Origin of the sequence: Stenotrophomonas sp. HITSZ_GD, from assembly GCF_029543105.1 — a bacterium.
Classification (GTDB): Bacteria; Pseudomonadota; Gammaproteobacteria; order Xanthomonadales; family Xanthomonadaceae; genus Stenotrophomonas_A.
This window is the reverse complement of the sequence record NZ_JARQXB010000006.1, coordinates 1-54,972: the sequence shown is the minus strand read 5'-3', so window position 1 is coordinate 54,972 and position 54,972 is coordinate 1. Positions and strand designations below refer to the sequence as shown.

At 70.0% G+C, this 54,972-nt stretch carries 54 protein-coding genes (1 of these 54 only partly in view); 30 read left to right on the top strand and 24 right to left on the bottom strand.

The features are described from left to right. The 3 genes from P6166_RS08045 to P6166_RS08035 form a co-directional block, all read right to left on the bottom strand. Positions 1-1,366, bottom strand: the 5' portion of a protein-coding gene (locus tag P6166_RS08045) for a hypothetical protein (RefSeq protein WP_277763957.1). The gene continues 116 nt to the left of window position 1, outside the view; 1,366 of the gene's 1,482 nt are visible here — the first part of the coding sequence; it begins with the start codon at positions 1,364-1,366; its stop codon lies off the left edge, out of view. 101 nt (positions 1,367-1,467) lie between these two features. Beyond that, a complete protein-coding gene (locus tag P6166_RS08040) occupies positions 1,468-2,511 on the bottom strand; it encodes an energy transducer TonB (protein WP_277763956.1) in 1,044 nt (347 codons plus the stop codon). Between the two features lie 157 nt (positions 2,512-2,668). Beyond that, positions 2,669-3,295, bottom strand: a complete 627-nt coding sequence (locus tag P6166_RS08035; protein WP_277763955.1) for a TIGR00645 family protein — start codon at positions 3,293-3,295, stop codon at positions 2,669-2,671. A gap of 108 nt (positions 3,296-3,403) precedes the next feature. Between P6166_RS08035 and P6166_RS08030 the strand changes: the two genes are divergently transcribed. Together P6166_RS08030 and P6166_RS08025 are read left to right on the top strand one after the other, a co-directional pair. Next, positions 3,404-4,093: a glutathione binding-like protein gene (locus tag P6166_RS08030; protein WP_277763954.1), complete on the top strand. Its 690-nt coding sequence runs from the start codon at positions 3,404-3,406 to the stop codon at positions 4,091-4,093. A 122-nt stretch (positions 4,094-4,215) separates the two neighbouring features. Beyond that, positions 4,216-6,444, top strand: a complete 2,229-nt coding sequence (locus tag P6166_RS08025) for a S9 family peptidase (protein ID WP_277763953.1) — start codon at positions 4,216-4,218, stop codon at positions 6,442-6,444. A gap of 47 nt (positions 6,445-6,491) precedes the next feature. Here the strand turns inward: P6166_RS08025 and P6166_RS08020 are convergent, their stop codons facing one another. After that, positions 6,492-7,415: a 2OG-Fe(II) oxygenase gene (locus P6166_RS08020; protein ID WP_277763952.1), complete on the bottom strand. Its 924-nt coding sequence runs from the start codon at positions 7,413-7,415 to the stop codon at positions 6,492-6,494. A gap of 233 nt (positions 7,416-7,648) precedes the next feature. Here P6166_RS08020 and P6166_RS08015 point away from each other — a divergent pair, with 233 nt between their 5' ends. Next, positions 7,649-9,472, top strand: coding sequence for a DUF885 domain-containing protein (locus tag P6166_RS08015; RefSeq protein ID WP_277763951.1), 1,824 nt, complete (start codon positions 7,649-7,651; stop codon positions 9,470-9,472). 66 nt (positions 9,473-9,538) lie between these two features. On the opposite strand, the gene P6166_RS08010 is transcribed toward P6166_RS08015, so the two are convergent. Then, on the bottom strand, positions 9,539-9,997 hold the full coding sequence (locus tag P6166_RS08010) for a hypothetical protein (protein WP_277763950.1): 459 nt from the start codon (positions 9,995-9,997) through the stop codon (positions 9,539-9,541). 198 nt (positions 9,998-10,195) lie between these two features. Here P6166_RS08010 and P6166_RS08005 point away from each other — a divergent pair, with 198 nt between their 5' ends. The 6 genes from P6166_RS08005 (at position 10,196) to P6166_RS07980 (ending at position 16,925) form a co-directional block, all read left to right on the top strand. After that, on the top strand, positions 10,196-10,444 hold the full coding sequence (locus P6166_RS08005; RefSeq protein WP_277763949.1) for a hypothetical protein: 249 nt from the start codon (positions 10,196-10,198) through the stop codon (positions 10,442-10,444). 149 nt (positions 10,445-10,593) lie between these two features. Beyond that, entirely contained in the window at positions 10,594-11,511 is a 918-nt protein-coding gene (locus P6166_RS08000; protein WP_277763948.1) for a bestrophin family ion channel, read from the top strand. A gap of 28 nt (positions 11,512-11,539) precedes the next feature. Next, positions 11,540-12,529: a porphobilinogen synthase gene (gene hemB / locus P6166_RS07995; RefSeq protein ID WP_277763947.1), complete on the top strand. Its 990-nt coding sequence runs from the start codon at positions 11,540-11,542 to the stop codon at positions 12,527-12,529. A gap of 209 nt (positions 12,530-12,738) precedes the next feature. Next, the gene (locus tag P6166_RS07990; protein WP_277763946.1) at positions 12,739-14,394 is read left to right on the top strand and encodes a hypothetical protein; all 1,656 of its coding nucleotides are present in this window, start codon (positions 12,739-12,741) and stop codon (positions 14,392-14,394) included. 108 nt (positions 14,395-14,502) lie between these two features. After that, the gene (locus P6166_RS07985) at positions 14,503-16,089 is read left to right on the top strand and encodes an oleate hydratase (protein ID WP_277763945.1); all 1,587 of its coding nucleotides are present in this window, start codon (positions 14,503-14,505) and stop codon (positions 16,087-16,089) included. A 194-nt stretch (positions 16,090-16,283) separates the two neighbouring features. Then, positions 16,284-16,925, top strand: a complete 642-nt coding sequence (locus P6166_RS07980; RefSeq protein WP_277763944.1) for a response regulator transcription factor — start codon at positions 16,284-16,286, stop codon at positions 16,923-16,925. Between the two features lies 1 nt (position 16,926). Here the strand turns inward: P6166_RS07980 and fabR are convergent, their stop codons facing one another. Further along, positions 16,927-17,580 carry an HTH-type transcriptional repressor FabR gene (fabR, locus tag P6166_RS07975; RefSeq protein WP_277763943.1) on the bottom strand — a complete coding sequence of 218 codons (654 nt, stop codon included), beginning with the start codon at positions 17,578-17,580 and terminating at the stop codon, positions 16,927-16,929. 91 nt (positions 17,581-17,671) lie between these two features. On the opposite strand from fabR, the gene P6166_RS07970 reads away from it, so the two are divergent. Further along, positions 17,672-18,727 (top strand): ferredoxin reductase, encoded by a 1,056-nt coding sequence (locus P6166_RS07970; RefSeq protein WP_277763942.1) that lies wholly within the window; start codon positions 17,672-17,674, stop codon positions 18,725-18,727. 10 nt (positions 18,728-18,737) lie between these two features. Further along, positions 18,738-19,853, top strand: a complete 1,116-nt coding sequence (locus P6166_RS07965; RefSeq protein WP_277763941.1) for an acyl-CoA desaturase — start codon at positions 18,738-18,740, stop codon at positions 19,851-19,853. A gap of 9 nt (positions 19,854-19,862) precedes the next feature. Here the strand turns inward: P6166_RS07965 and P6166_RS07960 are convergent, their stop codons facing one another. Continuing rightward, positions 19,863-20,495, bottom strand: coding sequence for a DUF4136 domain-containing protein (locus P6166_RS07960; protein WP_277763940.1), 633 nt, complete (start codon positions 20,493-20,495; stop codon positions 19,863-19,865). 187 nt (positions 20,496-20,682) lie between these two features. Between P6166_RS07960 and P6166_RS07955 the strand changes: the two genes are divergently transcribed. Both P6166_RS07955 and P6166_RS07950 read left to right on the top strand, forming a co-directional pair. Next, complete coding sequence (locus P6166_RS07955; RefSeq protein WP_277763939.1) at positions 20,683-21,000, top strand: hypothetical protein; 318 nt, start codon at positions 20,683-20,685, stop codon at positions 20,998-21,000. A 21-nt stretch (positions 21,001-21,021) separates the two neighbouring features. After that, positions 21,022-21,201, top strand: a complete 180-nt coding sequence (locus tag P6166_RS07950; protein ID WP_277763938.1) for a hypothetical protein — start codon at positions 21,022-21,024, stop codon at positions 21,199-21,201. Positions 21,202-21,211: 10 nt separating this feature from the next. On the opposite strand, the gene P6166_RS07945 is transcribed toward P6166_RS07950, so the two are convergent. From P6166_RS07945 to P6166_RS07935, 3 genes are all read right to left on the bottom strand, one after another. Further along, positions 21,212-21,703 carry a lipocalin family protein gene (locus P6166_RS07945; RefSeq protein ID WP_277763937.1) on the bottom strand — a complete coding sequence of 164 codons (492 nt, stop codon included), beginning with the start codon at positions 21,701-21,703 and terminating at the stop codon, positions 21,212-21,214. A 161-nt stretch (positions 21,704-21,864) separates the two neighbouring features. Further along, positions 21,865-22,140, bottom strand: coding sequence for an EF-hand domain-containing protein (locus P6166_RS07940; protein ID WP_277763936.1), 276 nt, complete (start codon positions 22,138-22,140; stop codon positions 21,865-21,867). A 35-nt stretch (positions 22,141-22,175) separates the two neighbouring features. Further along, positions 22,176-22,715, bottom strand: a complete 540-nt coding sequence (locus P6166_RS07935; protein WP_277763935.1) for a hypothetical protein — start codon at positions 22,713-22,715, stop codon at positions 22,176-22,178. 178 nt (positions 22,716-22,893) lie between these two features. Between P6166_RS07935 and ompR the strand changes: the two genes are divergently transcribed. From ompR to P6166_RS07920, 3 genes are read left to right on the top strand one after another with little or no spacing between them, the layout of a single operon-like run. Further along, positions 22,894-23,622 carry a two-component system response regulator OmpR gene (ompR, locus tag P6166_RS07930; RefSeq protein ID WP_277763934.1) on the top strand — a complete coding sequence of 243 codons (729 nt, stop codon included), beginning with the start codon at positions 22,894-22,896 and terminating at the stop codon, positions 23,620-23,622. Beyond that, positions 23,619-24,878: an ATP-binding protein gene (locus tag P6166_RS07925; RefSeq protein WP_277763933.1), complete on the top strand. Its 1,260-nt coding sequence runs from the start codon at positions 23,619-23,621 to the stop codon at positions 24,876-24,878. Before ompR ends, P6166_RS07925 begins: the two co-directional genes overlap by 4 nt. After that, positions 24,875-25,753: an alpha/beta hydrolase gene (locus tag P6166_RS07920; protein ID WP_277763932.1), complete on the top strand. Its 879-nt coding sequence runs from the start codon at positions 24,875-24,877 to the stop codon at positions 25,751-25,753. Before P6166_RS07925 ends, P6166_RS07920 begins: the two co-directional genes overlap by 4 nt. A 144-nt stretch (positions 25,754-25,897) precedes the next feature. On the opposite strand, the gene P6166_RS07915 is transcribed toward P6166_RS07920, so the two are convergent. Together P6166_RS07915 and P6166_RS07910 are read right to left on the bottom strand one after the other, a co-directional pair. Further along, positions 25,898-27,409 carry a YifB family Mg chelatase-like AAA ATPase gene (locus P6166_RS07915; RefSeq protein ID WP_277763931.1) on the bottom strand — a complete coding sequence of 504 codons (1,512 nt, stop codon included), beginning with the start codon at positions 27,407-27,409 and terminating at the stop codon, positions 25,898-25,900. Positions 27,410-27,430: 21 nt separating this feature from the next. Then, positions 27,431-27,685 carry an accessory factor UbiK family protein gene (locus P6166_RS07910; RefSeq protein WP_277763930.1) on the bottom strand — a complete coding sequence of 85 codons (255 nt, stop codon included), beginning with the start codon at positions 27,683-27,685 and terminating at the stop codon, positions 27,431-27,433. A gap of 150 nt (positions 27,686-27,835) precedes the next feature. Between P6166_RS07910 and P6166_RS07905 the strand changes: the two genes are divergently transcribed. Beyond that, positions 27,836-28,174 carry a P-II family nitrogen regulator gene (locus tag P6166_RS07905; RefSeq protein WP_057645235.1) on the top strand — a complete coding sequence of 113 codons (339 nt, stop codon included), beginning with the start codon at positions 27,836-27,838 and terminating at the stop codon, positions 28,172-28,174. Positions 28,175-28,191: 17 nt separating this feature from the next. On the opposite strand, the gene P6166_RS07900 is transcribed toward P6166_RS07905, so the two are convergent. From P6166_RS07900 to speE, 3 genes are all read right to left on the bottom strand, one after another. Next, entirely contained in the window at positions 28,192-28,851 is a 660-nt protein-coding gene (locus P6166_RS07900; RefSeq protein ID WP_277763929.1) for a kinase, read from the bottom strand. Positions 28,852-29,022: 171 nt separating this feature from the next. Beyond that, positions 29,023-30,195, bottom strand: a complete 1,173-nt coding sequence (locus P6166_RS07895) for an MFS transporter (protein WP_277763928.1) — start codon at positions 30,193-30,195, stop codon at positions 29,023-29,025. Between the two features lie 10 nt (positions 30,196-30,205). Next, entirely contained in the window at positions 30,206-31,063 is an 858-nt protein-coding gene (speE, locus tag P6166_RS07890) for a polyamine aminopropyltransferase (RefSeq protein WP_277763927.1), read from the bottom strand. 145 nt (positions 31,064-31,208) lie between these two features. Here speE and P6166_RS07885 point away from each other — a divergent pair, with 145 nt between their 5' ends. Together P6166_RS07885 and speA are read left to right on the top strand one after the other, a co-directional pair. After that, complete coding sequence (locus tag P6166_RS07885; RefSeq protein WP_277763926.1) at positions 31,209-33,059, top strand: M48 family metallopeptidase; 1,851 nt, start codon at positions 31,209-31,211, stop codon at positions 33,057-33,059. A gap of 53 nt (positions 33,060-33,112) precedes the next feature. After that, the gene (gene speA / locus P6166_RS07880) at positions 33,113-34,999 is read left to right on the top strand and encodes an arginine decarboxylase (protein WP_277763925.1); all 1,887 of its coding nucleotides are present in this window, start codon (positions 33,113-33,115) and stop codon (positions 34,997-34,999) included. On the opposite strand, the gene P6166_RS07875 is transcribed toward speA, so the two are convergent. Next, on the bottom strand, positions 34,972-35,913 hold the full coding sequence (locus P6166_RS07875) for a LysR substrate-binding domain-containing protein (protein ID WP_277763924.1): 942 nt from the start codon (positions 35,911-35,913) through the stop codon (positions 34,972-34,974). The genes speA and P6166_RS07875 overlap by 28 nt on opposite strands. Positions 35,914-36,028: 115 nt before the next feature. On the opposite strand from P6166_RS07875, the gene P6166_RS07870 reads away from it, so the two are divergent. The 3 genes from P6166_RS07870 to P6166_RS07860 all read left to right on the top strand — a co-directional run bounded on the left by P6166_RS07870 (position 36,029) and on the right by P6166_RS07860 (position 38,324). Then, complete coding sequence (locus P6166_RS07870; RefSeq protein ID WP_277763923.1) at positions 36,029-36,406, top strand: tautomerase family protein; 378 nt, start codon at positions 36,029-36,031, stop codon at positions 36,404-36,406. A 75-nt stretch (positions 36,407-36,481) separates the two neighbouring features. Further along, positions 36,482-37,156 (top strand): MarC family NAAT transporter, encoded by a 675-nt coding sequence (locus P6166_RS07865; protein ID WP_277763922.1) that lies wholly within the window; start codon positions 36,482-36,484, stop codon positions 37,154-37,156. 55 nt (positions 37,157-37,211) lie between these two features. Further along, on the top strand, positions 37,212-38,324 hold the full coding sequence (locus tag P6166_RS07860) for an acyltransferase (RefSeq protein WP_277763921.1): 1,113 nt from the start codon (positions 37,212-37,214) through the stop codon (positions 38,322-38,324). A 4-nt stretch (positions 38,325-38,328) separates the two neighbouring features. Here the strand turns inward: P6166_RS07860 and P6166_RS07855 are convergent, their stop codons facing one another. The 4 genes from P6166_RS07855 to radC form a co-directional block, all read right to left on the bottom strand. Beyond that, a complete protein-coding gene (locus P6166_RS07855) occupies positions 38,329-39,081 on the bottom strand; it encodes an SDR family NAD(P)-dependent oxidoreductase (RefSeq protein WP_277763920.1) in 753 nt (250 codons plus the stop codon). 139 nt (positions 39,082-39,220) lie between these two features. Next, entirely contained in the window at positions 39,221-40,081 is an 861-nt protein-coding gene (locus tag P6166_RS07850; RefSeq protein WP_277763919.1) for an SPOR domain-containing protein, read from the bottom strand. A 40-nt stretch (positions 40,082-40,121) separates the two neighbouring features. Beyond that, positions 40,122-41,810 (bottom strand): arginine--tRNA ligase, encoded by a 1,689-nt coding sequence (gene argS / locus P6166_RS07845; RefSeq protein ID WP_277763918.1) that lies wholly within the window; start codon positions 41,808-41,810, stop codon positions 40,122-40,124. Between the two features lie 125 nt (positions 41,811-41,935). Continuing rightward, on the bottom strand, positions 41,936-42,610 hold the full coding sequence (gene radC, locus P6166_RS07840; RefSeq protein WP_277763917.1) for a DNA repair protein RadC: 675 nt from the start codon (positions 42,608-42,610) through the stop codon (positions 41,936-41,938). Positions 42,611-42,706: 96 nt separating this feature from the next. On the opposite strand from radC, the gene coaBC reads away from it, so the two are divergent. Genes coaBC through P6166_RS07825 form a run of 3 tightly spaced genes read left to right on the top strand, consistent with a single transcriptional unit; the run spans position 42,707 to position 46,776 of the window. Continuing rightward, entirely contained in the window at positions 42,707-43,942 is a 1,236-nt protein-coding gene (gene coaBC / locus P6166_RS07835; protein ID WP_277763916.1) for a bifunctional phosphopantothenoylcysteine decarboxylase/phosphopantothenate--cysteine ligase CoaBC, read from the top strand. Then, entirely contained in the window at positions 43,939-44,406 is a 468-nt protein-coding gene (gene dut / locus P6166_RS07830) for a dUTP diphosphatase (protein ID WP_277763915.1), read from the top strand. The genes coaBC and dut overlap by 4 nt, the downstream gene beginning before the upstream one ends. A 15-nt stretch (positions 44,407-44,421) precedes the next feature. After that, entirely contained in the window at positions 44,422-46,776 is a 2,355-nt protein-coding gene (locus P6166_RS07825) for a phosphomannomutase/phosphoglucomutase (protein ID WP_277763914.1), read from the top strand. 70 nt (positions 46,777-46,846) lie between these two features. Here P6166_RS07825 and P6166_RS07820 read toward each other — a convergent pair whose 3' ends face one another. Then, positions 46,847-47,494 carry a hypothetical protein gene (locus tag P6166_RS07820; protein WP_277764064.1) on the bottom strand — a complete coding sequence of 216 codons (648 nt, stop codon included), beginning with the start codon at positions 47,492-47,494 and terminating at the stop codon, positions 46,847-46,849. 43 nt (positions 47,495-47,537) lie between these two features. After that, the gene (gene pyrE / locus P6166_RS07815; protein ID WP_277763913.1) at positions 47,538-48,197 is read right to left on the bottom strand and encodes an orotate phosphoribosyltransferase; all 660 of its coding nucleotides are present in this window, start codon (positions 48,195-48,197) and stop codon (positions 47,538-47,540) included. 110 nt (positions 48,198-48,307) lie between these two features. Between pyrE and P6166_RS07810 the strand changes: the two genes are divergently transcribed. The 3 genes from P6166_RS07810 (at position 48,308) to P6166_RS07800 (ending at position 50,721) form a co-directional block, all read left to right on the top strand. Then, positions 48,308-49,108: an exodeoxyribonuclease III gene (locus tag P6166_RS07810; protein ID WP_277763912.1), complete on the top strand. Its 801-nt coding sequence runs from the start codon at positions 48,308-48,310 to the stop codon at positions 49,106-49,108. After that, positions 49,105-50,427, top strand: coding sequence for an MFS transporter (locus tag P6166_RS07805; protein ID WP_277763911.1), 1,323 nt, complete (start codon positions 49,105-49,107; stop codon positions 50,425-50,427). Before P6166_RS07810 ends, P6166_RS07805 begins: the two co-directional genes overlap by 4 nt. A gap of 66 nt (positions 50,428-50,493) precedes the next feature. After that, on the top strand, positions 50,494-50,721 hold the full coding sequence (locus P6166_RS07800; RefSeq protein ID WP_130319704.1) for a hypothetical protein: 228 nt from the start codon (positions 50,494-50,496) through the stop codon (positions 50,719-50,721). Between the two features lie 5 nt (positions 50,722-50,726). Here P6166_RS07800 and P6166_RS07795 read toward each other — a convergent pair whose 3' ends face one another. Together P6166_RS07795 and P6166_RS07790 are read right to left on the bottom strand one after the other, a co-directional pair. Then, a complete protein-coding gene (locus P6166_RS07795) occupies positions 50,727-51,863 on the bottom strand; it encodes an anhydro-N-acetylmuramic acid kinase (protein WP_277763910.1) in 1,137 nt (378 codons plus the stop codon). 85 nt (positions 51,864-51,948) lie between these two features. Further along, a complete protein-coding gene (locus P6166_RS07790) occupies positions 51,949-53,376 on the bottom strand; it encodes a M23 family metallopeptidase (RefSeq protein WP_277763909.1) in 1,428 nt (475 codons plus the stop codon). Here P6166_RS07790 and P6166_RS07785 point away from each other — a divergent pair. Both P6166_RS07785 and tyrS read left to right on the top strand, forming a co-directional pair. Beyond that, positions 53,320-53,502 (top strand): hypothetical protein, encoded by a 183-nt coding sequence (locus tag P6166_RS07785; protein WP_277764071.1) that lies wholly within the window; start codon positions 53,320-53,322, stop codon positions 53,500-53,502. The two genes, P6166_RS07790 and P6166_RS07785, sit on opposite strands and share 57 nt — an antisense overlap. Before the next feature lie 49 nt (positions 53,503-53,551). After that, positions 53,552-54,763: a tyrosine--tRNA ligase gene (gene tyrS / locus P6166_RS07780; protein ID WP_277763908.1), complete on the top strand. Its 1,212-nt coding sequence runs from the start codon at positions 53,552-53,554 to the stop codon at positions 54,761-54,763. Positions 54,764-54,972: the final 209 nt, after the last annotated feature.

The window sequence follows — 54,972 nt, the reverse complement described above, 5'->3', positions numbered from 1 at the left end:
GCTCCGGTTCGGGCTGGTCCTGCAGGTCGAACAGCATGTCGCCGCGTCGCAGCGGCGAAGCCAGTTCGTCACGCACGAACGCCGCTGCTTCGTCTTGCGCGTCGATCAACAGCAGGCAAGAGAGCCAGACACGCGGCGCGTCGGCGCGGTGCGCGCGCAAGTAGTCCAACGCCTGTCGGGCCGCTGGCTCATCGTGCATTTGCCGCGCGGCCAGCAGATGAAGCATGTGCTTGACCATCTCCCCATAGGGCGAGGTCTGGCCGAGCTCGCCAATGGCCGCCAAGGCCTCCTGCGGGTGCTCCAGGCCCACGAGCATCTCGCCCAGGTTCAAGGCCTGGCTGACATTGCGCTGCCCCAGCTCGGGCATCTGCCGCAGGCGTTGGCGCAGGGCCAGGGCCTCGTCGCTGCGGCCCAGCCGGCGCAGCGCCTCGACCCGGTTCTCCATCAGCCACAGGAACTGGTCCATGTGCGTATACGGGCCCTGCGCGTTCTGGGCTTGCGCGGCGTCCACCACCGCGCTCACCTGTTCGCTCATGCGTAGCACTTCCTCGTACTGGCCGAGCGAGAGCATCGTGGCGGCCAGGTTCACCAGCACGCTCATGTCGTCCGGATCGAGCAGGTTGGCCACGCGCAACGCGTCCTGTTGCTGCTGCACGGCGCGGCGCACGTTCCAGCGCGGCGCCGCGCGGTCCACCCAGGGGTCGAAGCGGCGGTCGGCGCGCAGGCGCACCATGCCGTCGGCGCTGTCGATGCGCGCCAGCGTGGCGGGTACCGCGTCGCGGTCGCCGGCCTCGTATTGCAGTACGGCCAGCTCGTACCACTCGGCGGTGGGCGCGCTGCCGCCGACGGTCCAGCGCGCGTCGAACAGCGCCTGCAGCAGGGCACGGCGGCCCTCGCCCTCGGGTGGCGCGTCGCGCAGGAATGCGTAGATGACGCCGGTATCCAGTTCCGGCAAGGTCTTCGGCGAGGCGCCGACATGCCGGGCCAGGTGGGCGGCGGCGAGTTCCCGGTCGCCGTTTTGGTGGTCGACCACGGCGCGCATGTACCAGAGCTCGGCCATCGAGGGCTCGATGACGCTGGCGCGCTCCAGCAACGCGCGCGCCTGCGCCACGCGTTGCAGGCCCAGCGCGCTCCAGCCGGCCACGGCCAGCGCGGCGGCCTGCTGCGGCGGGTCGAGGGTGTCGAAACGCGGATCGGCGATCATGCCCTCCAGCTTCGCCTGGCCTTCGGCGTTGGGCGCGCCGTCCAACGTACGCGCTACCGCCTGCAGCTGCGCGGCGAAGTCCTCGCTCGGGGCGGGGCGGGCGAAGGCGGGTGCGAAGAGCAGCAACAGCAGCGGCAGGATCTGCCAGCGGTACACACGCATCGATGTCCTTCCGATGGAGCCCGATCCGCTCGCGCGGCCATGGGCCAGTGGCGAAAAAAAGGCCCGGGAAGATCCCGGGCCCCGGTGGGTCGTGGGCTTGCTCAGGTGCCCGGGCTGAAGGACAGCGTGCGGCGGGTGGTCACCGGCGCGGCGACGGGCTCGAACTTCCAGCGCTTGGTGGCGTTGAGTGCCTCGCGGTCGAACACGCGGGCCGGGTTGGCGCGCAGCACGCGCGAGCTGGTCACCGAACCGTCGGTGCCGACAGTGATCTCCACCAGCACTTCGCCCGAGGTGCCGGCGCGCAGGGCTTCCGGCGGATAGCGCGGGGCCGGGGTGCTGATCGGGCGCAGCGTGGCGGCAGCCGACGCGGCGGCGGTCGGCGAGGGCGCCGCCGGCTTCGGTGCGGCCGCGGCGGCGGCGCGCTGGTCGGCTTCGCGCTTGGCGGCGGCCTGGCGTTCGGCCTCGGCGGCCTGTGCGCGGGCGCTTTCCTGCTGCGCGGCGATCTGGCGCGCGGCCTCGGCTTCCTTGGCCTGCTGGTCGGCCTGCTTCTTCTGCTCGACCAGCTGCTGGGCCTTCTCATCGGCCTGCTTCTTGAGCTTCTCGGTTTCCTGCGCGGTGCGCGTGGCCGCGTTCTGCATGCCGTTGGTGACGCCGGCCTTCAGGCGCGGCAGCGCCGGGGCCTTGTCGTCCACTTTCTCGATCAACGCGATCAGGCGCTGGGCTTCCGGGAAGTCCTCGCGGTTGATGCTCTGCTCGGCGGCGATCAGGGTGTAGGGCGTCAGGTCGGTCAGCGCGCTCTTCACCGTGGCGTCCTGCGGCTGCTTGTCACGCAGGGCCAGGTAGTACTCGACGGCGTTGTTGCCGGTCGGGGCGTACATGCGGTTCTCGCGCAGCGCCAGCGAGGCGGCTTCGCGCAGCTGGTCCACCGACATCGCCTGCACCTGCGCCGACACGGCGGTTTCCGGCGTGGTGGCCGGCGCCGCGGCCGGGGGAGTGTTCGCCGGTGCCGGGGTCGCCGTGCCACCGGCGGCGGGCGTGGCGGCGGCCGGCTGGGCCTCTTCCTTCTTGGAGCAGGCGGCCAGGGCCACCAGCAGCAGCACCGGCACGGCCAGGCGTGCCGCTCGACGCGAACTCAGATCCAACATGTGTCCCCCTTGACCCCGGAAATCTGGTGAATGTTGCGGAGCCGTCCCCCTCCCTCCCGAAGGTGGCGGCCAAGTCCGCAATCTAGCATTGCCTGTATGCCAACGGGCAAGCGGTGCGCCCGGTCAATGTGTGACCGGGCGCACGGGCGGCACGGCTTTAGTGGCCGTGAGGGCCCGGATGGGCGGCGGCGCCGTGCGGGCCGGCGTTGGACATCAACCGGTCCGTCCACGCGATGCCGATCGCCGAGAGGATGAACACGCAGTGGATGATCGTCTGCCACATCACGCCGTCGGCGGTGAGCGCCGAGCAGTTGGCCTCGCCGATCTGCGAGGCGGCCACGTTGATCTTGTCGGCCGCGCACAGCGGGATGCCGCCCAGCGCGCCGGCGGCGATGAAGGTCTTGAGCAGGTGGATGGAGGAGATGCCGATGATCGCCATCGCCAGCTTCACCTTCAGCACTGAGGCGTTGACGTGGCTCAGCCACTCCGGCTGGTCCGGGTGGCCTTCCAGGCGCAGGCGCGAGACGAAGGTCTCGTAGCCGCCGACGATCACCATCACCAGCAGGTTGGAGATCATCACCACGTCGATCAGGCCGAGCACGATCAGCATGATCTGCTGCTCGCCCAGGCTGGGCGCCTCGTGGATCAGGTGCCACAGCTCCTTGCCGAACAGGAACACGTACACGCCCTGGGCCAGGATCAGCCCCAGGTACAGCGGCAGCTGCAGCCAGCGCGAGGCGAAGATCAGGGAGGGCACGGGGCTGAGGCGGGGCGAAGGCGACATGCGGGGAACAGCTCGTATCAGGGGAGCGGCGAGGGTAACGGGCCCCATGCGGCCCTGCCAAGCGGGGGTGGACGCTACACTGCGCCCTCACCTTCGCCGGAGCCCGCCATGATCGACTTCCACTACTGGCCCACCCCGAACGGGCACAAGATCACCCTGTTCCTGGAAGAGGCGGGGCTGGCCTACACGGTCAAGCCGGTCAATATCGGGGCCGGCGACCAGTTCAAGCCCGATTACCTGGCCATTTCCCCGAACAACAAGATGCCGGCCATCGTCGACCACGCCCCGGCCGACGGCGGTGCGCCGATCAGCGTGTTCGAATCCGGCGCCATCCTGCTCTACCTGGCCAACAAGACCGGGCGCTTCTTCGGCAGCGACGTGCGGCAGAAGGTGGCGGTCAACCAGTGGCTGATGTGGCAGATGGGCGGCCTGGGCCCGATGAGCGGCCAATACGGCCACTTCACCGTGTATGCCCCGGAGAAGATTGCCTACGCCATCGACCGCTACACGCGCGAGGTGCAGCGCCTGCTCGGCGTGCTGGACCACCAGCTGGCGTCGCACGCCTTCGTTGCCGGCGAGGAATACAGCATCGCCGACATGGCCATCTACCCGTGGATCAACGCCTACGACAAGGCCCCGCTGGACATGGCGCCTTACCCGAACGTGCAGCGCTGGCACGCGGCCATCGCCGCGCGCCCGGCGACCGCCCGGGCCTATGCGCTCAAGGAGCAGGTCAACCCGAACGCCGGCAAGCCGCTCACCGAGGAAGAGCGCAAGCACCTGTTCGGGCAGAAGTGATCGCCCACCTGTGATGCGCCCCGCCAAGCGCGGCTGATGCCGTGAACTGAGGCGCCCTGGGCCGCGGGCTGACGCCGCGCCTGGAGAAGCCGAAAAGCCGCTACCTCCGAGAAACCCCTTCCATGCGCCATCTGTTCGCCTCGCTCGCCCTCATGCTCGCTGCCGCTACCCCTGCCGTCCACGCCGAAAAGCTCACCTTGCAGGCCATCACCGGCCCGCTGCCCCTGTCCGGCCCGACCCTGATGAAGCCGCAGGTCGCCCCGGACGGCTCGCGCGTCACCTTCCTGCGCGGCAAGAACAACGACCGCAACCAGCTGGACCTGTGGGAGTACGACATCGCCAGCGGCCAGACCCGCCTGCTGGTCGATTCCAAGGTGGTGCTGCCCGGCGGCGAGCAGCTCAGCGACGAGGAGAAGGCGCGCCGCGAGCGCCAGCGCATCGCCGCCTTCGCCGGCATCGTCGATTACCAGTGGTCGCCCGATGCGCGCGCGCTGCTGTTCCCGCTCGGCGGCGAGCTCTACCTGTACGACCTGGGCAAGCAGGGCGCGGCGGCGGTGCGCCAGCTCACCCATGGCGAAGGCTTCGCCACCGACCCGAAGATCTCGCCCGAAGGCGGCTACGTCAGCTTCGTGCGCGAGCGCAACCTGTGGGTGATCGACCTGGCCAGCGGCAAGCAGGTGCAGCTCACCCGGGACGGCAGCGAGACCATCGGCAACGGCGTGGCCGAATTCGTCGCCGACGAAGAGATGGACCGCCATACCGGCTACTGGTGGGCGCCGGATGATTCGGCGATCGCCTTCGCGCGCATCGACGAATCCACCGTGCCGGTGCAGAAGCGCTACGAGGTCTACGCCGACCATACCGACGTGGTCGCCCAGCGCTACCCGCAGGCCGGCCAGCCGAATGCACGCGTGCAGCTCGGCACGATCGCCCCGAAGGCCGGCGCCAAGCCGCGCTGGGTGGACCTGGGCAAGGACCCGGACATCTACCTGGCCCGCGTGGACTGGCGCGACCCGCAGCGCCTGACCTTCCAGCGCCAGTCGCGCGACCAGAAGCTGCTGGAACTGGTGGAGGACACCCTGGCCACCGGCCGCCAGCGCGTGCTCGCCCGCGAAACCAGCGCCACCTGGGTGCCGCTGCACGACAGCCTGCGCTTCCTGAAGGATGGCCGCTTCGTGTGGGCGTCCGAGCGCAGCGGCTTCGAGCACCTGTACCTGGCATCGGAGGACGGCGCGTCGATGACCGCGCTGACCTCGGGCGAATGGATCGTCGATGACGTGCTGGCCGTGGATGAAGCCGCCGGCCGGGTGTACTTCGCCGGCACCCGGGATTCGCCGTTGCAGAAGAACGTGTACGCGGTGCCCTTGGCGGGCGGGGCAATCGAGCGCTTGTCGAAGGTGGACGGCACCCATGCGGCCATCTTCGCGCGCAATGCCAGCGTCTATGTCGACAACTGGTCCAACACGGCCACGCCGCCGCAGATCGAGTTGTACCGGGCCAACGGCGAGAAGATCGCCACGCTGCTGAAGAACGACCTGGCCGATCCGCAGCATCCCTACGCCAAGTACCGCGACGCGCAGCGCCCGGTCGAATTCGGCACCCTGACCGCGGCCGATGGCCGCACCGAGCTGCACTACAGCCTGATCAAGCCGGAGCACTTCGATGCGAAGAAGCGCTACCCGGTGATGGTGTTCGTCTACGGCGGCCCGGCGGCGCAAACCGTGACCGACGCCTGGGCCGCCAAGGGCGACGCGCTGTTCAACCAGTATCTGGCCCAGCAGGGCTACGTGGTGTTCTCGCTGGACAACCGCGGCACGCCGCGCCGCGGCCGCGATTTCGGAGGCGCGCTGTATGGCGTGCAGGGCACCGTGGAGGTGGACGACCAGCTGCGCGGCGTGGCCTGGCTGAAGTCCCAGCCGTGGGTGGATGCCAAGCGCATCGGCGTGCAGGGCTGGTCCAACGGCGGCTACATGACGCTGATGCTGCTCGCCAAGCACAGCGAGGCCTATGCCTGCGGCGTGGCCGGCGCGCCGGTCACCGACTGGGCGCTCTATGACACGCACTACACCGAGCGCTACATGAACCTGCCCGCCGCCAACGAGGCCGGCTACCGGGAAGCGCGCATCGCCAGCCACCTCGATGGCCTGACCGCCAAGCTGCTGCTGATCCACGGCATGGCCGACGACAACGTGCTGTTCACCAACGCCACCTCGTTGATGAGCGAGCTGCAGAAGCGTGGCACACCCTTCGAGCTGATGACCTACCCGGGCGCCAAGCACGGGTTGTCGGGCAGCAACGCGCTGCACCGCTACAAGACAGCCGAAGCCTTCATCGACCGCTGCCTGAAATGAGCAAGGGGCTGCCCCGCCGCACGGCGGGCAGCCGGGTACGCGGGGCCCTAGCGCCGCGTGCGCACGTACAGGCGCTTGGCCAGGTACAGCAGGTGCCCGCCGAAGCCGCGATCCTGCGCCTGCAGCAGGCGTGAATTCTCCGCGTAGAGATCGCGCAGGCGCTGGTCGCGCTGGCCGACGATCTGTTGCAGCACCGCCATGTCTGTCGCACTGAGGGTGTGGCCGGCCTGCAGGTGCGCCGGGATGCCCGCATCGACGTAATGCGTGGTGTGCCGCCCGGCCACTTCCTCCGCCGGCCGCTCGCGGCTGTAGAAGTACAGCGCCACCGAGCGCCGGCTCAACGTGCGCTTGTCTTCCGGCAGCACGATCGGGTCGAACGCATGCCAGCTATGCTCGGTGGTCTCGAAGATCACGCAGCGGTTGAAGGCCGGCACCACGCGCACTTGCGGCGCGGGGTCGTGGTAGGGGTCGCGGTACAGCTCCAGGTTGCCGCCCCATGCCTGTTCCCATTCCGGGTTGAGGTAGACGATGAGGTTCAGGCGGCGGTGCCAGCGCTCGCTGGGGTGGTAGTTGAAGTCGATGTGCGCGCTCAGTGCCTGGCCGTGGCGGTTCTCGTGCGTGCCGCCGCCCAGGTAGAACGGGTCGTAGAGCAGTTCCTCGATGCCGGTGAGCTGGCCGACCCACTGCAGGAACGCCGGCGACTGGATGCCGTCGTCCAGCGCGCTCCACGCCCCGCCCAGCCCACGGATGCGTTCGAGCACCGACTTGTTGCCCTGGCGTCCGTCATCGCCCACCGAGTTGCCGCGCTCGAAGCCCGGGAAGGTCTCCAGCAGCGCCTGCGCCACGTCCGGGGCCAGGAAATTGTCGATCACCACGTGGCGGAACGGCTGCGCGGCGGCGAATTCGGCCTGCCAGCGGGCGCGTTGCGCGGCGACGTCGGGGTGGAGGAGGGGCGGCAGCGGTGAGGTCATCCGTGATCGGACCGATGTGGGAGAACGCGGATTTTCGCCCACTTCATGCGCCCAAGGCCACGACGCGGCCCCGCCATCGCGGCAAGTCCCGCAGCGTGGGCCCGCGAACCGCCACGCCGGCGGCACCTCGGCCGCGACCCGCGCCACCCCGGAAGGGCGCATGACCTTCGGGAGATTGCCGCCCACCGCGCCCCCGCGTAGCGTGCGCTCATCCTCGTTCAAGGAACCGCCCGATGAAGCCGCTCGTCCTTGCTGTCTCGCTGGCGCTGCTCGCGCCCCTGCCGTACGCCGTCCAGGCCGCGCCGGCCAAGTCCGCCACGCCCGCCGCCCCGGCGTGGGTGGCGCGCAGCAATGCCTTCACGCAGATCCTGCTCGATGCGCAGGGCCCCTACCAGCCGGAGCTGGTCAGCTTCTTCGGCGTGCCGGGTTACGACGACAAGGTCGCCGACCTCGGGCCGGACCACGACGCCCGCTACCGCGCCGCCCTGGCCAAGGTGCGCACCGAGCTGCAAGGCAAGCTGGCCGTGGAGAAGGACAACAACGTGCGCCAGGACCTGGCGATCCTGATCCATGCCATCGACCAGGAAATCGAAGGCAGCGAGCTCAACGAGCGTTACCTGCTGCCGTGGGCCGACGTGCCGCAGGCGGTGTTCAGCGGCATCAACAACCTGCTCTCCGACCAGACCCCCGCGGCGCGGCGCGCCAACGCGCTGGCACGCCTGAAGGCCTACACCGGCCTGGCGCCCGGCAGCACCGCGATGACCGACCTGGCCAAGGCGCGCTATACCGAACGCCTGTCCAACCCGCAGCTGCTGCAGCCGACCAAGCGCGAGGTGGAGCAGGCGTTGGCGAACGTGGACACCTACATCGAAGGCATCCGCGACCTGTTCGGCAAGTACAAGATCGCCGGCGCCGACGAAGCACTGAAGGCCACCGCCAGCCAGCTGCAGGCCTACGCCGAGTGGACGCGCAGCGAAGTGCTGCCCAAGGCGCGCGAGGACGCACGCCTGCCCGCGCCGCTGTATGCCTTCCAGCTCAAGCAGGTGGGCATCGGCGTGGAGCCGCAGGCGCTGATGGACCGCGCGCAGGTGGAGTTCATGGAAACCCGCTCTGCGATGCGCCAGCTCGCCCCGCTGGTGGCCAAGGCCAAGGGCCTGCCGGAAGGCGGCGACTATGTGGACGTGATCCGCGCGCTGAAGGGCAACAAGATCGCCGACGACCAGTTGGAGCACTACTACCGCGGCGTGATCGACCAGATCGATCCGATCATTCGCAAGCAAGGCATCGTCGACGTGCCGCAGCGCCCGATGCAGATGCGCCTGGGCTCGCCGGCCGAGAGCGCCGCCCAGCCCGCGCCGCACTTCCTGCCCGCGCCGCTGGTGGGCAACACCGGCCAGCAGGGACAGTTCGTGCTGCCGCTGGGCAACCCGCAGGCCGATGGCGGCAAGAAGGAGCAGTACGACGACTTCAACTTCGGTTCGGCGGCGTGGACGCTGAGCGCGCACGAAGGCCGCCCGGGCCACGAGCTGCAGTTCACCGCCATGGTGGAGCGCGGCGTGTCGCTGGCGCGCAGCATGTACGCCTTCAACTCGGTCAACGTCGAAGGTTGGGCGCTGTACGCCGAGGCGGAAATGGTGCCCTACGAGCCGCTGGACGGGCAGTTGATCGCGCTGCAGTTCCGCCTGCTGCGCGCCGCGCGCGCGATGCTCGACCCGATGCTCAACCTGGGCCTGATCGACCGCGAGCGGGCGCGCCTGGTGCTGGAGAACGACGTGGGCCTGTCGCCGGCCATGGCCCGCCAGGAGCTGGACCGCTACATGGTGCGCGCGCCCGGCCAGGCCGGCAGCTACTTCTACGGCTACAGCCGCATCCTGGAACTGCGCATGCGCACCGAGCTGGCGCTGGGGCCGAAGTTCGACCGCCTGAAGTTCAACAACTTCCTGCTCGACCAGGGCCTGCTGCCGCCGGACCAGCTGGCCAAGGCGGTGGAAGAGGTGTTCATCCCCGCCCAGCTGGGCAAGGCGCCGGCCGCCAAGCCGGCTGCGAAGCAGGGCTGAGCCCACCCGGCACGAAGAAGGGCGCCGTGCGAACGGCGCCCTTTTTTCATACGGGTACGGCAGGGTTTACCGCGCCGGCGGCGGGTTCTGCATCGGTACCGGCTGGGCGGGGGTGCCGGGCGGCACGTAGATCGCCACGCCCGCCGCGCTCTTCTGCTGCGTAGGGATGCCGATGCCCACGCCGCCGCCCACGTGCGAGCCCCACGAGCCGGCGCCCACCGATACCGAGGCCGGCGAGCGCCCATTGGCGCCGACGCCGACGATCACGATGCCGTTGGCGCCCAGTTTGGCCGCCTCCTGCTTGAGCCGCACGAGCGCTGCATCGGTCTGGCCCTGCGTGCCGAAACCGACCGCGCTGGTCGCCTCGACCTGGGCAATCTCCACCGCGCCGGGCGGCGTGGTCGAATACACCTGCACCACGGCCGGGTCCACCGGCGGGCGCGGGCTGCCGAGCATCACTTTGGAGGAGCTGGCGCAGCCGGCCAGCGCGAGGGCAAGGCAGGCGGCGGCGATGGTGGTCTTCATGGCGTTTCCCTCTCTCGTTGGGCGGATCATCCCGCCCCCGGACTGAATCGTGCCGGACTTGCGCCGCCCCCGCAGCCTGCAACCGGCACCGTGATGGGCACGGCAAGGCCGGGTCTTCGGTGGGTCAACTTATGGCCTGGGCCTGAAGCGCTCAGCCACGCTATGGTGCGGCCATGACCTGCATGGAAGGAGCATGAGATGGGATTGATCAGCCTGCTTTGGGGCGTCGTGGCGATCGTGTGGATGATCATCGCCTTCATCCCGCTGCTGGGGTGGGGCAACTGGTTCGTGATTCCGTTCGCCGGCCTGGGCGCGATCATCGCGGCCATCGGCATCCTGTTCACCGCGCCGGGCAACCGCGGCCGCGCCAAGACCGGCCTGTTGCTCAATGCCGTGGTGATCGTGGTGGGCATGCTGCGCCTGGGCCTGGGCGGCGGCATCGTCTGACACCGCATGCGGCACGGCGCTGGAACGCGCCGTGCCGCGCCCTGCGACCGGCGGTCGCAGCGGGGGTGGCCGGGCCGGGCGTAGAATGACGCCTCCCTTCCGCCATCGACGCCTTCGCCCGTGCTACGCGCACGCTGGCGGCCTCCCCGATGATCCTGCGTCCGCGCCCCCACGGCTGGCAGCTGCTGTACATCATCCGCGGTTCGATCCTGCCCGCCATCGCGCCCAAGGTGCTGGCGATCGTGCTGCTCTCGGTGGCGGTGTGCGCCTTCGCCGAGGCCTACCACCCGTTCGCAGCCAGCGCGTTGTCCATCGCGCCCTTCAGCCTGTTCGGGCTGGTGTTGTCGATCTTCCTGAGCTTCCGCAACAACGCCTGCCACGACCGCTGGTGGGAGGCGCGCAAGCTGTGGGGGCAATTGATCGTCGAATCGCGCACGCTGGCACGGCAATGCCAAGTGTTCTGGCCCGACGATGCCACGCTGCGGCGCCGGCTGGTGTACCTGGCCATCGGTTTTTCGGCCACGCTGGCCGCCAAGCTGCGCGGCCGCGACACCCGGCAGGCCGCGCACCCCTGGCTGCAGGCAGACGATGCCGCCCGCCTGGGCGAACGCCTCAACGTGCCCGACCAATTGCTCGGCCTGATGGGCGACGCGCTCGGCCAGGCGCGGCGCGCCGGCAGCATCGATTCGATCCAGTACGGCCTCATCGAAGCCCGCGTCACCGCGATGACGGGCATCCAGGCCGCGTGCGAGCGCATCGCCTCCACGCCCCTGCCGTTCGCTTACACCCTGCTGCTGCATCGCGGTGCATGGATCTTCTGCGTGATGCTGCCGTTCGGCCTGGCCGGCTCGCTGGGCTGGTTCACGCCGCTGGTGTCTGCGGTGCTGGCCTACGCGTTCTTCGGCCTGGACCACCTCGGCGACGAACTCGAAGAGCCCTTCGGCCTGGCGCCCAACGACCTGCCGCTGGATGCACTGGTGCGCGGCATCGAGATCGACCTGCGCGACGCGCTGGGCGAGCGCCCGCTGCCCGAGCCGCTGCAGCCGCGCGATTACGTCCTGCAATGAACTTCGATATCCGCTAGAGGAACCGTCCATGGCCCATCCCCATTACCGCCCCCGCCGCATGCGTCGCGACGAGTTCTCGCGCCGCCTGATGCGCGAAAACACGCTGACCACCGACGACCTGATCTACCCGGTGTTCGTGCACGAACTGGACGGCCGCGCGCCGATCGCCTCGATGCCGGGCGTGGAGCGGCTGTCCATCGACGAGCTGTTGCGCGTGGGCGAGCAGGCGCTGGAGCTGGGCATCCCGGTGTTGGACCTGTTCCCGGTGATCGACCCGCGCGGCAAGAGCCTGGACGCGGCCGAGGCCTGGAACCCCGATGGCCTGGCGCAGCGGGCGATCCGCGCGCTGAAATCGCGCTTCCCCGAGCTGGGCGTGATGACCGACGTGGCGCTGGACCCGTACACCACGCATGGCCAGGACGGCATCATCGACGAGGTGGGCTACGTGCTCAACGACATCACCGTCGAGGCGCTGGTGAAGCAGTCGCTGTCGCACGCCGAGGCGGGCGCGGATGTCATTTCTCCCTCCGACATGATGGACGGGCGCATCGGGGCGATCCGCCGCGCGTTGGATGACGGCCAGCACACCAACGTGCGCATCATGGCGTATTCGGCCAAGTACGCCTCCGCGTTCTACGGGCCGTTCCGCGATGCGGTGGGCAGCGCCGGCAACCTCGGCAAGGCCGACAAGAAGACCTACCAGATGGACCCGGCCAACGGCGACGAGGCCTTGCGCGAAATCGCGCTGGACCTGGAAGAGGGCGCGGACATGGTGATGGTCAAGCCGGGCATGCCGTACCTGGACATCGTGCGCCGGGTGAAGGAGGAGTTCCGCGTGCCGGTGTTCGCCTACCAGGTAAGCGGCGAGTACGCGATGCTCAAGGCGGCCGCGGCGAACGGCTGGCTGGACGAGCGCAAGTGCGTGCTCGAAGCGATGATCGGCTTCAAGCGCGCCGGCGCCGACGGCGTGCTGACCTATTTCGCGCCCGACATCGCGCGCTGGCTGCGCGAGGGCTGAAGCCCCTCGCTTTACCGCGCCGCTCCCCCAATGCGGCGCGCCGGCTGTCCGCGCACCCGGGCGGAACCGCCGCTTCCAGACCGGCGCGCCAACCGCGACCGCCGTCTCGGCTCCTGGGACGGCGTGCCGGCACACTCTGGCCTTCGCGGGCTTTGCCCGCCGTTGTCTCCTAAGCGTTCCCACGACCGCCCTACCAGGAGCATGCCGCCATGGCCAAGGCCGCCGCCAAGAAGACCCCCTGGACGCCGCCGTACTACCCCATCATCTACGTGCGCGGGTATGCGATGACCCGCAACGAGATGGACCAGACCAGCGCCGATCCGTTCTGCGGCTTCAATCTCGGCTCCACCGTCTACCGCGCCGTGGCCGACCGCGAGCGCGCGCCGCGCAAGTACGTGTTCGAGTCGCCGGTGGTGCGGCTGATGTCCGAGTTCGACTACAGCGACGTCTACGAGGACGGCCAGGACATCCTCGACCCGGGCTGGGAATCCAGTGCCGACGGCCAGCCCACCGGCAACCAGCTCGGCTCGCGCTCGGTGGTGATCCACCGCTATTACGACCCGGCCTCGTCGCTGTTCGGCGGCGGCAAGACGCCGAGCATCGAGGAATCGGCGCAGCGGCTGTCGCAGCTGATCGCGCGTGTGCGCGAGCTGATCTGCGCCAACCCCGCCAACCAGGTGAAGCCGGCGGACTTCCGTTGCTACCTCGTCGCCCACTCGATGGGCGGCCTGGTCAGCCGCGCCTTCCTGCAAAACCCGGCACTCGATGTCGCCGGCACTCGGCCATGCGTGGACAAGCTGTTCACCTACGCCACGCCGCACAACGGCATCGATGTCGCCGGCGGCAACGTGCCCAGCTGGCTCACCGCCTTTGACATCGCCAACTTCGACCGCGACAAGCGCATGCCGCAGTACCTCGCCCTGGGCGACCTGCCGAAGAAGAACGGCGGCCGCGTGGACCTGCTGCCCGAAGCGCTGTTTCCCTCGCGCCGCGTGTTCTGCATGGTCGGCACCAATCGCGCCGACTACGACGCGGCGGCGGGCCTCTCGCGCACCTTCGTCGGCAACGGCAGCGATGGCCTGGTGAAGATCGAGAACGCCACCCTGCAAGGCGTGAACCCGGATGGCACGCTGGGCGACTACGCCGCGCGGGCCTACGCCTACCGCTCGCACTCGGGCTTCTACGGCATCGTCAACAGCGAAGAGGCGTTCCAGAACCTGGCGCGCTTCCTGTTCGGCGACGTGCGCGTGGACGTGTGGATGCAGCTGGACGAAATCCGCCTGCCGGATAAGGTGCAGCAAGCGCAGGACCAGGGGCGCGAGGTCGATGCGTTGTACCAGGTCGAAATGCTCGCCGCGCCGCGCGGGAAGCTGTGGTACCTCACCCGCCGCGTGGCCGAGGAGGATTCGGTCGCCTGCGTGCGCCATGCGACCTGGAAGAAGGAGGTGCCGCACTACCTGTCCTCGATCTTCCTCGCCAATGCGGCCAAGGTGGACGACAGCGACCGCTCGCTGTCCTACGGCATGACGCTGGGCATCCGCGTGCCGGACTACGAGATCGAGCGCAAGCTGTGGATCAACCAGCACTACGAGGGCGGCTATTTGTTCCGCAATTCGATCGTGCTGTCGATGGTGCCGCCGCTGCGCGCCGGCGCGGCGTGGAAGGTGCGCTATGCCTGGCAGGATGCCGGCGTCAGCAGCCCCACGCAGGACGTGGACGTATCGGCCGAGCAGCTGCGCCAGCGCGCGGTGAACATCGACATCCCGTTCGAGAGTTTCAGCATCGGTGCGCACGGCGAGCGCATCCCGACCCGGCCGGGCGTCAAGGGCCGGCTGCAATTCCGCATCTCGGCCTGGAACGCGTGACCGCGATCGGCTTCACATCCCGCTAGCGTCGTCTGGCCGTAACCTCGCTCGGCCGGTGCGCGCGGGGCAAGCGGCCGGCGATTTTCGAACCTCGCATGGATTTGGCGAATGAGCAGGCATTACTTCGTGGGCAGCGGCATCGCGTCGCTGGCGGGCGCCGCTTTCCTGATCCGGGATGCGGGCGTGCCGGGCCAGGACATCGTCGTATTCGAGGCGAGCCCGGGTTTTGGCGGCGCGCTGGATGCACGCGGCAGCGCGGCCACCGGCTACCACATGTGCGGCAGCCGAATGTTCGCCGGGCAGGACGCCTGCACGTTCGATCTGATGGAGTCCATTCCCTCGGTCAGCAACCCGCATATCTCGGTGAACGAGGAGAGGCGGCGCGCGTCGGCCGGTCGCGGTGCCACGCGGCTGCGCTTGGTGGCGCCGCGCGGGCAGGCGGCCAAGGCGTGGGCCACCGGCCTGAGCGAACGCCATCGCGATGGCCTGGTGCAGCTGCTGCGCGCACCGGAGTCGGCGCTGCTGGGGCAGCGCATCGTCGACTGCTTCGACGAGGATTTCTTCTCTACCGCCTTCTGGCTGGAATGGTCCACGCCGTTCGCGCTGCGCCGCTGGCACAGCGCGGCGGAGTGGCGGCGCTACCTGCGCCGGCATACCGGCCACCTCGGTGCGCATGCGGACGCGGACGACATCCACCGCACGCGCTTCAGCCCCTACGAAAGCCTGGCGTTGCCGTTGCAGCGCTGGCTCGCCGCGCAGGGCGTGCGCTTCCAGATGCGCGCGTTGGTGGCCGACGTGGGGGTGGCCGACGATCCGCACGCGCTGCAGGTCACCGCGCTGCACCTGATCGAGGACGGCCTGGCGCGCCGACATGACCTGGAGGACGGCGACCGGGTGTTCATCACCCTCGGTTCGATGGCGGCCGACACCACCTTCGGCTCGATGATCGAGCCGGCGCCGCTGTCGCCCGGCCACGCGCCGGCCACCGATGCGTGGGCCTTGTGGCGGCGGCTGGCGCTGCAGCGCCCTGGCCTGGGCAACCCGCAGGCCTTCAGTGGCAGCGTCAACGATTCGCAGTGGACCTCGTTCACCGTCACCACCGACGACCCGAGCTTCCTCGCGCTGCTGGCCCGTTTCCGCGACAACGTGGGCCGGCAAGGCGAGCTGATCCGCTTCAATGGCTCGGGATGGCTGCTGACGCTGGCACTGTACCCGCAGCCGTTCTTCGTCGAGCAGCCCGACAGCGTGTCGGTGTGGTGGGGCTATGGGCTCGCGCACGACCGCCCGGGCGATCTGGTGCGCAAGCCGATGCGCGAGTGCACCGGCGCGGAGATCCTGGAAGAAGTGCTGTTCCAGCTGCAGAGCCCGGAGCGCGAGCGCGAGAACCTGCTGGCCGCGTCGAACTGCATCCCCTGCACGATGCCCTACGTCACCAGCCCGTTCATGCCGCGCGCCGCCGGCGACCGTCCCCCGCCCGTGCCGGCGGGTTCGCGCAACCTGGCCTTCCTGGGCCAGTACGTGGAGCTGGCCGAGGAGACCGCACTGACTATCGAATACTCCGTGCGCAGCGCGCAGGCCGCGGTGTACGCGCTGCTGGGGGTGGACCGTCCACTGCCGGCGGTGCGCGTGGACGACGACGTGCCGGAGGCGATGGTCGAGCGCCTGGTCAACGCCGCGCAGTGGACACCGTCGTGAGCCGCGCGCACCGTCAACCCGGCTGACATGGGCATGCCGGCGCGGGCCGCATCGCCCGCGTGACCGCGGTCTTGGGCACGGCGGTGGCACGCCGGGCGGATCATTCGCGCGATCGGGCGGTTCGCGGCGAAAGCCGCCTCGCCACCGCGCCCGGCTTGCTAGCCTTCGCGCCCCTCATGCCAGGAGCGCCCCGCGTGGCGGCGATCAGGACCATCGTGGCCGACGACCACCCGCTGGTGCGCACGGGGGTGCGCCGCGCGCTGGCGCCCGTTCCCGGCATCCGCGTGGTGGGCGAGGCCGACTCGGTGGATGCCTTGTTCGCGCTGTTGCAGGCGTGCGAGTGCGACGTGCTGCTGGTGGACCTGCACATGCCCGGCAGCAGGCATGCCGACGGCGCGCCGATGCTGTGGCAGTTGCAGGCGCGCTGGCCGGCCCTGCGGGTGCTGGTGTTCACCGTGCGCGACCATCTCGCGCTGATCGACTTGATCGCGGCCACGGGCGTGGCCGGCGTGCTGCTCAAGACCACACCGTTGCGCGAGCTGCCGCGCGCGATCGTGCAGGTGCATGCCGGCGGGCGTTACCCAGGCCCTTCGGGTAGCGGCGGCGTGCGCCATATCGGCTCTCCGGCCCGAGGGGCGTCCAGGCCGACGTTGACCGCACGCGAGCGCGAGGTATTCGAGCTGTTCGTGCGCGGAATGCGGGTTACCGAAGTGGCGCAACGACTGGACCGCAGCGTCAAGACGGTAAGCCGGCAGAAGCGTTCAGCGATGGCCAAGCTGCGCTTGCGCAGCCACGCCGAAGCCTATGCCTACGCCCGGGCGACGGGGTTGGCCTGACTCAGTGCGCGGACGCGCCCAGCTGGCGTGCGCCGGTGATGATCATCCGCAGCATCTGCGAAATCTGCTGGACCAGTTCTTCGTCGCGTTCCGGCGGCAGGTCCATCGCGGTGGCCCCCATCGCGAACACCAACCGGGTGATCGCCTTGGCGACCAGCGCCGGCTCGTGCAGCACCGCGCCATCGGCCGCGGCCAGCCGCACCAGGTCGTGCTGCAGTTCTTCCTCGAAGTAATTCAGCTCGCGCTCCACGGCGTGCTTGAACGCATCCGAGCCCACCGCGCCTTCGCGCAACAGCACGTGCAGCAGCTTGTCGTCGGCGCGCAGCTGCTCCATGAAGGTCTCCACCGAAACCCGGATCACGCTGCGCTCGGTGGAGGTCGCGCGCTCGCGCGCCTGGCCGATGATCGTGCGCAGCGAGCGGCCGGCCAGGTCGATCAGCGCCACGGCCAGCTCGTCCATGTCACGGAACTGCCGGTAGAAGCTGTTCGGCGCGATACCGGCCTCGCGGGCCACCTCGCGCAGGCTCAAGGTGGACAGGCTGCGGTGCGGCCCGATCAGCTTCAGCGCCGCAGCCAGCAGGTCCTCGCGCGAGATCGCCGGCTTGCGGGCCGGGGCAGTGTCGGGCAGGTCGGGGGCGGTAACGCTGGCGGGCATGATGGTTCCGGCGGACGCAAGGCTGAATCATAGCGCCTGCCGGAATATACAACTGTATACACAGCTGTGCGCGCATGCGTATAGTGCGCGCATGGCAGCTCTCCTGACTCCCACTTCGTCCTTCGATGCCACCCGGCGCTGGCTCGACCCGGCCTTCTTCGACTTCTGGGCCACGCGCCTGAATCCGCTGTGGACGTGGGAGCGCCCGCGTGCGCGCCTCATTGCCCGTCGCGAGGAAGGGGAGGGCGCGGTCACTTTGTTGCTGCAGGCCAATCGCCATTGGCGAGGCGTCGCGCCCGGTCAGCACGTGGAGCTTGGCGTGCAGCTTCAGGGCACGTGGTTGCGCCGGCATTACAGCCCCACCGTAATTGCGCCCGGCCGCCTGGAGATCACCGTCAAGACGCAGGCCGGCGGGCGGGTGAGCCCGCACCTGGCGCAACACGCCCGTATCGGCGAGGTGTTCGAGCTGGGACAGGGCTTCGGCGATTTCCGCTGGCCGCACGGCAACGCGCCGGTGCTGATGTTGGCCGCCGGCAGCGGCATCACGCCGATGCGCGCGCTGCTGCGCGCGCAGGCCGAACGCGGCCTGGACCGCGACATCACCCTGATGTACTGGACGCGCCGCCGCGAGGAGGCCTGCTTCGCGCAGGAACTGCTGGCGTTGGCGCACGCCCACCCGCGCCTGCGCGTGCAGCTGCACGTGACCGGCGAAGGCGCCGCGCGCGTGGACGCGCTCACGCCGTCGTACTGGCCGGCGCTGGAAGGCACGCAGGTGCTGGCCTGCGGGCCGGGCGGCTTCGTGCAGGCTGCGCGCGCGCGCGTGGCGGAGCAGGCAGCAGGCTACGAGGCCGAGGCCTTCAGCGCGCCCGAACAGACGCTGGCCGAAGACGGCGAGGTGGAGGTCGTGCTTGCCCGCAGCGGCCGCACGCTGCGCCTGCCGCGCGCCGTGTCGCTGCTCGAGGGCCTGGAAGCGCATGGGCTGAAGCCGCGCCACGGTTGCCGCATGGGCATCTGCAACACCTGTGTGTGCCAGCGCCAGAGTGGCGCCACCCGCCACCTGCTCAGCGGCCAGCGGCACGACGAGCCCGCCGCGCCGGTGCGCCTGTGCGTGCAGGCGCCGAGCACCGACCTGATCCTGGAACTCTGAGGAACCCCGCATGACCCGCCCCACCAACCGCGTGCTGACGCCGGCCGAACTGGATCGCTTCGGCGAGGAACTGGACGCGCTGCGCCGCCGCGTGACCGCCGACCTCGGCGCCCGCGATGCGATCTACATCCGCCGCATCGTGGCCGCCGTGCGCTGGACGGGCGTGGCCGGCCGCGCGCTGCTGTTCCTGGGCGCGTTCGTGCCGGTGCTGCTGTGGCCGGCGTGGATCGCCGGCACGCTGCTGCTGGGCCTGTCGAAGATCCTGGAGAACATGGAGCTCGGCCACAACGTCATGCATGGCCAGTACGACTGGATGGGCGATGCGCACCTGCAGGGCGCCACCTACGAGTGGGACATCGTCGCCACCGGCGACAACTGGCGCAAGACGCACAACTTCCGCCACCACACCTACACCAACGTGCGCGGCATGGACGACGACATCGGCTATGGCCTGCTGCGCATCTTCCCCGAGCAGCGCTGGCGCCCGTTCTACCTGCTGCAGCCGCCGATCGCGGTGGTGTTCGCGCTGCTGTTCCAGTGGGGCGTGGCGATCCAGGACCTGCGCGTGGGCCGCTGGTTCACCGGCAAGATGAAGACCCGCCAGCTGCTGCGCATCGCCCGCCCGGTGGGCCGGAAGGCCGCGCGCCAGTTACTCAAGGATTACGTAGTGTTCCCGCTGCTGGCCGGCCCGTTCTTCCTGCCGGTGCTGCTGGGCAACCTGGTCGCTAACGGCATGCGCAACGTCTGGACGTTCGTGGTGATCTTCTGCGGCCACTTCACCGCCGACGCCGAAGTGTTCCCCAAGGAATGCATCCGCGACGAGTCACGCGGGCACTGGTACCTGCGCCAGCTGCGGGGTTCTTCCAACATCAGCGGCGGCCCGGTGATCGACGTGCTCACCGGCAACCTCAGCCACCAGATCGAACACCATTTCTATCCGGACCTGCCGGCGAACCGCTACGCCGCGATTGGCCGCGAGGTGAAGCAGATCTGCGCGCGCTACGGCCAGCACTACAACACTGGCTCGTTGCCGCGGCAGTTCGGCCAGGTGGCGTGGCGCATCCTGCGCCACGCACTGCCCAGCCGCGCCCCGGCGCCCCAGCCGCTGGTGCAGCAGGGCGCCTGAGGCCCGCGCTCAGCGCGACGCGAGCGGCAGCTGCGCCAGCGTCTCGCGCGCGATGGCATCCAGCCGCGTGGCGCTGTCGTCCTTGCGGCTCACGGTGCCGCGGTTGAGCGCGCGCCACACCACGCGGATCGACGAGCGCTCGATCGCCTCCACCTGCAGCGCGCCTTCGGTATAGCGTGCACGGCGGATATCCATCACCGGCGCACCGTCGCCACCGGGCACCACCATCTGCGAACACCCGTTGCTGGTGCACTCCACCGCCGCTTGCGGCGTGGGCTGGCTGCCGACGCCCTCGTCGCGCAGCAGCACCTGCTCGCCATCGCGCACGCCCACGCGGTAGGCGACCAGGAAATCGGCCTGCGACGCGCTCGGCGCGAGCGTGTAGCCCTTGGCCTGCAGGGCGCGATCCAGCGCGGCTTGCAGGCGCGTGCGGAACTGCGGGTCCAGCACGCGCGGGTCGGATTCGGCGGGCAACTGGGCCGGCATCGGCACCCAGGCGTAGTGCGGACCCGGCAACTGCGTGGCCGGCATCGACACCGTGACCTGGCTGGTGGGCGCCACGCGCGCGCCCATGTCGCTGGAACAACCGCTGCCCGCCAGCAGGCACAGCGCCCCTATACCCACGATAAGCCGATAACGCATGACTGCCTGCTCCTTGCCGGTCGAGGTGGGCCGAGCATAGCCGAGCGTCCGCTTGTCCGCCGTGTGCAAGCGGCGGGCGTGCCCACGGCTTGGAAAAATCGCATGAGGTGGCGGATCGTGCCGGCGACTTCGCGCCGACTTCACCGAGGCGATCCACCGTGGCCGCCCCAACCTCACGGAGTGCCGCATGGATTTCATCGCCTTCGCCTTCGCCCTCGCGCTGCTGTTCGCGCTGGGCGGGCTGTCCACCCGCATGGCATGGCGCCGCGCCCATCCGCGTGGTCGCTGGCGTATGGCCGCGGCAGGCTTCTGGTGCGCGGGCGGCGCCTGGGCGGCCGCGGCCTGGCACGAGCCATCCATGGACACCCGTGGCCTGATCCACGACACCGCGCTGCCGTTTGCCGCCCTGGCCTACCTGTTCACCCTGCTCGGCGTGCTGGCATCCGCGTGGGCCGCGTGGGGCTGGCGCGTTCACGCCACCGCCGCTCGCGGGCCACTAGCCTGACCCTCCATTGAGGAGACGAAGATGGACAAGCAGCGAGTGGGCGGCAGTGACGCCAATCCGATCTACCGGGTCACGGAGACGGCGGGCGCGCAGCAGCGCGACAAGTACGTGGTCGGCGATACCGGCGTGGCCTTCGATACGCTGGAGGCGGCCGAGGCGGCCGCCCGCGAGCTGGATACGCTGACCCCGCCGCGCCCCTGAGGGCCCGGCGTCAGGCGGTCGGCGCGCCGGTATGCGGCGTGTCGATCAGCTTGGAAAGATCAAAGCCCTGGCGGCGCGCCTCGTCCAGGAACAGCAAGCGCGAGGCGGCGTCGAGCTGCGGCTGGCGCGCCAGCAACCACAGGTATTCCCGGTTCGGCGTGCCCACCAGCGCGACCTGGTAGTCCGCGTCGAGCTTCAGCACCCAGTAGTCGCCCTTGGTGAAGGGAATCCAGCGCAGACCTTCGGGCAGGAAACTCACCTCCAGCTTGCTGTTGCCCGCGTCCACCGGCGTGGCCTGCCCGACGGATTCCTCGACCTTGCCCTCCACCCGGCAACGGTTGCGCACGTTGACCTTGCCGTCCTCGTCCAGCGCGTAGTGCGCGGAGACGTCGGTGGCATTGGCCGGCTCGTAGCGCATGGGCAGCCGCGCGATCTCGTACCAGGTGCCCAGGTAGCGCTGCAGGTCGAGCGATGGAATGGCGACAACGTCGGAATGGGTCACGGGCAACTCCGCTAGGGGCAGGGCGCTCACCGTAGGGCGCGCCGCATCAACCGCGCGTGGTCGCCGCGTGGTGGGCGCGTGTTGGCTGAGGCGCCCGGCCCGGCGCCTCGCGAATGCCCCTGCCAAGCGCTGGGCCGGCGCCGCTACGCCGGGCGGGCAGCTCAGCGCTGGGCCCGCGCCCGCGCCATGGCCTCGCGGAACTCGTCGGCCGATAGCTGCCCATTGCCATCGGCATCGAGCTGGTCGAAGCGTTTGGCGATACGCGGCAGCGAAGCGTCGGCTTCCGCGCGGCTGATCTGGCCGTCGTGGTTCGTATCGGCCGCGCGGAAACGCTCCGCCGCCTGCGCGAGGCGCTCGCGCTGCGCGTCGGTGAGCGAGGACGCGGCCGGCGCCTGGGCCGACGCGATGAGCGGCCAGGACAAGGCGGCCAGGGACATGAGGGCGAGCCATCGCATGCGGGCGCTCCGTGGCATCAGCGGCCGCCCGGGCAGGCGATGGTTTCGCCCGCGGCAGTGCGGCAACTGCCGGTATGGGTGACGTGCCCATCGGCGACCTGGGTCGCGCCGACGTAGCTACCGCCGTTGCGGCCGGTGGCGGTGGTACTGCGGCTGCCGTCGAGCTGGCCGTCGGCGTCGCGGGCGATGTTGCCGCTGCTGGCGAGCGTGCCGCCCTGCGCGCCTTGCGCACTAAATGATCCGGCGTGCGCGGCGCTGCCGTCGGCCTGCCGGCTGAAGCTGCCCTGGCGCTGCGCCTGCCCGCCGGCCGCACCGACCACCGCCGCGCTGCTGCCGCCGTGCACATTGCCCTGGCGATCGCCCACGAGGTGGTGGCCACGTGCATACGCACCACGCGCGTTCTGGCCGGCGGCGACGGTTCCGGCCGCGCGGCCGTCCGCTCCGGCGGCCACGCCGTGCGCGCGCACACGTCCGGCGTCGGCATCGGCGCTGTGCAGGGAGAGGCCGGCGGCGCACAGCACCGCCAGGCAGAGGGGAAGGGTAGACGTCGCTCTCATGTCGGGGCTCCTGTTCGGCGGTCGGAATGCCGCCGCAGGACACGCTAGCGCCGCCGTGGCCGCAGGGTCGCCCGCATCGGCGAGCAGATGTTTCTGACGCCGGGTGTCGAAACATTTGCTTACACCTCGGCCGGCGGCCGCATTGCCCGGAGCGATCGCGTGGCCCGATAGTGGCGCCATGGACGACACCCTGCCCCGGCTGCTGCTGGTCGACGACGATCCGCGCCTGCGCGAGCTGCTGGCCCGCTACCTGGAGGGGCAGGGCTTCCAGGTGCGCGGCGTCGGCGATGGCACCCAGATGCGCCATGCGCTGGATCGCGGCCACTACGACCTGATCGTGCTCGACCTCATGCTGCCCGGCGACGATGGCCTCACCTTGTGCCGCGACCTGCGTGGCCGCGGCGACCATACGCCGGTGGTGATGCTCACGGCCAAGGGCGACGAGATCGACCGCATCCTCGGCCTGGAGATCGGCGCCGACGACTACCTGCCCAAGCCGGTCAGCCCGCGCGAACTGCTTGCGCGCATCCGCGCCGTGTTGCGACGTGCCGGCCCTGCGGGCGCCGGCGCGCCGCAGCCGCAGGGCGGCACGATGGCAATCGGCGCGCACCGGTTGGACCTGGCCACGCGCGTGCTGCGCCGGGGAGAGGAGGAAGTGCTGTTGACCACGGCCGAATTCGCCGTGCTGTCGGTACTGCTGCGCCATCCGCACCAGCCGCTGAGCCGCGACCGCCTGATGAGCCTGGCCCACGGTCGCGAACACCAGGCCTTCGAGCGCAGCATCGATGTCACCGTGGCGCGGCTGCGCAAATTGGTCGAACGTGACAGCCATGCGCCGCGCGTGATCCAGACCGTGTGGGGGGTGGGGTACGTGTTCGTGCCGCCCCCGGCCGGGGACGTGGCGTGATCCGCCTGCGACCGCGCAGCGTGTTCGGCCAGCTGGTGCTGGTGTTGGCCCTGGTCCTGCTCGGCGCCGCGCTGTGGACGGTGGTGCTCACGCGCGAGGTCGCGCTGCCATCCGATGGACCGCAACGCCTGCGTGCGCTGGCCGGCTTCGCCGATGCCGCCGAGGCGATGGCGCGGCAGCAGTCCCCGCAAGCGGCGGTGGACTGGCTGCGCCAGGCCGGCCTGGAGGTGCGCACCGAAGCGCCCGGCCGCGCGATGCCCTTGGCGGAGCGACTCGGCGCGGTAGCCGTGCCGCGGCTGGCACCGGGCCGCAGCTTGCGGCGCGAGCGCGGCGACACCGGCAGCCGGTGGTGGCTTGGGCTGGCCACGCCAACGCCGGTGTGGGTCGCGCTGCGCAGCGATCCGCCGCGGGTAGCGCGCCGCTGGTCGCTAGGCATGCTGGCGGGCTTGGCGCTGCTGACATGGCTGGCGGCGGCCGGCTTCGCGCGCCGCCTCGTACAGCCGCTGCGCGCGCTGGCCAGGCAGGCGCCAACGCTCGTGCAGGGCGAGCCGTTGCATCCGCTCGCGCCCGGTGCGCCCCGCGAAGTGGAAGAACTTGCCGCCGCACTGGCGCAGGCCAGTGCCGAAGCGCGCGAAGTCGCCGCCGAGCGCGCGGTGATGCTGGCCGGCATCTCGCACGACCTGCGTACGCCGCTGACGCGATTGCAGTACGCGCTGGCGTTGCTGCCGGAAGCCGAACCCGCGCTGCGCGAAGGCATGGAGCACGACATCGCCGAGATCGACGCGATCCTGTCGCAGTTCATCGCCTATGCGCGCGACGGACGCGACGAAGCGATGCAGCCGCTCGACCTCGCCAGCCTGTGTGCCGGCGTGCTGTCGGCCCATCACGCCGGGTGGCGCGTCGTGCTGCCGCCGCAAGCGCCGATGCGCGGCCGGCCGGTTGCGCTGGCGCGCGCGATAGAGAACCTGGTCGGCAATGCGCAGCGGCATGGCGCGGCACCGTTCGAGCTGGCGCTCTCGCCCGAGGCCGGGGGCTGGCGGCTGGAGGTGGCCGACCACGGCCCCGGCATGACGCCTGTACAAGCCGCGCAAGCCATGCGGCCGTTCGTGCACGACGCGCGCGCTGGTGGCGCCGGCCTGGGCCTGGCGATCGTCGAGCGCATCGCCCGCCAGCATGCGGGGGCCTTGCGGCTGGAAGCCAACCTCCCGCACGGCCTGCGCGCCGTCCTCCAACTCTCTGCTGGAAACGCCGAATGAAGCCCTGGATCGTCCTGTGTGTGGTCCTGCTCGCCGCCTTCGTGAACGCCGCGCCCGCAGGAGAATGGCGCGCACTGCGCGGTGCCGACAGCGTGTTGCCGCCGGGCAGCCGCGTGGAAAAGGCGCTGCGCTACGGCGATGACCCGACGCAGCTGCTGGATGTGTACATCCCCGCCCAGGCGCGGCAATCGCCGATCCTGCTGATCGTGCACGGCGGCGGTTGGCGCCGCGGCGGCCGCGACAACCCCGGGTTGGCGCAGCCCAAGGCCGCGCACTGGCTACCGCGCGGCTATGTGGTCGTCTCGGTCGACTACCGCCTCCTGCCCGAGGCCGGTCCGCTGCAGCAGGCCGACGATGTGGCCCATGCCGTGGCCTGGGTGCAGCGGCATGCCGAGCGATGGGGCGCCGACCCCGGCCGCGTCGTGCTGATGGGGCATTCGGCGGGCGCGCATCTGGTGGCGTTGCTGGGCAGCGATGTGTCACGCCTTGCCGCGGCCGGGGCGACGCGCCCGCTGGGCGTGGTGGCGCTGGATAGTGCGGTGATGGATGTGCCGCAGATGATGCAGGCGCCGCGCCACCTGCGCCTGTATGACGATGCGTTTGGCACGAATCCAGATGACTGGCGCCGCGCCTCGCCGTACCACCATCTGGGTCGTGATTCACTGCCGATGCTGGCCGTGTGCTCCAGCCGGCGGGTGGACAGCTGCCCGCAGGCGCAAGCGCTGTCCCGCAGAGCGGCCGGGTTCGGGGTGGCGATTGAGGTGTTGCCGGAGGATCTGTCGCACATGCAGATCAACCGTGCGCTGGGTGAGGCGTCGGCGTACACGGCAGCGGTGGACCGCTACATCGACGGCTTGCTGGCCCCGCGCAGGTAAAGCCGCCGGCGAGTCGGTGCGCGGGTGGCGGGCCATGGTGTCCTTTCCGACGACGCCACTCACGAGGCGCTCCCGCATAGTGCATGCCCGTGCTGTGGGTCTCGACCTGGCGCATGGCGAGGTACGTGCACCGCTTGCGCAAGATCAACGCACCTCGCCCTCGCGCCGGCGGTAACCGATGGCTTCCATCAGGTGCGCGCGTTCGATGCGAACGCTGTCGCCGAGATCGGCGATGGTGCGCGCCACCCGCAGGATGCGATGCAGCGAGCGCGCGGATAGCTGCCATTGCTCGATGGCCTGTTCGAGCAGCCGCTCGTCCGGCGCCGACAACACGCAGTCGCGCGCGGTCAGCGCGGCGTCCAGGTGCGCGTTGAGCCGGCCGGCGCGCTCAACCTGGCGTCGTCGCGCCTCCGCCACGCGCTGGGCGACGCGCGTCGAATCCTCGCTGCGTGGCGCCTGCTGCCGTAGCGCGCTCGGCGGCAGGCGGGGTACTTCGATGTGCAGGTCGATGCGCTCCAGCAAGGGGCCAGACAGCCGGGCGCGGTACCGGGTGATGGCATCGCCCGTACACCGGCAGCGTCCACTGGCATCACCGGCCCAGCCGCACGGGCAGGGGTTCATGGCCCCGACCAGCTGGAAGCGGGCGGGAAATTCCACGTGGCGCGCCGCGCGCGACAGGCTGATGAGGCCCGACTCCAGCGGCTCGCGCAGCACCTCCAGCGTGTGCCGCGACCACTCCGGCAGCTCGTCGAGGAACAGCACGCCGTGATGCGCGAGCGAAATCTCGCCCGGCCGCGCGATCGGGCCGCCGCCGGCCAGCGCCACCGCGCTGGCGGTGTGATGAGGCCTCCGGAAAGGGCGCTGGCGCCAGCGCGCCGTATCCAGCCCCTGCGTGCTGGCCGAGGCGATCGCGGCGACCTCCAGCGCTTCACTCGCCTCCAGCGGCGGCAGCAGCCCGGGCAGGCAGGCCGCGAGCAGCGTCTTTCCGCTTCCGGGGCTGCCGCACAAGAGCAGGTGGTGCCCGCCGGCCGCCGCGATTTCCAGCGCGCGTCGCGCCTGCGGCTGGCCGCGCACCTCGGCCAGGTCGGGGCCGCACGGTGCCAGCGTGGCTGGCGTTTCCGTCTCCACCGCTGCGGGCCACGCCTGTTCGCCACGCAGCGCGGCGCAGACCTGGAGCAGCGTGCGCGCCGGGCGCGGCGCGGCATGCGTCGCCAGCATGGCTTCGGCCGTGTTCGCCTCGGGAAATACGAGGCGACGTCCATCCGCCTGCGCGGCGAGCGCGGCGGTCAGTACGCCATCCACGCCGCGCAGCTCCCCGGTCAGTGCCAGCTCGCCCACGAACTCCAGGCCGGCCAGCGCATCGCGATCCAGTTGCCCGCTCGCGGCCAGGATGCCCAGCGCGATCGGCAGGTCGAACCGGCCGCCCTCCTTGGGCAGATCGGCGGGCGCCAGATTGATGGTGATGCGCCGCGCGGGGAACTCGAACTGCGCGCAGAGCAACGCAGCACGCACGCGTTCGCGTGATTCGCGTACCGCCGCTTCCGGCAACCCGACGATCTGCGTCGACGGCAGGCCGCCGGACAGATGCACTTCAACCCTGACCTCCGGAGCCGCCACGCCCACGCGTGCACGACTGTGCACGAGCGCCAGGCCCATGCGGCTGCTCGGGGCGAAGTGTCAGCCGGGCTGGCCGTTGCGCGCTTCGAGCGCTGCGACGGTTTTTTCCAGCGCCTCGAGTTTCTCGCGCGTGCGCAGCAACACCGCGCGCTGCACGTCGAACTCCTCGCGCGTCACCAGGTCCAGCCGCGACAGCCCGGCCTGCAGCACGTTCTTGAAGCTGGCCTGCAGCTCGTCGCGCGATTCGCGCAGGCCCGGCGGCACGAGGTCGCTGAGGCGGCGGGCGAGGTCGTCGAGGTGGTTGAAATCGATCATGGAAGGTCTCCGGTAGGCCGGGCCAGCATCGGCTGGACGGCCGGCGCGCGCCATCGGTGGCGCGGTGTCTATGACGTAAGGATAAGCCTCGACCCGCTCGCCGCAATGGACGGGTTATTCTTCGCGACCGGAAACCGAGGGGACCGCCCGATGAAAATGATCATGGCCATCGTCAAGCCGTTCAAGCTGGACGACGTGCGCGAGGCGCTGGCCGGCTGCGGCGTGGCCGGCATCACCGCCACCGAGGTCAAGGGCTTCGGGCGCCAGAAGGGCCACACCGAGCTATACCGCGGCGCGGAATACGTGGTGGATTTCCTGCCGAAGGTGAAGATCGAGGTCGCGGTCACCGACGACCAGGTCGAGCAGGTGGTGGAAGCCATCGTGCGCGCGGCGGGCACGGGCAAGATCGGCGACGGCAAGGTGTTCGTCTACGACCTGGGCAGCGTGGTGCGCATCCGCACCGGCGAACTGGACGCCGACGCGCTGTAGCGCGCCGGCATGGCGGCTCAGGCCGCCTCGCCCTTCATGCGGCGGTAGAAGCGCTTCCAGCCGGTGCGGATGCGGCGCACCCAGCCCGGCTCGGCGGTGAGCGCGGCCTGCTCGGCCGAAGGCGCCACGCCGGTCAGGCGCTGCTGCATCTTCAGCAGGTTGGCGTTGTCGCTGCGGCGCAGCTGGCGCGAGATCGGGTTCTCGCGCAACCAGCGCGGGAAGCGCCAGGCGGAGGTGAAGTCGATCAGCACCGGCACGCCGGCGCTCACCACCACGTTGGTGCCGTGCAGGTCGTTGTGGGTGATGCCGGCCGAGTGCAGCTTGTCCAGCGCGTCCTGCAGGTCCTTGAAGACTTCCTGCCCGACCAGCGCGCTCGCGCTGAGCGTCTCGCCCGGAATGAACTCCATGCCCAGCGCCAGCCCGCCGAGCGTGCCCAGCAAGGCAGGCGCGTGGCGCCAGCCCTTGAGCTGCTCCAGCATGCGCGCCTCGTGGCGGACCATCAGGCGGGCGACCGGCGCCAGCAGCGTGCGGCGATAACGGCTGTAGTCCTTCACCACGGCCGGCCGGCCGTTGACGTGGGTGCGGTAGACATTGGGCTCGAGCAGGCGCGTGCCTTCCTTCAACAGGACAGGGGCCGAAAGGTCGGCACCGAGAACGGTGGACTCGCGCATGTTCATCTCGAACTCCTCAGGATCCCGCGCCGGAAGAAAGGGTGGGGCGGCGGCGGGGGGATACGCCGGGACCGGGACACGGTCTGGCGACGGCGGGAATTTTAGAACTCGCCAGTCTTCAAATACTGAATGTTAAAAAAATGCAATGTTCCGCGAATGGAACGCGCGGGGTGGGGCTCAGCGGCCAGTGGCCACGGGCCGAACGCTGCCGCTGCCCAGCAGGACCGCCGCGGCCAGAACCGCGGCCACGCAGGTCAGGGCCAGCGACAGGCTGCTGGCGTGCGCGATGAAGCCGATCAGTGCGGGCCCGGCCAGCGAGCCGGAGTAACCCATCGCCGAGACGGCCGCCACTGCCACCTGCGGGCTCGCGCCCGCCTGGCGGCCCGCGGCGGAGAACGCCAGCGGGGCGATGTTGGCCGCCCCCAGGCCGGCGATGGCGTAGCCGGCCAGCGCCCAAGCGGCGGAGGCGGTCCACAGCGCCAGCGCGAGTCCGCCCACGGCCAGCGTGGTGCCGACCAGCAGCACCGGCATGCCGCCGTGCCGTGCCACCCAGCGGTCGCCCGCGAAGCGGCCCGCGGTCATGGTGAGCGCGAACAGCGCGTAGGCGCCGCCGGCGCGCGCGGTATCCACTTGTTGCAGGGTGTTGAACGCGATCGCGCTCCAGTCGAGCATCGCGCCTTCCATCAGGAAGGTGGCGAAGGCCATGCCGCCGAGCAGCAACAGGCGGCCATGCGGCCAGTGCCAGCCGCCGCCGCCCTCGCCGGCCGGGAGCAGGTGGGGCGCGCCGCGCCACAAACACAGTGCGTTGAGCAGCAGCGCGGGCAGCACCGCGGCCCACGGCGCGGCGCCGAGCCACAGCATCGCCGCCACGCCGCCGGCGCCCAGGATGCAGCCCACGCTGAAACAGCCATGGAAGCCGGACATGAGCGGGCGCGTGGCGCCACGTTCGACGGTCACCGCGTGCAGGTTGATCGCCACGTCCATGCCCCCGAGCGCGGCGCCGTACACGAACAGCACGCACGCCAGGCCGACGTCGCTCGATACGAAGCCCAGCGCGGGCAGGCACAGCATGCCGAGCCCGCCGAGCAGCACGATCAGCCGCCGGCAACCCAGGCGTAGCGCCGCCCAGCCCGCGGCGGGCATCGCGCAGACCGAGCCGACGCCTAGCGCCAGCAGCAACAGGCCCAGTTCGGCTTCGCCGGCGTGGAGCCGGTCGCGCGCGTAGGGCACCAGCGGTGCCCATGCCGACAGGTTGATGCCGGCGACGAGGAAACTGCCGCGCGTGGCCCATTCGAGCGCACGCGAAGACGGCGACGGGCCGACGCTCACGCGCGCGTCGGCCTGTGCCATCCGTCCGCGATCACTCGCCCAGGGCGCGGGCGACGAACGGCGGGGAGACCAGCACGCCGGTATGCAGGTGCGCGGTGTAGTACAGGGTATCGAAGCCCTTGGCCTGCGCATCGTCCTGGCGGAAGGCGAAGTCCGCGCCGGCCTGCTTGCGCGCCAGCGTCACGCTCCACCAGCCGGTCGGGTAGCACGGCTGCGGGAACGGCAGGGTCTTGAACGACTGGAAGCCGGCCTTGCCCATCTCCTGGCGCATTTCCTTGATCAGGTCCAGCAGCGCCAGCGGCGATTCAGACTGCTGCACGAGGATGCCATCGTCCTTCAACGCGCGGAAGCAGCTCTCGTAGAAGGCCTTGTTGAACAGCCCCTCGGCCGGGCCGACCGGGTCGGTCGAATCGACGATCACCACGTCCACGCTGCCGGCCGGGCAGTTGGCCATGTAGGCCACGCCGTCGTCGAACAGCAACTCGGCGCGCGCGTCGCCGTTGGATTCGCACAGCTCGGGGAAGTGCTTCTCCGACATGCGCGTGACCTGCTCGTCGATGTCGCACTGGGTGGCGCTCTCCACGCCCGGGTGCTTGAGCACTTCGCGCAGGGTGCCGCAATCGCCGCCGCCGATGATCACCACGCGCTTGGGCGCGGCGTGGGTGAACAGCACCGGGTGGCTGATCATCTCGTGGTAGAAGAAGTTGTCCTTGCTGGTGAGCATCATCGCGCCATCGATGACCATCAGCTTGCCCCAGTCGGTGCTGTCGTAGATCTCGATCTTCTGGAACGGCGACTGCACCTCGTCCAGCTTGCCGGTGATGCGGAAGCCGATCGCCGAGCCGGTGGGCTGGAAATGCTCGATGTACCAGTTGTCGTTGCTGCTCATGGGGATCCTGTGCGGCGGGCCCGGTGGCCGGGGGCCAGGGGGCGGGCGGGAAGAGGGCGCGCATTGTAGCGAAGGCGCCCGCACGCGTCCGTTACCATCCACGGACAGGCGCCGGGGAGCGGCGCCGTCTCGGGGGAGAACGGGGATGACGGATGTCGTGGCGCATCGCGCGCTGATCGAGCGGCTGGAAGGGGAAGCGGCACGCGCGCCGGGCCGGTACCGCGCCAAGGTGGCGCTGCTCGCCCTGGCCGGCTTCGCCGTGCTGGGCGGCGCGCTGGTGCTGGCGCTCGGGGTGTCGGTCGGGCTGGTGGTGCTGCTGGTGGCGATCAGCCCGCTGTTGCTGCTGAAGCTGTTCAAGGTCGTCTGGATCCCGATCGCCTTCGGCTGGATGCTGCTGCGCAGCCTGTGGGTCCGCTTCGACGCACCGTGGGGCTACCGGCTCGGCAAGCACGAGGCCCCCGCCCTGCAAGTCGAGGTGGAGCGCCTGCGCCGCGAGACCGGCGCGCCCCGCCTGCACGGCATCATCATCGACCGCGACCTCAACGCCGCGGCCGCCACGGTGCCGCGCGCGCTGGGGCTGTTCGGCCACCGCCATTACCTGGTGCTGGGCCTGCCGCTGATGCAGGCGCTGGACCCGCAGCAGTTCGCCTCGGTGATCGCGCACGAATTCGGCCATTTCGGCGGCGGCCATGGCCGCTTCGGCGGCTGGGTGTACCGGGTACGGGCCAGCTGGGACCGCGTGCTGGCGCAGCTGCAGGCGCGCCGTTCGTGGACGAGCGCGTTGTTCGTGCGTTTCTTCCGTTGGTACGCGCCGTACTTCAACGCATACAGCTTCGTGCTGGCGCGCAACCAGGAATACCAGGCCGACGCCATGGCCGCCCGCATCGCCGGCGCCCGCGTGGCGGGCGATGCGCTGGTGCGGGTGAACCTGGGCAGCGAGCGGCTCGCGCAGGATTTCTGGCCCGGCATGCAGCGCCGCGGCGCCACCGAGGCGGCGCCGCCGACGCGGCTGTATCGCGACATGGCCGACAGCCTGCGCCAACCGCACGAGGACGACGCGCGCCGCCTGCAGCGCCTGCTCGCGCGCCCGCCGGGCCATGACGACACCCACCCCACGCTGGCGCAGCGCCTGGCCGCGCTCGCGGTGACCCCGGCATTGGTGCCCCCGCCCACGCGCAGCTTCGCCGAGGCCTACCTGGGCGACCTGCTGCCCCGGCTGGAGCACGAATTCAGCGAGCAATGGCGCCGCCAGGTCGAGTTCGACTGGCGCGAAAGCCATCGCCAGCGCGCTGCCGATGTGCAGCGGCTGGCCGAGCTGGAGGCGATGCCGGTGCGCGGTGCCGACGAGGCGGTCGAGCATGCGCGGCTATCCGAGGCTCTGGTGCCGGGCGTGGAGGCGATGGCGCTGTACCGCAAGGCGCTGGAACAGGCGCCCGCCGATCCCTTCGTGCACTTCCGCCTCGGCGTGCTGATGCTGGAGGCGGACAATGCGGCCGGCGTGGCGCACCTGCGGCGGGCAATCAGCCTGGATGCGCAGTGCCGCGAGGTCGCCCTTCAGCACCTGGCCAGGTATTACCGCGAGCGCGGCGACGCCGCCGGCGAGGACGAGATCGCCACCGAGTGGCAGCAAATGCAGGACGCCCGCCTGCGCGGCTACCACGCGCGCAACGAGCTGGGCGCCAAGGACGTCTTCCTCGCCCACGGCCTGGATGCGTCGACGCTGGCCGCGCTGCGCGCGGTGCTCGATGCGCAGCGCAGCGTCGCCAAGGCCTGGCTGGTGCGCAAGCAGTTGCCCGGCGACGATGGCGGCGTGCCGCACTACGTGTTGCTGGTGGCCTGGCGCGGCCTGATCTACAGCGAGGCAGAGCGGCTCAAGCGCCTCGTGGACGCCATCGAGCTGCCGGGCACCTTCATCGTGTTCGCCGGCAACCGCCAGTACCGCGCGGCGGCGCGGCGGCTGCGCAAGGCCGCGGGGGAGCCTGTTTACCGCAAGTAGCCATGGGAGGTGGGTAGAATGCGCGTCCCCTGCGCCTGTCCCCGGAAACGCCCATGACCTGGTCCATCGACCAAGCCCGCAAGACCTACTCGATCCCGCACTGGGCCGATGGGTATTTCGACGTCGACGCGGCGGGGCACGTGGTGGTCAGGCCGACCGGTGCCCAGGGCCCGGTGGTGTCGCTGCCGGAAGTGGTCGACGCCGCGCGCGCCTCCGGCGCCAAGCTGCCGCTGCTGGTGCGCTTCCCGGACATCCTCGGCGAGCGCCTGGGCAAGCTGCAGGCCGCCTTCGGCCAGGCACAGGCCGACTGGGACTACGCCGGCGGCTATACCGCGGTGTATCCGATCAAGGTGAACCAGCATCGCGGCGTCGCCGGCACGCTGGCCTCGCACCATGGCGAGGGCTTCGGCCTGGAAGCGGGCAGCAAGCCGGAACTGATGGCCGTGCTGGCGCTCTCGCGCCCGGGTGGGCTGATCGTCTGCAACGGCTACAAGGACCGCGAGTACATCCGCCTGGCGCTGATCGGCCGCAAGCTGGGCCTGCAGACCTTCATCGTCATCGAGAAGCCCTCCGAGCTGAAGCTGGTGTTGGAAGAGTCGCGCCGGCTGGACGTGAAGCCCGGCCTGGGCGTGCGCATGCGCCTGGCTTCGCTGGGGGCGGGCAAGTGGCAGAACAGCGGGGGCGACAAGGCCAAGTTCGGCCTTTCGCCACGCCAGGTGCTGGACCTGTGGAAGTCGCTGCGCGATACCGAATACGCCGACTGCCTGAACCTGCTGCACTTCCACATGGGCTCGCAGATCTCCAACGTGCGCGACATCGCCAACGGCATGCGCGAAGCGACCCGCTACTTCGTCGAGCTCTCGCGCCTGGGCGCGAAGATCAGCCATGTCGACGTCGGCGGCGGGCTGGGCATCGACTACGAGGGTACCCGCTCGCGCAGCTACTGCTCGATCAACTACGGCCTGCATTCGTACGCCAGCAATATCGTCCAGCCGCTGGCCAGCGCGTGCGAGGAGCACGGGCTGCCGCAGCCGCGCATCGTCACCGAGTGCGGCCGCGCGATGACCGCGCACCACGCGGTGCTGATCGCCAACGTCTCGGAAGTGGAGCAGGCGCCGGAGGGGCGCGTGCCGGACGCGCACGACGACGAGCCGCCGGCGATCCGCCACCTGCGCGAGATCCACGAGGAGCTGGACGTGCGCCCGGCGGTGGAGTTGTTCCAGGAGGCGCAGCATTTCCATGCCGAAGGCCTGTCGGCCTACGCCCTGGGCCAGATCGACCTGGTGCACCGCGCGCGCATCGACGACTTGTTCTACGCCATCGCCCACGGCGTGCGCGCGCGCCTGAGCTTCGACGAGAAGAGCCATCGCCCGCTGCTGGACGAGCTCAACGAGCGGCTGGTCGACAAGTATTTCGTCAACTTCAGCGTATTCGAGTCGATCCCGGACGTGTGGGCGATCGACCAGGTGTTCCCGATCGTGCCGATCGAGCGCCTGGACGAGGTGCCCGAGCGCCGTGGCGTGGTCTGCGACATGACGTGCGACTCGGACGGCATGGTCAAGACCTACGTCGAGAACGAGAGCCTGGATACCTCGCTGCCGTTGCATGCGCTGCGCGCGGGCGAGTCCTACCGCATCGGCTTCTTCCTGGTCGGTGCATACCAGGAGATCCTCGGCGACATCCACAACCTGTTCGGCGACACCGACGCGGTCGAAGTGGCCGTGGACGGCAGCGGCTATCGCATTGCCCAGCAGCGCCGTGGCGATACTACCGACGTGATGCTGGACTACGTCGGCTACCGCCTGGACGACCTGCGCGGCGCCTACGCCGAGCGCATCGCCGCCGCGCAACTGCCGGCGCCGCAGGCGCAGGCACTGGCCGACGCACTGGAAGCCGGCCTGACCGGCTACACCTACCTCTCCGACGAACCGCTGGCCTGAGCCCGCGCGCGCGGCGCGCGCCCACCGGGCAGCGCCGCCACCTGCGCGGCTACCGCCTCGCGCACGAGCGAGGCCAGTGCATCGACCGCCGGCGAATCGCTGGCGCGATGCAGGTGCAGCGCCACCGTGGGCATCGCAGGCAGGCCGTGCGCCCGCGGGTCGAGCACGCGCAGGCCGCGCGGCAGGCACAGGGGCGTGCGGAGGGTAATGCCCAGGCCGGCTTCCACCGCCGCCCACACGCCGGCGAGGCTGGCGCTGCTGAAGGCCACGCGCCAAGCAATGCCGGCCTCGTCCAGCGCCGCGATCGCGGCGCTACGCATCGGGCAGGGCGCATCGAGCATGGCCAGGGGCAGCGGTGCCGCCTGCGGGCCGGCGAGCGTACTTCCCACGACGGGGCCCACCCAGCACAGCGGCACCTGGGCCAGCGTCTGCGGCGACAGCGAGGCAGGCAGTGTCGGGCCGGCCCAGGCCAGTGCAAGGTCGAACTGCCCCGCGGCGAGGCCCTCCACCAATGCCGCGCCGCGCGCGATCTGCGCCTCCACCTGCAGCCGCGGATGCGCGCGGCCGAAGCGGCCCAGCACGGCCGGCAGCAGCTGCTCGCCGAATTCCGCCTGCAGGCCGAGGCGCACTTCGCCTTGCCAATGCGCGCCGTCGAGCGCGGCGACCGCTTCGTCGTTCAAGGCCAGCAGGCGGCGCGCGTAGCCGTGCAGCACTTCGCCGGTCGGCGTGAGCGCCAGTCCGCGGCCATGGCGCACCAGGAGCGGTGCGCCGGCCTGCTGTTCGAGCTTCTTCAACTGCGCGCTGACGGCCGAGGTCGAACGATGCAGTTGCACCGCGGCGCGGGCGAAGCTGCCCAGTGCGATGCCGGTGGTGAAGCTGCGCAAGGCATCCAGGTCGAGGTGCAGGGTCCGCATCGAATGTCCCGGTTTGATGGACGAACTTTGCTGAATTATCCGATTTACCGGACGGTTCGCCAGTCCCACGATGGAGGCCCGCCTACCCCAGGCCCGCCTACCCCAGGAGCGCCCCATGCCCCTTGTCCAGATCGACCTGCGTGCCACATCGCCCGAGCGGATCGCCGCCATTCGCGACGGCGTGTATGCCGCCCTGCGCGCCAGTTTCGAGGTGCCGGAAGACGACCGCTTCATCGTGGTCAACCAGCACCTGGCGCATGAGTTCGACTATGACCCCGGCTATCTCGGCATCGACCGCAGCGACGAGCTGGTGTTCATCCGCATCCACTGCACCGCTTCGCGCGGCGTGACGCAGAAGAAGGCGCTGTACCGCGACATAGTCGAGCGCTTGGTGCGCGCGCCGGGCCTGCGTGCGGAGGATGTCTTCATCCACTTGATAGAGACCCCGCGCGAGAACTGGTCCTTCGGCCGCGGCGAGATGCAGTACGCCTGAGCCGCCCCGGCCAGTAGGCAAGCCCGGGCCGATGCGCGACCATGCCCGAGTCCGCCACGTGCGAGGACCTGCGGCATGCTGGAACTGCTCAAGGCGGTGACGACCGGGCTGGCGATGTTGCTGCCCATCGCCAACCCGCTGACCACCGTGGCCCTGCTGCTGGGCTTGTCCACCGGCATGAGCGCCCAGGAGCGCAACCGGCAGGCGCTGCTGGCCTGCGGCTATGTCTTCGCAATCATGTGCGTGACCTTCTACGCCGGGCAGGCGGTGATGGAGCTGTTTGGCATCTCGATCCCGGCGCTGCGCATCGCCGGCGGGATGATCGTCGCCTTCATCGGCATGCGCATGCTGTTCCCGCGCGAGAAGCCGGAGGAGGCGCCGGAGGTGGAGAGCCGCGCCGAGGAGCTGCGCCAGCATCGCAAGTCGGACATCGCCTTCATTCCGTTGGCCATGCCCAGCACCGCCGGGCCGGGCACCATCGCGCTGATCATCAGCACCGCGGCGGCCATGAAGGACGAACAGCCGTTCGCGCCATGGGTGATGTGGACCGCGCCGGTGCTCACGTTCTTCCTGCTGTGCGTGATCCTGCTGCTCTGCCTGCGCAGTGCCGGCGGGATCATCCGCCTCATCGGCCAGAGCGGCGTGGACGCGTTCGCGCGCCTGATGGGGTTCCTGCTGGTGTGCCTGGGCACGCAGTTCCTGATCAACGGCGTGCTCGACATCGTGCGCGACTATCCGCTGGCGAGCTGATTCGCGCGCCGCGGCGCATGGCTACAATCGCGCTTCCCCTCTTGCTGCCTCGACCATGCGTCTACCCGGCCTGGACCTGCTGCGTGCCATCGCCATCGTCTGGGTGATGCTGTTCCATTCCTTCGTGGTGGGTGGGCTGGGGCCGGATTGGTCGTGGCTTTCACGCTACGGCTGGATGGGCGTGGACCTGTTCTTCGTGCTCAGCGGGTTCCTGATCGGCAGCCAGGTATTGCAGCCGCTGGCCGCCGGCGGGCGGCTGGATTTCGGGGACTTCTACCTGCGCCGCGCCTTCCGCATCCTGCCCGCGTTCGTCGTGGTCCTGGTGCTGTACGTATGCATGCCGGCCTTCCGCGAGGCGCCGGGGCTGGAGCCGGCGTGGAGATTCCTGACCTTCACGGTGAACCTGCTGATCGACTACGGCGCGAATTCGGCCTTCTCGCATGCCTGGTCGTTGTGCGTGGAGGAACATTTCTATCTGCTCTTCCCCCTGTTGGCGGTGCTTATGGCGCGGCGTTCTTCGTCCGCGCGGCTCGGGTGGCTGGCGGCCGGCATCGTGCTGGGCGGCATCGCGTTGCGCGCGGGCATCTGGTGGCACGACCACGCGCTCGACCCGGACATGCAACTGCGCAACTGGTTTGTGGAGGACCTGTATTTCCCGACCTGGAACCGGCTCGATGGCCTGCTCTGCGGTGTGCTGCTGGCGACCTGGCGCACCTGGCGGCCCGCGTCGTGGGAGCGCGCGCAGCAGCACGCCAACCTCGTGTTGCTGGCCGGCGTGGCGGTCATGGCGTTGGCGCTGTGGCTGTTCCGCGACCGTGTGGGTTTGCTCGGCAACTCGCTCGGCTGGCCGGTGCTGTCGCTGGGCATGGGCCTGTTGGTATTTGCCGGCGCCGCGCCGGGCAGCTGGATCGGACGCCGCGCGCTGCCGTTCGCCGGCTGGCTGGCCGCGGTGTCCTACAGCCTCTACCTGGTGCACAAGGCCATCTACCACCTCGTGCAGGCCGCCTGGGGCGACTGGTTGGCCGGTCGCGGGTTCCTCGCCTTCGCGATCTATGGCGCCGCCGCGCTGCTGGCGGCGGCTGTGCTGCATTACCTCGTCGAACGGCCCGGCCTGCGCCTGCGCCATCGCTGGCGGGCGCGGCGACAGGCCGCGTCCGCCGCGGCCTGAGGGTTCAGGCCTCGCGCGAGACCTGGAAGCCGGCGAACGACTGCGTCACCGGCATGATCTCCAGGCGATTGATGTTCAGGTGCGGCGGCAGCGTGGCGACGTAGTAGATCGACTCGGCGATGTCCTCCGCGGTCATCGGGTTCGCGCCGGTATACAGCCTGTCCGACGCGGCCTGGTCGCCATGGGTGCGCACCAGGGTGAACTCGGTCTCCGCCATGCCCGGCTCGATCGAGGTCACGCGCACGCCGGTGCCGTGCAGGTCCGAACGCAGCCCCAGCGAGAACTGGCTGACGAAGGCCTTGGTGCCGCCGTAGGTATTGCCGCCGGGATACGGATAGGTCGCCGCGACCGAGCTGATGTTGATGATCGCGCCCTTGCGCGCGATCAGCCGGGGCAGCAGACGGTGGGTGAGGTTCACCAGCGCGGTCACGTTGGTGTCGATCATCGTGTGCCAGTCCTGCAGCGAGGCCGATTGCGCCGGCGCGGTACCCTGGGCCAGCCCGGCGTTGTTCACCAGCAGGTCGATGTCGGCGAAGGCGGGCGGCAGCGCGGCGAGCGCGGCGTCCATCGCGGCGGCGTCGCGCACATCGAACACGGCGGCGTGCACTTGCTCGGCGCCGAATTCCTCCACCAGCGGCTGCAGGCGTTCGGCGCGCCGGCCGGTGACAATCACGCGCCAGCCGGCGCCGGCGAAGCGACGCGCGGCGGCCAGGCCGAAGCCGGAAGTGGCGCCGGTGATAAGGGCGGTCTGGGTCATGGCTGCTCCAAGGGAAAGCGACGTTGAATTTTCGCATCCGGCACCGCCGCGCGGATGCACGGATGGCGCAACGACGCGGGCGGGCGATAGGACAACAAAAAAGCCCGGCACCAGGCCGGGCTTTCAGCAGGGCGGCGGATTACTGCGCCTTGATCGCGATGGCGGGCAACCCGCTGCCGCTGAGCTTCTGCTTGGCCTCGGCCAACTCGCTGGCGGTGCCGTACGGCCCCATGCGGACGCGGTAGACCGTCTTGCCGCCGATCTGCGCCGATTCCACGCGCGCCGCCAGGCCGAGCATCGCCAGCTTGGCCTTGGTCGATTCCGCATCGCCCGAGGCGCCGAACGAACCGGCCTGCAGGATGTAGCGCACGTTGTCGCTGGTGGCCGACGCGGGGGTGGTGGCTGGCGCCGGTGTCGTCGTCGTCGTGGCGACGGTGGCCGCTGGCGTGGTCGGGGGGGCGGCGGGCGTGGTGCGCGCCGGGGCCGCTTCGGCCACCGGCTTGGGCGCCGGCGCTTCGTTGATCGGGGCCGGCTGGCTTGGCGTGGCCGCATCGGGATTGTTCGCGGCCACGACGCTCGCCGGCGCCGGCGGCACGGGCTTGCCTTCCAGCGCGGCGCGCGCGCGCGCGGCTTCCTCGGCGCGCGCGCTGGCTGCCAGTTCGGCATCGGACATCTGCACTTCCTTGCCCGGCAGCAGCGTGTAGAAGTCGTACTGCGTCTGCGCGGCTGGGTCGGCGGCCTTGTCCCCCGGCTTGTCGCCCGCCGGCTTGGGCAGTTCGGCCGGGCTGTCGACATCGGCATCGACCACCGGCGCGGGCTGCGCGTCCGGGTTCGGATGCGGGCCGACGCGCAGGAAGCCGTCGCCGTCCTTCTTGAACAGGCCGGGCGCTGCCAGGAACACCACCGCGGCGATCGCCGCGCCGGCCACCAGCCAGACCCAACCCGGGGTGCCGTTGCCGCTGTTGCGCTTTGCCTGGCTCTTACCGCGACGTGCTGCCATCTACCGCTTCTCCGTTGAACTGCCTGAACCTTGCGGTTCCTTACATTTTTTCCGGCGCGCCAACGCCGAGGATGTCCAGCCCGTTGGCCAGCACCTGGCGTGCGGCCTGCGCCAGCGCCAGCTTGGCGTCGCGTTCGGCCGCGTCGTCCACCAGCACCGGCGTCCCGTGATACCACGTGTGGAAGGCGTGCGCCAATTCACGCAGGTACTGCGCGATCTGGTGCGGCTCCAGCGCCTCACCGGCGGCCTCGACGACTTCCGGATAGCGGGAAATCTCGATCATCAGCCACAGCGAGGTCTCGTCGTTCAGCAGCCCCAGCCCGGCGCTGCCCTTGCCCAGGTCGTGCGCCAGGCCCTTCTCCTGCGCCTGGCGCAGCAGGCTGCACACGCGGGCGTGGGCATACTGCACGTAGAAGACCGGGTTGTCATTGCTCTGCTGGCGTGCGAGATCGATGTCGAAGGTCAGCTGCGAATCGGGCTTGCGCGCGATCAGGAACCAGCGGGTGGCATCGCGGCCGACTTCGTCGATCAGGTCGCGCAAGGTCAGGTAGCTGCCGGCGCGCTTGGACAGCTTCACCTCCTCGCCGCCGCGCATCACCGTCACCATCTGGTGCAGCACGTATTCCGGCCAGCCCTTGGGAATGCCCAGGTCCATGGCCTGCAGGCCGGCGCGCACGCGCGCCAGCGAGCCGTGGTGGTCGGCGCCCAGTTCGGTAATCGCGCGCTCGTAGCCGCGCTGCCACTTGGTGAGGTGGTAGGCCACGTCCGGCACGAAGTAGGTGTACGTGCCGTCGGACTTGCGCATCACGCGGTCCTTGTCGTCGCCGAAGTCGCTGGACTTCAGCCACAGCGCGCCGCCTTCCTCGTAGGTGTGGCCGGAGGCGATGAGCTTCTGCACTGCTTCCTCGACCTTGCCGTCGCGGTACAGCGAGCTTTCCAGGAAGTAGATGTCGAAATCCACGCCGAACGCGGCCAAGTCGTGGTTCTGCTCGTTGCGCAGGTAGGCCACGGCGAAGCGGCGGATCGCGTCGAAGTCCTGCGGATCCTTGGCGCCGGTGACCAGGTGGCCTTCCAGGTCGACCGTCTCGCCGGCCAGGTAGGCCTTGGCCACATCGACGATGTAGTCGCCGCGGTAGCCGTCTTCCGGCCAGCCTTCGCTGTCCGGCGTCAGGCCGAGCGCGCGCGACTGCACCGAGCGGGCGAGGTTCTCGATCTGCACGCCGGCGTCGTTGTAGTAGAACTCGCGCTTGACGTTCCAGCCGTTGGCATCGAGCAGGCGGGCCAGGCTGTCGCCGATGGCCGCCGCGCGGCCATGGCCGACGTGCAGCGGGCCGGTCGGGTTGGCCGACACGTACTCCACGCCCACGTTGTGCCCGTCGCCGCGCAGGTTGCGCCCGTAGTCATGGCCCTGCTTGAGCACGCTGGCCGCTTCGCGCTGGTATGCGGTGGGCGCCAGATGGAAGTTGATGAAACCCGGGCCGGCGATCTCCACTCGGGCCACGTCGTCGCTGGCGGGCAGCGCCTGGACCAGTGCCTGGGCCAGCGCGCGCGGATTGGTGCGCGCCGCCTTGGCCAGCAGCATCGCGGCGTTGGTGGCGAAATCGCCGTGCTCGCGGGTCTTCGGACGTTCGACCACGAAATCCGGCGGCAGGGTGTCGGCGGGCAGGGTGCCGTTGGCGCGCAAGGCTTCGATGCCTTGACCAATCAGGGCGCGGAGTTGGGGTTTCACGGAGGATTCTGCTGGAGCGAGAAAGGCGGCGATTTTAACCGACCCCGCGATGACGGACGCGGGGAACGTTCAGCTGGGGCCGCGCGCGGCGCCCCCACGGACGCGGAGCGCCCGCCGAGGTGGACTCAGACCCAGCCGCGCGCAGCGAAGGACACCGGCGCCCCGTCGCCAATCACGAGATGGTCCAGCAGGCGAATATCCACCAGGCCCAGGGCCTGGTGCAGACGCTGGGTAAGGCTGCGGTCCGCGGCGGAGGGCTCCGGGTCCCCCGACGGGTGGTTGTGCCCCACGATCACCGCCGCCGCGTTGTGGGCCAGCGCACGCCGCAGCACCTCGCGGGGGTGCACCTGCGCCTGGTTGATCGTGCCGCTGAACAACTCCTCGAAGGCCAGGGCCCGGTGGCGCGTATCCAGGAACAGCGCCGCGAAGATCTCCTGCTTGCGCGGGCGCAGGCGCGCGGTGAAATAGCGGCTGGCCGTCTCGGCGTTGTCGAGCTTGGCGCCGCGCTCCAGCTCGGCCTTCATGTGGCGGCGGCTCAGTTCCAGCGCCGCTGACAGCTTGCAGGCATTCGCGGGCCCCAGGCCGGTCAGCCTGACCAGGTCGCCGGGTTCGCGGTCCAGCAGGCCGCGCAGCTCCCCGGCCTCGGCCAGGAGCTCGCGCGAGGTTCTGACGGCGTCCTGACCGCGCACGCCCGACCCGATGAAAATGGCGAGCAGTTCGGCGTTGGAGAGCTGCCCCGGGCCCTGGCTCAGGAGCTTCTCGCGCGGACGTTCGGTGACGGGCCAATCCTTTATGTGCATATGGCTAGGATGCATGGCGGCGGAAAGGCCCGATGTCGGAGCCGTAACGACCTTCGGTTAATCTAATTCTCCTTGTATGTGTAGGAATTCCCTTACGTGACTGCGAAATCCGAGCCCGGCCCGCTGCGGGGGCAACGTGTGCTGCTGTGCGTGGGTGGCGGCATCGCTGCCTACAAATCGCTGGAGCTGGTCCGGCGGCTGCGCGACGCGGGTGCGGACGTGCAGGTCGCGATGACGTCCGGGGCCCAGCAGTTCGTGACCCCGCTCAGCTTCCAGGCCCTGTCCGGCCACCCGACCCGCACCACGCTGTGGGACAGCGCCGCCGAACAGGCCATGGGCCATATCGAGCTCGCCCGCTGGGCCGACCGCGTCGTCGTGGCGCCCGCCACGGCCGACCTCATCGCGCACCTGGCGCATGGCCTGGCCGATGATCTGGTCACCACGTTGTGCCTGGCCACCACCGCGCCGGTCACCGTCGCGCCCGCCATGAACCACCGCATGTGGCTGCACCCGGCCACGCAGGCCAACGTCGCCACGCTGCTCGAGCGGGGCGTGCGCGTGGTGGGCCCGGCCGACGGCCCGCTGGCCGAAGGGGAGTCCGGGCCGGGCCGGTTGGTGGAACCGCACGAACTGGTCGCCGCGCTGGCCTCGGGCATCGCGCCGCCGCCGGCTGCCGCCGCCGAGGCCCGCCTGCGCGGGCTGCGCCTGGTCATCAGTGCCGGCCCGACCTACGAAGACCTCGACCCCGTCCGCTACGTGGGCAACCGCAGCAGCGGCAAGATGGGCTTCGCGTTGGCCGCCGCGGCCGCCCGGCAAGGGGCCGACGTCACCCTGGTGGCCGGCCCGGTGCAGCTGCCCACGCCGGCCGGCGTGCAGCGCGTGGACGTGCGCTCGGCCGCGCAGATGCGCGATGCCGTGCTGGCCGCGTTCCCCGCCGACATCTACATCGGCGCGGCGGCGGTGTCCGACTACACCCCGCGCCGCGTGGTGCCGCAGAAGATCAAGAAGACCGGCGAGACGTTGACCCTGGAGCTGGTGCGCACGCCGGACATCCTCGCCGAGGTCGCCGCGCAGACCGGCGCGCTGAAACTGGTGGTCGGCTTCGCCGCCGAAACCCACGACGTGGAGAAATACGCACGCGGCAAGCTGACCTCCAAGCGCCTGGACCTCATCATCGCCAACCAGGTCGGCGTCAGCGGCGGCGGCTTCGAGAGCGACGACAATGCCGCCACGGCCTACTGGCAGGGCGGGGAGCGCGTATTTCCCAGCAGCAGCAAGGCCGAGCTGGCCGAGCGGCTGCTCGAACTGGTTTCGGAGAGACTGAACGCATGAGCGTGAGCGACCACACCCTGCAGCTGAAGCTGCTCGACCCGCGGTTCGGCGACGAATGGCCGCTGCCGGCCTATGCCACCGCCTCCAGCGCCGGCATGGACCTGCGCGCGGCCATCGAGGCCCCGATGACCCTGGAGCCGGGCGATGCGGTGCTGGTGCCCAGCGGCATCGCGATCCACATCGAGGACCCGGGCCTGTGCGCGGTGGTCCTGCCGCGCTCGGGCCTGGGCCACCGCCACGGCATCGTGCTCGGCAACGGGACCGGGCTGATCGACGCCGACTACCAGGGGCCGCTGCTGATCAGCGTGTGGAACCGGGGCCGGGAGCCCTTCACGATCGCCCCGGGGGACCGCATCGCGCAGCTGGTGCTGCTGCCGATCGTGCGCGCGACGTTGCAGGTGGTGGATACTTTCGTGGACAGTGCACGGGGTACGGGTGGATTCGGCCACACCGGCGTGCGCTGACAGGGGGCTGTCGAGATGAGCGGGACGAACGAAGGCGGGCAGATCGTGTCCAGCCTGCGCAGGAGCGCGCCGTTGCTGGCATTGCTGGCGCTGCTGCTGGCGGCATGGTTCGGGTGGAACGGCTACGCGCAATGGCGGCATGACGCCAGTGTCGCGGCGGTAGAGCGCGCCCGCGACCAGGCGCAGGGCGAGGTGGCCCGCGCGCTGGCCGCGCAGGGCACGCAGTACGACAAGCTGCTGCAGGACCCGCAAGTCCTGGCCGCGCTGGCCGGCGGCGACGCTACCGCCGCGGCTACCGTGATCCGCGAACGCTTCAAGGGCGCCGAGGACGTGCAGGTCTGGCCGGCCGGCCTGACCGACGCCTACGCCGACAGCGCCAAGTTCGGCTATTCCCGCCTGGCGCTGCTCGAGGCGGCGCTACAGAACGAGAAGGCCCAGGTGCGCATCGTGCGCGACGGGGGCCAGCCGCGGCTGGGCGTGGCCGCGCGGGTGCAACTCGGCGACGCGCCGGCGGTGACCCTGGTGCGCCTGCCGCTGCTGCGCCTGACCGGCGCCTTCGACGCGCTGGACGTGCCGGCCGATGGCTACCTGGCGCTGCGCCAGGGCGTGTTCAACGTGGTGCAGAAGGGCGACACGAGACTGGCCGGCTCCGCCGAGGCGATGTCGCGCCCGGTCGGCAAGGACGGCATGCGCCTGTCCGCCGCGGTGGAGGAAGTGGACGCCGGGCCGCTGGGCCTGGGCGCCATTCCGTGCATCGTCGCCGCCGTGCTGCTGTTGGCGCTGGCGGTGCTGGTGCTGCTGGCCGCGCGCGGCCGCGTGCGCCTGCCCACGCGCCGCCCGGCGGTGGAAGAGACCGGCGACGCGCCGACCCTGGGCGAAAGCCTCCGGCGCGATGCCGAGGCGGCCGCGCTGGCCGCCGCCGCCGCGCCGCTGGACGAGGAAGGCGCGGCCCTCGCGCGCCGGCCGGCGGGAGCGGTCGTGGTGCCGGAGATCTTCCGGGCCTACGACATCCGCGGCGTGGTCGGCAAGGAACTGAATCCGGGCGTGGCCGAGCTGATCGGCCAGGCCATCGGCAGCGTGATGCAGGCGCAGGGCCTGCGCGATGTCGTGGTGGGGCGCGACGGCCGGCTGTCCGGTCCGGAGCTGTCGGCCGGCTTGATCGAAGGCCTGCGCCGCGCCGGCTGCCAGGTTACCGATATCGGCCTGGCACCGACGCCGGTGGTCTACTTCGCCGCCTATCACCTGCGTGCCGGCAGCTGCGTGGCCGTGACCGGCAGCCACAACCCCCCGGACTACAACGGGTTCAAGATCGTCATCGGCGGCGAGACGCTGGCCGGCGATGCGATCACCGACCTGTACCGCCGCATCAGCGAAGGGCGCCTGCACACCGCCGCCGAGCCTGGCGCGCTCAGCCAGCAGGATGTCAGCGAGGACTACATCCAGCGCATCGCCGACGACGTGCAGCTGGACCGCCCGCTGAAGGTGGTGGCCGACGCCGGCAACGGCGTGGCCGGCGATATCGCCCCGCGCCTGCTGGAGGCGATCGGCGCGGAAGTCATCCCGTTGTACTGCGACGTGGATGGCACGTTCCCCAACCACCACCCCGACCCGAGCGAGCCGCACAACCTCGATGACCTGGTGCAGATGGTCCAGCGCTTCGACGCGGACATCGGCCTGGCTTTCGACGGCGACGCCGACCGGCTGGGCGTGGTCACCCGCGAAGGCAAGATGGTCTTCCCGGACCGCCTGCTGATGTTGTTCGCCGCCGACGTGCTGCAGCGCAATCCGGGCGCGCTGATCATCTACGACGTGAAGTGCACCGGGAAGCTGCAGGATTTCGTCCTGCGCCATGGCGGCAGCCCGATGATGTGGAAGACCGGGCACTCGCTGATCAAGTCCAAGATGCGCGAGACCGATGCCGAGCTGGCTGGCGAGATGAGTGGCCACTTCTTCTTCAAGGAGCGGTGGTACGGCTTCGACGATGGCCTCTACGCGGCCGCGCGCCTGCTGGAAGTGCTGGCGCAGCGCGAGGAGACGCCTTCGGAAGTGCTCGCCGAGCTGCCCGACAGCGTGTCCACGCCGGAGATCAAGCTGCCCGTGGACGGCTCGCCGCACGAGCTGGTGGCGCGTTTCGTGGCCGCCGTGCAGGCGCAGGGCGAGGGCTCTGCGTTCGAAGGCGCGCGCATCGCCACCATCGACGGGCTGCGCGCGGACTTCAACGACGGCTGGGGCCTGCTGCGCGCCTCCAACACCACGCCGGTGCTGGTACTGCGCTTCGAGGCCGAGAACGAAGCGGCGCTGGCGCGCATCCGCGCGCTGTTCAAGGCGCAGCTGGCCGAGCTGTTGCCAGGCAAGGAGATCGCGCTGTAGCGGCGCGATCTGCAACGCAAAGCAAAAGGGCGGCCGCTGGCCGCCCTTTTCGTTCGTGCGCCGCGGCCACTCAGGTGCCGGAAGGCGCGCGCATGGCCCGGTAGCGTTGCAGGATCTGCTCGATCTCCCCATCCAGCTCGACGCGCTGGCGCTCGAAGCTGGCTTGCAGGCGCTGCTGCCAGATCAGTTCGTTGTGGCGCTTCTGGATGTCGCCGGCCAGCTTGTCCGGCACCTTCTGCCCGGCCAGCTCGCGGTTGCCGGCGTCGCGCAGCAGGGTGATCAGGCCCTCGCGCAGGCTGGCGACGTTGTAGCGCGCGGTCTGCACGTTGTTGTCGATCAGCGCGGTGCGCTCGGCGAACACGCGGCGCAGGTCGTCCTCGCTCTGGAAGGTGGTCAGCAGCGCCTGGTCGGTGCGCTTGCGGGTCTGCTCGGCCGCCAGGTCGGCTTGCTGCTGGGCGGCGGCCGCGGCAGCCACGGCGCGCTCGTCCGCGTTCAGGGCGCGGTCGATCTCCGCACTGCGCATGCCGTTGCTGGCATTGATCTCGTCGCGTGCCTGGTTCACCGCCTCGGACGGCAGGGTGTCGCTACAGGTCCGCTGGCCGTTCTGGTCCCAGCAGTACAGCTTCTTCGGCGTGGCCGGCGTGTTGGCCTTCTTCTTCGCCGGCTGCGCGGCTTGCGCGTGCCAGGACAGCACGGCGAGCACGGCGATGCCCAGCATCGCGTTTCTGGTGTTCGGCATCATGGCAGCCCCCTGACTGTCCTCAGCCCGATATGTCGGTACCGTAGCGGGCCCGGTAGGCCAGCAGCGGTGCGCGGAAGTCCACAAGTTCCGGCTTTCCTTGCGCAAATGCAAGCAGGTCGCCCAGGTTGGCGACGGCCACCACGGGGATGCCCGCCTCGGCCGCCACCGCCTGCGCGGCCGAGCGGCGATCCTGCTCGGAGGCGATCTCCTGGCGGTCCAGCGCCACCACGATCGCCGACGGCGTGCCGCCGGCCTGGCGAATGATGTCCAGCGCCTCGCGGATGGCCGTGCCGGCGGTGATCACGTCGTCCACGATCAACACCTTGCGGCCGGCCAGCGGCGCGCCGATCAGCGTGCCGCCCTCGCCGTGGTCCTTGGCCTCCTTGCGGTTGAAGGCCAGCGGCAGGTCGCGGCCGCGGCGCGCGAACTCGCACGCCAGCGCGGTCGCCAGCGGGATGCCCTTGTAGGCCGGGCCGAACACCAGGTCGAAATCCAGGCCGGCATCCTCGATCGCGTCGGCGTAGCACGCGGCCAGGGCGGCGGTGCGCACGCCGGAATCGAAGCGGCCGGCATTGAAGAAGTACGGGCTCAGGCGGCCGGACTTGAGGGTGAACTCGCCAAAGCGCAGGGCGTCGGCGCCCAGGGCCAGGTCGAGGAAGCGTTGCCGGTGGTCTGTCATGGCGCTCGGAACGGGTTTGCGGGGACGCAGAGGATAGCGGCTCCGGCGCCGGCTCGGGGTCGTGGGTGGGTTGGGTTACGCTTTAGTGGTTTTCCCGTACCCGGCACCCCATGCGCATCATCAGCTTCAACGCCAACGGCCTGCGATCGGCCGCCTCCAAGGGCTTCTTCGAGTGGTTCTCCGCGCAGGAGGCCGATGTCCTGTGCGTGCAGGAAACCAAGGCCCAGGAACACCAGCTCGCCGGCCCGGCGTTCCTGCCCGCCGGGTATCGGGCCTGGTTCCGGGACGCCACCACCAAGAAGGGCTACAGCGGCGTGGCGATCTACAGCCGCCGCGAGCCGGACGAAATCCGCACCGCGCTGGGCTGGAGCGAATTCGACGAGGAAGGCCGCTACATCGAGGCGCGCTACGGCAACTTGAGCGTGGTGTCGTTCTACATCCCCTCCGGCTCTTCGGGCGAACAGCGCCAGGACTTCAAGTTCAAGGTGATGGCATGGCTGCGCCCGATCCTGGCGCAATGGCTAGCCAGCGACCGCGAGTACGTGTTGTGCGGTGACTGGAACATCGTGCGCTCGGCCCTGGACATCAAGAACTGGAAGTCCAACCAGAAGAACTCCGGCTGCCTGCCGCCCGAACGCGACTGGCTCAACGGGCTGTGCGCCGACCGCGAGGACGAGGCCGAACGCGGCCAGGGCCGCGGCTGGGTCGATGCTTACCGCGTGCTGCATCCGCAGGGCGAGGACTACACCTGGTGGAGCAACCGCGGCGCGGCGCGCGCCAACAACGTGGGGTGGCGCATCGACTACCAGTTCGCGACCCCCGGGCTGCGGCCGCGCCTGCGTGGCTGCTCGATCTACCGCGAGCAGCGCTTTTCCGACCACGCACCGTTCACCGTGGACTACGACCTGTGAGCGAAGCGACCGCCGGCGCCCCGGTGTCCTACAAGGGCTGGGCCGGGATCCGCCGCGCCTTCGCCACGCCTTCGGCGGGCACGCTGGCCTTGCTGGGCTTCGGCAGCGGCCTGCCGTTCCTGCTGATTGCTTCCCAAACCCTGTCCACGCGCCTGCGCGACGTGGGCATGGACCTGCACAGCATCGGCCTGATCAGCCTGGCGAGCTTCTTCTACTTGCTGAAGTTCCTGTGGGCGCCGCTGCTGGACCGCCACGCCTTCCCGCTGCTGGGCTTCCTCGGCCGGCGCCGTTCGTGGCTGCTGCTGTCGCAGGTGGGCGTCACCGTGGCGCTGTTCGCGCTGGCGTTCTCGCGGCCGGAGCTGGGCGTGGCCGGGCTGGTGGGTTGGGTGCTGTTCGCCTCTTTCATGGGCGCCACCCAGGATTCGGTGGTGGACGCCTATCGCATCGAGATTGCCGCCGAAAGCGCGCAGGCCGCGCTGGCCGCCACCTACATTCTGGGCTATCGCATCGGGTTGATCGTAGGGGGCGCCGGTGCGCTGTACCTGGCGCAGTTCAGCGACTGGCGCTGGGCCTACATGGCGATGTCCGCGCTGATGCTGCTGCCGATCATCGCCACCCTGGTATGCCGGGAACCGGCCATCCCGGAGGCCACGATCGAGCGCCGGATCGACTTCCTCGGCGCGTTCTGGCAGCCGATCAGCAGTTTCTTCAGCCACAACGGGCCGGCGGTGGCGCTGGCGCTGTTGCTGTTCGTCGGCTTTTTCAAGTTTCCCGACCAGGTGATCGGCGTCATGGCCGGTCCGTTCTACCTCGATTCGGGCTTCACCAAAGCCGATATCGCCACCGTCTCCAAGCTGTTCGGCGTGTGGATGGGCGTGGTGGGCGCGTTCGCCGGCGGTGCGGCGGTGGCGGCGTTCGGCTTCCGGCGCATGCTGCTGGTCGCCGCGCTCGGCGTGGCGCTGTCCAACCTGGCCTTCCTGCTGATGGCGCAGCACCCGGGCCAGCTGTGGGCGTTCTATGCCGCGCTCTCGGCCGACAACCTGTTCCAGGGATTCGCCGGCGTGGTGCTGGTGGCCTTCATGTCCTCGCTGACCGACCGCAACTTCACCGCCACCCAGTACGGCCTGCTCGTGTCGCTGGCCAACCTGCCGGGCAAGTTCGTCGGCGGGGTGTCGGGGTACATCGTCGAGGCGAGCTCGTACTCGGCGTTCTTCATCCTCAGCGCCCTGACCGTCATCCCCACCCTGCTGCTGCTGGCCTGGCTGTGGCGGCGGATCGTGGACCCGGCCGGGGCGCCCGCCGCGCGCCCGGCGGATTGAAAGCCGGGGCCGACTTGCCGATGATTCGCCCCGGGGGATCCTCGAGCACGCGTGTTGGGGAGTGAGATGACCGATCTGGTTCTGCGCGACATCGATCCGATGCTGGTCGACCGTATCCGCCGCATCTCGGTGGCGCGCGGCTGGACGCAGCACCAGACCGTGATCAATCTCATCGAGCAGGGCCTGTTCGCCTGCGAGCACGAGGTCAACGGCGGTTTCGCGCACCCGGAAGTGGACGCCCTGGCCGATGCCATCGCCGCGCTGAAGCTGCTGCCCAGCGGCGGCAGCTTCTAGGCGTTTCAGGCGGGGTGGATGGCGCCCAGGATGCGCGGCCCACGCGCGCCGCTGACCGAGGGCAGGTTGCCGGGCCGCGAGGCCAGTGTCTGCGCCGCGAGCCAGGCAAAACCCATCGCTTCCATGTAATCCGGGTCCAGGCCGTGCGCTTGGCTGGATTCGACGCCAATGCCGGGCAGGCGCTGGGCCAGCGCCGCCATCAGCACCGGGTTGCGCACGCCGCCGCCGCAGACCAGCACCCGCGCGGTCGCGGGTTGGTGCGCCCGCAGGGCGTCGGCGATGGTCTCCACGGTCAAGGCCAGCAAGGTCGCCTGCACGTCCGCCGGCGAGGCGCCCGCGGCGCCCGGCGCGGACAACGCCCAATCCAGATGGAATTGCTCGCGGCCCGTGCTCTTGGGCGGCGGCAGGGCGAACCAGGGCTCCTGTAGCCATTGCGCCAGCAGGCCCGGCAAGACCTGGCCGGAGGCGGCGAACGCGCCGCCGGCATCGAACGGCTGCCCGGTATGGCGCTGGCACCAGCTGTCCATCAGCGCATTGGCCGGCCCGGTGTCGAACCCGCGCACCTCTCCGGCTTGGGGAATCAACGTCAGGTTGCCGATGCCGCCGAGGTTGAGCACGGCACGGTCTTCCGCGCCGCTGCCCAACATGGCTACATGGAACGCCGGCATCAGCGGCGCGCCCTGGCCGCCGGCGGCGATATCACGGCGCCGGAAATCGGCTACGGTGGTAATGCCGGTGGCTTCGGCGACGCGATGCGCATCGCCCATCTGCCAGGTGAAGGCGGGCGTGGCCAGCGGACGATGGCGCACGGTCTGGCCGTGCGAGCCGATCGCGCGGACCTGGGCGGCGTCGACCCCGTGCCGGGCCAGCAGCGTGTGGGCCGCCTCGGCGAAAGCGATCCCGACGCGGGCGTCCAGGTCCCCCAGGACATCCAGCGAGCCCGCCTCGCCGCCTTCGCCCAGCGCCACCAGCTCGGCACGCAGCGCGGGCTCCCACGGGTGCGTGTGGCCCGCCAGCAGGTGGCAGCGCGGGCCATCGGCCGGGTCGTCGAGGAAAGCCACCAGCGCCGCATCGATGCCATCGGCGCTGGTGCCGGACATCAGGCCGATATAGAGGGGAGTGCCGTCAGGAAGCGCCGCCATGCGGATCTCGGGTTCGGGAAGCCCATAAAGATACGGCGCCCGGGAAGGGCGCCGTCAAACAATTCGGTCAGGAGGGTGGGGGCGATCAGCCCTTGCTCTTGCCTTTGGCCTGCGCCGGCTTGGGGTCGGCATCGGCGTAGATCAGCTTCTCCATGCCCTGGATGCGGGCCATGGCCGGCGCGGTCTGCGCGCGGAACGCCACCAGCTCGGCGCCCCCCAGGGGCGTCGGCGGCGGCATGGTCACCGAGGCCGGGTTGCGCTGCTCGCCGTTGACGCGGAATTCGTAGTGCAGGTGCGGGCCCGTCGCCAGGCCGGTCATGCCGACGTAGCCGATCACCGTGCCCTGGCTGATGCGCTGCCCGGCGCGGACCTTGCCGAAGCGCGACATGTGGCCGTACAGCGTCGAATAGCCCTTGCCGTGGTCGAGGATGATCACGTTGCCGTAGCCGCGCTGGGTGCCCACGAACTTCACCTGCGCATCGCCGGCGGCCATGATCGGCGTGCCGGTGGGCGCGGCGTAGTCGATGCCCTTGTGGCCGCGGATCGTGCCCAGGACCGGGTGGCGACGCATGCCGTAGGTGGAGCTGATGCGGGTATAGGTCACCGGCATGCGGATGAAGCTCTTCTTCAGTGGACGGCCGGTGATATCGAAATACTCGGCCGGCTTGCCGCCACGTTCGAAGCGGAAACCGGTGTAGGTCTTGCCGCCGGTGGTGAAGGTGGCCGCCAGGATCTTGCTGGTGTCGATGCGCTCGCCTTCGCGCCAGGTCTCGTCCATGACCACGCTGAAGCGGTCGCCCGGCTGCAGGTCTTTGTCGAAGTCGATGTCGTACTTGAAGATGTCGTCGGTCATCGTCGCCACCGCGGACGGCGGCAGGCCGGCCTTGCGCGCGGCGGCGTACAGCGAACTGGTGATCTCGCCGCTGGTCACGACGGTGCGCACGGTGGTGGCGCGTTCGGTGACCTTCTCGCGCACCGTTTCGCCGCTAAGCAGCAACTCGACGCGGTGGCTGGCATCACGATCGAAACGCAGGGCACGCAGCTCGCCCGGCTGGCCGATATCGAAGGCCAGTTCGGCGCCTGGGCGCAGCCGGGTCAGCGCCTCGCGGGCGCCCGGATGGCCCAGCACGCGCGAGAGCGTGGCGGTGGGGATGCCCATGTCACCGAACACGCCGCTCAGGGTCTGGCCCGGCTTGATCCGCAGCAGCTCCCAGTTGCTGCCCGGCACGGCCTGCGGGCTGCCCGCAGGCAGGGGCGGCAGCGGGAGGGCGAGCGTGGAATGGGTGACCAGGGGCGCGTCGATGGCGTTGGAGAAGCCCGGCACGATGGTCGCGAGCAGCGCGCCGATCGTGGTGAACAGCGAGGCGTGCAGCCAGTGCCGGCGCGTCCAGCGCTGGTTGAAGGCAGCGGGAAGATGCTGCTTGAGCCTTTGATGCAAGGCCGAGTCGTGTTGGACGTGAAGTCGTTCCTGGAAGCGCTGACGGCGCGCACGGCCCTGCTCGGAATGCTGCATCTATCGGTTCCTCGGTGGCTCAAAGCAAAGAGCGCAAACGCCGGTACCATAGACACCCCTCAAAGCCGCGTCAAACCATTGAGCCTGTTCATGTTTTCGCTTGGCGCGGCATTAACTCGCGTTTAACATCGTTCACGTTCTTGACGGTCGCCCAACCCCGCTGGAGTCCCTAGCTTTGTCCTCGATTGCTGAATCGCTCGCCCTGATCGGCCGTGGTGCCGACGAGATCCTCAAGCCCGACGAGCTGGAGGCCCGCCTGAAGGCCGGGCGCCCGCTGCGGATCAAGGCGGGCTTCGACCCCACGGCGCCGGACCTGCACCTGGGTCACACCGTGTTGTTGAACAAGATGCGGCAGTTCCAGGATCTGGGACACCAGGTGATCTTCCTGATCGGCGATTTCACCGGGATGATCGGCGACCCGACCGGAAAGAACGTCACCCGCAAGCCGCTCACCCGCGAGGATGTGCTGGCCAATGCGCGCACATACGAGGAGCAGGTCTTCAAGGTGCTCGACCGCGAGCGGACCGAGGTGCGTTTCAATTCCGAGTGGTTCGGGCAGATGGGCGCGGCCGACATGATCCGCCTGGCCGGCCAGCACACCGTGGCGCGCATGCTGGAGCGTGACGACTTCGCCAAGCGGTACGCGGCGCAGCAGTCCATCGCCATCCATGAGTTCCTCTACCCGCTGGTGCAGGGTTACGACTCCGTCGCGTTGAAGTGCGATGTCGAACTCGGCGGCACCGACCAGAAGTTCAACCTGTTGATGGGTCGTGGCCTGCAGGAGCACTACGGCCAGGCGCCGCAGATCGTGCTGACCATGCCGCTGCTGGAGGGCCTGGACGGTGTCAACAAGATGTCCAAGTCGCTGGGCAACTACATCGGCATCAGCGAGCCAGCCATCGACATCGTCACCAAGACCATGAAGGTGGGCGACGAATTGATGTGGCGCTGGATCGAACTGCTGTCTTTCGACATCGGCGTGGATGAAGCGGTGTCGCTGCGCAAGCAGGTGGAAGGCGGCGAATTGAACCCGCGCGAGGTGAAGCTGCGCCTTGCGCGCGAGTTGGCCACACGCTTCCATGGCGCGGCGGCGGCCCAGCAGGCGATCGCGGGTTGGCACGCGGTGGTGACCGGCCAGGGCGACACCCGTCTGCTGCCGCTACAGGAAGTGAGCGTGCCCCCGGAGGGTCTTCGCATCGCTGCACTGCTGACCGCCGCCGGGCTGACGCCCAGTAATTCGGAGGCCATGCGCAAGCTCAAGGAGCGTGCCGTGCGGGTGAGCGGCGAAGTGGTGGAGGATCCGCAGCTGCAGTTGGCGCCGGGCTTCGAAGGGGTCATCCAGATCGGCAAGCGGAACTTCGCGCGCGTGTTGCTAGTGGCGGGCTGAGCTACGTAAAAATTTTTTCACAAACCCCTTCCCAAACTGTCGGGGAAGGGCCATACTTTCTCTCCCCCGTCACGAGGGCCAGCCGAAAGGCAAGGCGATCAGACGGCGGATCAGCCTCCAGCTTCACACGGGGTTGACGAAACAAAAAAGTCCGCTATGATGGCGGGCTCGCTTCAGGGAAAGCCTTCGGGTGCTGAAGCGGTCAACGG

Excerpts from the sequence above, each read along its gene's own strand:
- P6166_RS08040 (WP_277763956.1), bottom strand. The coding sequence starts at position 2,511 with ATGTTGGATCTGAGTTCGCGTCGAGCGGCACGCCTGGCCGTGCCGGTG.
- P6166_RS08035 (WP_277763955.1), bottom strand. The coding sequence starts at position 3,295 with ATGTCGCCTTCGCCCCGCCTCAGCCCCGTGCCCTCCCTGATCTTCGCC.
- P6166_RS08030 (WP_277763954.1), top strand. The coding sequence starts at position 3,404 with ATGATCGACTTCCACTACTGGCCCACCCCGAACGGGCACAAGATCACC.
- P6166_RS08025 (WP_277763953.1), top strand. The coding sequence starts at position 4,216 with ATGCGCCATCTGTTCGCCTCGCTCGCCCTCATGCTCGCTGCCGCTACC.
- P6166_RS08020 (WP_277763952.1), bottom strand. The coding sequence starts at position 7,415 with ATGACCTCACCGCTGCCGCCCCTCCTCCACCCCGACGTCGCCGCGCAA.
- P6166_RS08015 (WP_277763951.1), top strand. The coding sequence starts at position 7,649 with ATGAAGCCGCTCGTCCTTGCTGTCTCGCTGGCGCTGCTCGCGCCCCTG.
- P6166_RS08010 (WP_277763950.1), bottom strand. The coding sequence starts at position 9,997 with ATGAAGACCACCATCGCCGCCGCCTGCCTTGCCCTCGCGCTGGCCGGC.
- P6166_RS08005 (WP_277763949.1), top strand. The coding sequence starts at position 10,196 with ATGGGATTGATCAGCCTGCTTTGGGGCGTCGTGGCGATCGTGTGGATG.
- P6166_RS08000 (WP_277763948.1), top strand. The coding sequence starts at position 10,594 with ATGATCCTGCGTCCGCGCCCCCACGGCTGGCAGCTGCTGTACATCATC.
- hemB (WP_277763947.1), top strand. The coding sequence starts at position 11,540 with ATGGCCCATCCCCATTACCGCCCCCGCCGCATGCGTCGCGACGAGTTC.
- P6166_RS07990 (WP_277763946.1), top strand. The coding sequence starts at position 12,739 with ATGGCCAAGGCCGCCGCCAAGAAGACCCCCTGGACGCCGCCGTACTAC.
- P6166_RS07985 (WP_277763945.1), top strand. The coding sequence starts at position 14,503 with ATGAGCAGGCATTACTTCGTGGGCAGCGGCATCGCGTCGCTGGCGGGC.
- fabR (WP_277763943.1), bottom strand. The coding sequence starts at position 17,580 with ATGCCCGCCAGCGTTACCGCCCCCGACCTGCCCGACACTGCCCCGGCC.
- P6166_RS07970 (WP_277763942.1), top strand. The coding sequence starts at position 17,672 with ATGGCAGCTCTCCTGACTCCCACTTCGTCCTTCGATGCCACCCGGCGC.
- P6166_RS07965 (WP_277763941.1), top strand. The coding sequence starts at position 18,738 with ATGACCCGCCCCACCAACCGCGTGCTGACGCCGGCCGAACTGGATCGC.
- P6166_RS07960 (WP_277763940.1), bottom strand. The coding sequence starts at position 20,495 with ATGCGTTATCGGCTTATCGTGGGTATAGGGGCGCTGTGCCTGCTGGCG.
- P6166_RS07955 (WP_277763939.1), top strand. The coding sequence starts at position 20,683 with ATGGATTTCATCGCCTTCGCCTTCGCCCTCGCGCTGCTGTTCGCGCTG.
- P6166_RS07950 (WP_277763938.1), top strand. The coding sequence starts at position 21,022 with ATGGACAAGCAGCGAGTGGGCGGCAGTGACGCCAATCCGATCTACCGG.
- P6166_RS07940 (WP_277763936.1), bottom strand. The coding sequence starts at position 22,140 with ATGTCCCTGGCCGCCTTGTCCTGGCCGCTCATCGCGTCGGCCCAGGCG.
- P6166_RS07935 (WP_277763935.1), bottom strand. The coding sequence starts at position 22,715 with ATGAGAGCGACGTCTACCCTTCCCCTCTGCCTGGCGGTGCTGTGCGCC.
- ompR (WP_277763934.1), top strand. The coding sequence starts at position 22,894 with ATGGACGACACCCTGCCCCGGCTGCTGCTGGTCGACGACGATCCGCGC.
- P6166_RS07920 (WP_277763932.1), top strand. The coding sequence starts at position 24,875 with ATGAAGCCCTGGATCGTCCTGTGTGTGGTCCTGCTCGCCGCCTTCGTG.
- P6166_RS07915 (WP_277763931.1), bottom strand. The coding sequence starts at position 27,409 with ATGGGCCTGGCGCTCGTGCACAGTCGTGCACGCGTGGGCGTGGCGGCT.
- P6166_RS07910 (WP_277763930.1), bottom strand. The coding sequence starts at position 27,685 with ATGATCGATTTCAACCACCTCGACGACCTCGCCCGCCGCCTCAGCGAC.
- P6166_RS07905 (WP_057645235.1), top strand. The coding sequence starts at position 27,836 with ATGAAAATGATCATGGCCATCGTCAAGCCGTTCAAGCTGGACGACGTG.
- P6166_RS07900 (WP_277763929.1), bottom strand. The coding sequence starts at position 28,851 with ATGAACATGCGCGAGTCCACCGTTCTCGGTGCCGACCTTTCGGCCCCT.
- P6166_RS07895 (WP_277763928.1), bottom strand. The coding sequence starts at position 30,195 with ATGGCACAGGCCGACGCGCGCGTGAGCGTCGGCCCGTCGCCGTCTTCG.
- speE (WP_277763927.1), bottom strand. The coding sequence starts at position 31,063 with ATGAGCAGCAACGACAACTGGTACATCGAGCATTTCCAGCCCACCGGC.
- P6166_RS07885 (WP_277763926.1), top strand. The coding sequence starts at position 31,209 with ATGACGGATGTCGTGGCGCATCGCGCGCTGATCGAGCGGCTGGAAGGG.
- speA (WP_277763925.1), top strand. The coding sequence starts at position 33,113 with ATGACCTGGTCCATCGACCAAGCCCGCAAGACCTACTCGATCCCGCAC.
- P6166_RS07875 (WP_277763924.1), bottom strand. The coding sequence starts at position 35,913 with ATGCGGACCCTGCACCTCGACCTGGATGCCTTGCGCAGCTTCACCACC.
- P6166_RS07870 (WP_277763923.1), top strand. The coding sequence starts at position 36,029 with ATGCCCCTTGTCCAGATCGACCTGCGTGCCACATCGCCCGAGCGGATC.
- P6166_RS07865 (WP_277763922.1), top strand. The coding sequence starts at position 36,482 with ATGCTGGAACTGCTCAAGGCGGTGACGACCGGGCTGGCGATGTTGCTG.
- P6166_RS07860 (WP_277763921.1), top strand. The coding sequence starts at position 37,212 with ATGCGTCTACCCGGCCTGGACCTGCTGCGTGCCATCGCCATCGTCTGG.
- P6166_RS07855 (WP_277763920.1), bottom strand. The coding sequence starts at position 39,081 with ATGACCCAGACCGCCCTTATCACCGGCGCCACTTCCGGCTTCGGCCTG.
- P6166_RS07850 (WP_277763919.1), bottom strand. The coding sequence starts at position 40,081 with ATGGCAGCACGTCGCGGTAAGAGCCAGGCAAAGCGCAACAGCGGCAAC.
- radC (WP_277763917.1), bottom strand. The coding sequence starts at position 42,610 with ATGCACATAAAGGATTGGCCCGTCACCGAACGTCCGCGCGAGAAGCTC.
- dut (WP_277763915.1), top strand. The coding sequence starts at position 43,939 with ATGAGCGTGAGCGACCACACCCTGCAGCTGAAGCTGCTCGACCCGCGG.
- P6166_RS07825 (WP_277763914.1), top strand. The coding sequence starts at position 44,422 with ATGAGCGGGACGAACGAAGGCGGGCAGATCGTGTCCAGCCTGCGCAGG.
- P6166_RS07820 (WP_277764064.1), bottom strand. The coding sequence starts at position 47,494 with ATGCTGGGCATCGCCGTGCTCGCCGTGCTGTCCTGGCACGCGCAAGCC.
- pyrE (WP_277763913.1), bottom strand. The coding sequence starts at position 48,197 with ATGACAGACCACCGGCAACGCTTCCTCGACCTGGCCCTGGGCGCCGAC.
- P6166_RS07810 (WP_277763912.1), top strand. The coding sequence starts at position 48,308 with ATGCGCATCATCAGCTTCAACGCCAACGGCCTGCGATCGGCCGCCTCC.
- P6166_RS07800 (WP_130319704.1), top strand. The coding sequence starts at position 50,494 with ATGACCGATCTGGTTCTGCGCGACATCGATCCGATGCTGGTCGACCGT.
- P6166_RS07795 (WP_277763910.1), bottom strand. The coding sequence starts at position 51,863 with ATGGCGGCGCTTCCTGACGGCACTCCCCTCTATATCGGCCTGATGTCC.
- P6166_RS07790 (WP_277763909.1), bottom strand. The coding sequence starts at position 53,376 with ATGCAGCATTCCGAGCAGGGCCGTGCGCGCCGTCAGCGCTTCCAGGAA.